52 protein-coding genes, 2 tRNA genes, 1 pseudogene and 1 riboswitch (2 of these 56 cut by a window edge) are annotated in these 55,337 nt (G+C 60.5%); of the genes and pseudogenes, 25 read left to right on the forward strand and 30 right to left on the reverse strand.

Annotated elements, in window-relative coordinates:
* A protein-coding gene (locus RGCCGE502_RS02510; RefSeq protein WP_016552593.1) for a LysR family transcriptional regulator crosses the window boundary here: on the forward strand, positions 1 to 118 show its end. Its footprint begins 1,076 nt before the window's first position; the window shows 118 of its 1,194 coding nt (coding positions 1,077–1,194); the start codon falls outside the window, past its left edge; it ends in the stop codon at positions 116 to 118.
* A 32-nt stretch (positions 119 to 150) separates the two neighbouring features.
* On the forward strand, positions 151 to 873 hold the full coding sequence (locus tag RGCCGE502_RS02515) for a copper homeostasis protein CutC (protein ID WP_016552594.1): 723 nt from the start codon (positions 151 to 153) through the stop codon (positions 871 to 873).
* Positions 874 to 902: 29 nt separating this feature from the next.
* Here RGCCGE502_RS02515 and RGCCGE502_RS02520 read toward each other — a convergent pair whose 3' ends face one another.
* From RGCCGE502_RS02520 to RGCCGE502_RS02550, 7 genes are all read right to left on the reverse strand, one after another.
* On the reverse strand, positions 903 to 1,922 hold the full coding sequence (locus RGCCGE502_RS02520; protein WP_016552595.1) for a zinc-binding alcohol dehydrogenase family protein: 1,020 nt from the start codon (positions 1,920 to 1,922) through the stop codon (positions 903 to 905).
* A 66-nt stretch (positions 1,923 to 1,988) separates the two neighbouring features.
* Positions 1,989 to 2,963 (reverse strand): ABC transporter permease, encoded by a 975-nt coding sequence (locus tag RGCCGE502_RS02525; protein WP_016552596.1) that lies wholly within the window; start codon positions 2,961 to 2,963, stop codon positions 1,989 to 1,991.
* A gap of 24 nt (positions 2,964 to 2,987) precedes the next feature.
* Positions 2,988 to 4,538: a sugar ABC transporter ATP-binding protein gene (locus RGCCGE502_RS02530; RefSeq protein WP_016552597.1), complete on the reverse strand. Its 1,551-nt coding sequence runs from the start codon at positions 4,536 to 4,538 to the stop codon at positions 2,988 to 2,990.
* A 123-nt stretch (positions 4,539 to 4,661) separates the two neighbouring features.
* The gene (locus tag RGCCGE502_RS02535) at positions 4,662 to 5,648 is read right to left on the reverse strand and encodes an ABC transporter substrate-binding protein (protein WP_019279630.1); all 987 of its coding nucleotides are present in this window, start codon (positions 5,646 to 5,648) and stop codon (positions 4,662 to 4,664) included.
* A 205-nt stretch (positions 5,649 to 5,853) separates the two neighbouring features.
* Positions 5,854 to 6,300, reverse strand: coding sequence for an RbsD/FucU family protein (locus RGCCGE502_RS02540; RefSeq protein ID WP_016552599.1), 447 nt, complete (start codon positions 6,298 to 6,300; stop codon positions 5,854 to 5,856).
* A gap of 9 nt (positions 6,301 to 6,309) precedes the next feature.
* A complete protein-coding gene (locus RGCCGE502_RS02545; protein ID WP_016552600.1) occupies positions 6,310 to 7,329 on the reverse strand; it encodes an aldo/keto reductase in 1,020 nt (339 codons plus the stop codon).
* Between the two features lie 33 nt (positions 7,330 to 7,362).
* On the reverse strand, positions 7,363 to 8,865 hold the full coding sequence (locus RGCCGE502_RS02550; RefSeq protein WP_016552601.1) for a UxaA family hydrolase: 1,503 nt from the start codon (positions 8,863 to 8,865) through the stop codon (positions 7,363 to 7,365).
* 237 nt (positions 8,866 to 9,102) lie between these two features.
* On the opposite strand from RGCCGE502_RS02550, the gene RGCCGE502_RS02555 reads away from it, so the two are divergent.
* Positions 9,103 to 10,014 carry a GntR family transcriptional regulator gene (locus RGCCGE502_RS02555; RefSeq protein WP_016552602.1) on the forward strand — a complete coding sequence of 304 codons (912 nt, stop codon included), beginning with the start codon at positions 9,103 to 9,105 and terminating at the stop codon, positions 10,012 to 10,014.
* A gap of 135 nt (positions 10,015 to 10,149) precedes the next feature.
* On the opposite strand, the gene RGCCGE502_RS02560 is transcribed toward RGCCGE502_RS02555, so the two are convergent.
* Together RGCCGE502_RS02560 and RGCCGE502_RS02565 are read right to left on the reverse strand one after the other, a co-directional pair.
* Complete coding sequence (locus RGCCGE502_RS02560) at positions 10,150 to 10,428, reverse strand: hypothetical protein (RefSeq protein WP_016552603.1); 279 nt, start codon at positions 10,426 to 10,428, stop codon at positions 10,150 to 10,152.
* Positions 10,429 to 10,550: 122 nt separating this feature from the next.
* Positions 10,551 to 12,044 (reverse strand): MDR family MFS transporter, encoded by a 1,494-nt coding sequence (locus RGCCGE502_RS02565; RefSeq protein ID WP_016552604.1) that lies wholly within the window; start codon positions 12,042 to 12,044, stop codon positions 10,551 to 10,553.
* Between the two features lie 578 nt (positions 12,045 to 12,622).
* Between RGCCGE502_RS02565 and RGCCGE502_RS02570 the strand changes: the two genes are divergently transcribed.
* Both RGCCGE502_RS02570 and RGCCGE502_RS02575 read left to right on the forward strand, forming a co-directional pair.
* Positions 12,623 to 13,987: a sensor histidine kinase gene (locus RGCCGE502_RS02570; RefSeq protein ID WP_016552605.1), complete on the forward strand. Its 1,365-nt coding sequence runs from the start codon at positions 12,623 to 12,625 to the stop codon at positions 13,985 to 13,987.
* Positions 13,988 to 14,647: a response regulator gene (locus RGCCGE502_RS02575; protein WP_016552606.1), complete on the forward strand. Its 660-nt coding sequence runs from the start codon at positions 13,988 to 13,990 to the stop codon at positions 14,645 to 14,647.
* Between the two features lie 256 nt (positions 14,648 to 14,903).
* Here the strand turns inward: RGCCGE502_RS02575 and RGCCGE502_RS02580 are convergent.
* Positions 14,904 to 14,979 (reverse strand) — tRNA-Thr (locus tag RGCCGE502_RS02580).
* A gap of 130 nt (positions 14,980 to 15,109) precedes the next feature.
* The gene (locus tag RGCCGE502_RS02585; protein ID WP_016552607.1) at positions 15,110 to 16,069 is read right to left on the reverse strand and encodes an NAD(P)H-dependent flavin oxidoreductase; all 960 of its coding nucleotides are present in this window, start codon (positions 16,067 to 16,069) and stop codon (positions 15,110 to 15,112) included.
* A gap of 255 nt (positions 16,070 to 16,324) precedes the next feature.
* On the opposite strand from RGCCGE502_RS02585, the gene RGCCGE502_RS02590 reads away from it, so the two are divergent.
* On the forward strand, positions 16,325 to 17,503 hold the full coding sequence (locus tag RGCCGE502_RS02590) for a PilN family protein (RefSeq protein WP_016552608.1): 1,179 nt from the start codon (positions 16,325 to 16,327) through the stop codon (positions 17,501 to 17,503).
* Positions 17,504 to 17,506: 3 nt separating this feature from the next.
* Here the strand turns inward: RGCCGE502_RS02590 and ppk2 are convergent, their stop codons facing one another.
* Positions 17,507 to 18,388 (reverse strand): polyphosphate kinase 2, encoded by an 882-nt coding sequence (gene ppk2 / locus RGCCGE502_RS02595; RefSeq protein ID WP_016552609.1) that lies wholly within the window; start codon positions 18,386 to 18,388, stop codon positions 17,507 to 17,509.
* Between the two features lie 236 nt (positions 18,389 to 18,624).
* Between ppk2 and phoR the strand changes: the two genes are divergently transcribed.
* The 7 genes from phoR (at position 18,625) to phoB (ending at position 26,338) form a co-directional block, all read left to right on the forward strand.
* Positions 18,625 to 19,848, forward strand: coding sequence for a phosphate regulon sensor histidine kinase PhoR (gene phoR / locus RGCCGE502_RS02600; protein ID WP_040673888.1), 1,224 nt, complete (start codon positions 18,625 to 18,627; stop codon positions 19,846 to 19,848).
* Between the two features lie 198 nt (positions 19,849 to 20,046).
* Positions 20,047 to 21,081 carry a substrate-binding domain-containing protein gene (locus RGCCGE502_RS02605; protein ID WP_016552611.1) on the forward strand — a complete coding sequence of 345 codons (1,035 nt, stop codon included), beginning with the start codon at positions 20,047 to 20,049 and terminating at the stop codon, positions 21,079 to 21,081.
* Between the two features lie 149 nt (positions 21,082 to 21,230).
* Positions 21,231 to 22,712, forward strand: a complete 1,482-nt coding sequence (gene pstC / locus RGCCGE502_RS02610; RefSeq protein ID WP_016552612.1) for a phosphate ABC transporter permease subunit PstC — start codon at positions 21,231 to 21,233, stop codon at positions 22,710 to 22,712.
* A complete protein-coding gene (gene pstA, locus RGCCGE502_RS02615) occupies positions 22,709 to 24,031 on the forward strand; it encodes a phosphate ABC transporter permease PstA (RefSeq protein ID WP_016552613.1) in 1,323 nt (440 codons plus the stop codon). Before pstC ends, pstA begins: the two co-directional genes overlap by 4 nt.
* Before the next feature lie 14 nt (positions 24,032 to 24,045).
* Positions 24,046 to 24,861 (forward strand): phosphate ABC transporter ATP-binding protein PstB, encoded by an 816-nt coding sequence (gene pstB, locus RGCCGE502_RS02620; RefSeq protein ID WP_016552614.1) that lies wholly within the window; start codon positions 24,046 to 24,048, stop codon positions 24,859 to 24,861.
* A gap of 43 nt (positions 24,862 to 24,904) precedes the next feature.
* Positions 24,905 to 25,618, forward strand: a complete 714-nt coding sequence (gene phoU, locus RGCCGE502_RS02625; RefSeq protein WP_016552615.1) for a phosphate signaling complex protein PhoU — start codon at positions 24,905 to 24,907, stop codon at positions 25,616 to 25,618.
* A gap of 36 nt (positions 25,619 to 25,654) precedes the next feature.
* Entirely contained in the window at positions 25,655 to 26,338 is a 684-nt protein-coding gene (gene phoB, locus RGCCGE502_RS02630; RefSeq protein ID WP_016552616.1) for a phosphate regulon transcriptional regulator PhoB, read from the forward strand.
* 96 nt (positions 26,339 to 26,434) lie between these two features.
* On the opposite strand, the gene RGCCGE502_RS02635 is transcribed toward phoB, so the two are convergent.
* Positions 26,435 to 26,968 carry a GcrA family cell cycle regulator gene (locus tag RGCCGE502_RS02635; RefSeq protein ID WP_016552617.1) on the reverse strand — a complete coding sequence of 178 codons (534 nt, stop codon included), beginning with the start codon at positions 26,966 to 26,968 and terminating at the stop codon, positions 26,435 to 26,437.
* A gap of 426 nt (positions 26,969 to 27,394) precedes the next feature.
* Here RGCCGE502_RS02635 and RGCCGE502_RS02640 point away from each other — a divergent pair, with 426 nt between their 5' ends.
* From RGCCGE502_RS02640 to RGCCGE502_RS02650, 3 genes are all read left to right on the forward strand, one after another.
* Positions 27,395 to 28,591 carry an aspartate aminotransferase family protein gene (locus RGCCGE502_RS02640; protein ID WP_016552618.1) on the forward strand — a complete coding sequence of 399 codons (1,197 nt, stop codon included), beginning with the start codon at positions 27,395 to 27,397 and terminating at the stop codon, positions 28,589 to 28,591.
* Positions 28,592 to 28,634: 43 nt separating this feature from the next.
* Positions 28,635 to 29,552, forward strand: coding sequence for an ornithine carbamoyltransferase (gene argF / locus RGCCGE502_RS02645; protein WP_016552619.1), 918 nt, complete (start codon positions 28,635 to 28,637; stop codon positions 29,550 to 29,552).
* Positions 29,553 to 29,644: 92 nt separating this feature from the next.
* Positions 29,645 to 30,640, forward strand: coding sequence for an Hsp33 family molecular chaperone (locus RGCCGE502_RS02650; protein ID WP_016552620.1), 996 nt, complete (start codon positions 29,645 to 29,647; stop codon positions 30,638 to 30,640).
* Here RGCCGE502_RS02650 and apaG read toward each other — a convergent pair whose 3' ends face one another.
* Entirely contained in the window at positions 30,641 to 31,033 is a 393-nt protein-coding gene (gene apaG, locus RGCCGE502_RS02655) for a Co2+/Mg2+ efflux facilitator ApaG/CorD (RefSeq protein WP_016552621.1), read from the reverse strand.
* A 201-nt stretch (positions 31,034 to 31,234) separates the two neighbouring features.
* Positions 31,235 to 32,419, reverse strand: coding sequence for an O-succinylhomoserine sulfhydrylase (locus RGCCGE502_RS02660; RefSeq protein WP_016552622.1), 1,185 nt, complete (start codon positions 32,417 to 32,419; stop codon positions 31,235 to 31,237).
* Positions 32,420 to 32,464: 45 nt separating this feature from the next.
* Positions 32,465 to 32,543, reverse strand: a riboswitch (SAM riboswitch).
* 72 nt (positions 32,544 to 32,615) lie between these two features.
* Here RGCCGE502_RS02660 and RGCCGE502_RS02665 point away from each other — a divergent pair.
* Positions 32,616 to 33,710, forward strand: a complete 1,095-nt coding sequence (locus RGCCGE502_RS02665) for a 2'-deoxycytidine 5'-triphosphate deaminase (RefSeq protein WP_019279632.1) — start codon at positions 32,616 to 32,618, stop codon at positions 33,708 to 33,710.
* An 18-nt stretch (positions 33,711 to 33,728) separates the two neighbouring features.
* Here the strand turns inward: RGCCGE502_RS02665 and RGCCGE502_RS02670 are convergent, their stop codons facing one another.
* The 3 genes from RGCCGE502_RS02670 to RGCCGE502_RS02680 are packed head-to-tail and all read right to left on the reverse strand — an operon-like array spanning position 33,729 to position 38,613.
* On the reverse strand, positions 33,729 to 35,897 hold the full coding sequence (locus RGCCGE502_RS02670) for a glycosyltransferase family 2 protein (protein WP_016552624.1): 2,169 nt from the start codon (positions 35,895 to 35,897) through the stop codon (positions 33,729 to 33,731).
* Complete coding sequence (locus RGCCGE502_RS02675) at positions 35,882 to 37,168, reverse strand: glucosidase family protein (protein WP_016552625.1); 1,287 nt, start codon at positions 37,166 to 37,168, stop codon at positions 35,882 to 35,884. Before RGCCGE502_RS02675 ends, RGCCGE502_RS02670 begins: the two co-directional genes overlap by 16 nt.
* Before the next feature lie 59 nt (positions 37,169 to 37,227).
* On the reverse strand, positions 37,228 to 38,613 hold the full coding sequence (locus tag RGCCGE502_RS02680) for an HlyD family secretion protein (protein ID WP_016552626.1): 1,386 nt from the start codon (positions 38,611 to 38,613) through the stop codon (positions 37,228 to 37,230).
* A 261-nt stretch (positions 38,614 to 38,874) separates the two neighbouring features.
* On the opposite strand from RGCCGE502_RS02680, the gene RGCCGE502_RS02685 reads away from it, so the two are divergent.
* Both RGCCGE502_RS02685 and RGCCGE502_RS02690 read left to right on the forward strand, forming a co-directional pair.
* Positions 38,875 to 38,948: transfer RNA gene (locus RGCCGE502_RS02685), tRNA-Gly, on the forward strand.
* Between the two features lie 132 nt (positions 38,949 to 39,080).
* Positions 39,081 to 39,287, forward strand: coding sequence for a CsbD family protein (locus RGCCGE502_RS02690; RefSeq protein ID WP_016552627.1), 207 nt, complete (start codon positions 39,081 to 39,083; stop codon positions 39,285 to 39,287).
* A gap of 41 nt (positions 39,288 to 39,328) precedes the next feature.
* Here the strand turns inward: RGCCGE502_RS02690 and RGCCGE502_RS02695 are convergent, their stop codons facing one another.
* The gene (locus RGCCGE502_RS02695; protein WP_016552628.1) at positions 39,329 to 40,354 is read right to left on the reverse strand and encodes a glycosyltransferase family 2 protein; all 1,026 of its coding nucleotides are present in this window, start codon (positions 40,352 to 40,354) and stop codon (positions 39,329 to 39,331) included.
* An 18-nt stretch (positions 40,355 to 40,372) separates the two neighbouring features.
* Entirely contained in the window at positions 40,373 to 41,191 is an 819-nt protein-coding gene (locus RGCCGE502_RS02700; protein WP_016552629.1) for a glycosyltransferase family 2 protein, read from the reverse strand.
* Positions 41,192 to 41,495: 304 nt separating this feature from the next.
* Between RGCCGE502_RS02700 and RGCCGE502_RS02705 the strand changes: the two genes are divergently transcribed.
* Positions 41,496 to 41,681: a hypothetical protein gene (locus tag RGCCGE502_RS02705; RefSeq protein ID WP_016552630.1), complete on the forward strand. Its 186-nt coding sequence runs from the start codon at positions 41,496 to 41,498 to the stop codon at positions 41,679 to 41,681.
* 130 nt (positions 41,682 to 41,811) lie between these two features.
* Here the strand turns inward: RGCCGE502_RS02705 and RGCCGE502_RS02710 are convergent, their stop codons facing one another.
* Positions 41,812 to 43,833, reverse strand: coding sequence for a methyl-accepting chemotaxis protein (locus tag RGCCGE502_RS02710; protein ID WP_016552631.1), 2,022 nt, complete (start codon positions 43,831 to 43,833; stop codon positions 41,812 to 41,814).
* A gap of 242 nt (positions 43,834 to 44,075) precedes the next feature.
* A complete protein-coding gene (locus tag RGCCGE502_RS02715) occupies positions 44,076 to 45,995 on the reverse strand; it encodes a glycosyltransferase family 2 protein (protein ID WP_016552632.1) in 1,920 nt (639 codons plus the stop codon).
* 57 nt (positions 45,996 to 46,052) lie between these two features.
* On the opposite strand from RGCCGE502_RS02715, the gene RGCCGE502_RS02720 reads away from it, so the two are divergent.
* The gene (locus RGCCGE502_RS02720) at positions 46,053 to 46,928 is read left to right on the forward strand and encodes a transporter substrate-binding domain-containing protein (RefSeq protein ID WP_019279636.1); all 876 of its coding nucleotides are present in this window, start codon (positions 46,053 to 46,055) and stop codon (positions 46,926 to 46,928) included.
* Here the strand turns inward: RGCCGE502_RS02720 and RGCCGE502_RS02725 are convergent.
* The 5 genes from RGCCGE502_RS02725 to RGCCGE502_RS02745 all read right to left on the reverse strand — a co-directional run bounded on the left by RGCCGE502_RS02725 (position 46,925) and on the right by RGCCGE502_RS02745 (position 50,041).
* Complete coding sequence (locus RGCCGE502_RS02725) at positions 46,925 to 47,338, reverse strand: tellurite resistance TerB family protein (protein ID WP_016552634.1); 414 nt, start codon at positions 47,336 to 47,338, stop codon at positions 46,925 to 46,927. The two genes, RGCCGE502_RS02720 and RGCCGE502_RS02725, sit on opposite strands and share 4 nt — an antisense overlap.
* A gap of 53 nt (positions 47,339 to 47,391) precedes the next feature.
* Entirely contained in the window at positions 47,392 to 48,126 is a 735-nt protein-coding gene (locus RGCCGE502_RS02730; RefSeq protein ID WP_016552635.1) for a thermonuclease family protein, read from the reverse strand.
* A gap of 11 nt (positions 48,127 to 48,137) precedes the next feature.
* Complete coding sequence (locus tag RGCCGE502_RS02735) at positions 48,138 to 48,803, reverse strand: S24 family peptidase (RefSeq protein WP_016552636.1); 666 nt, start codon at positions 48,801 to 48,803, stop codon at positions 48,138 to 48,140.
* A gap of 101 nt (positions 48,804 to 48,904) precedes the next feature.
* Complete coding sequence (locus RGCCGE502_RS02740; protein WP_016552637.1) at positions 48,905 to 49,552, reverse strand: response regulator; 648 nt, start codon at positions 49,550 to 49,552, stop codon at positions 48,905 to 48,907.
* Positions 49,553 to 49,642: 90 nt separating this feature from the next.
* On the reverse strand, positions 49,643 to 50,041 hold the full coding sequence (locus RGCCGE502_RS02745; RefSeq protein WP_016552638.1) for a hypothetical protein: 399 nt from the start codon (positions 50,039 to 50,041) through the stop codon (positions 49,643 to 49,645).
* 48 nt (positions 50,042 to 50,089) lie between these two features.
* On the opposite strand from RGCCGE502_RS02745, the gene RGCCGE502_RS02750 reads away from it, so the two are divergent.
* Positions 50,090 to 50,503: a DUF952 domain-containing protein gene (locus tag RGCCGE502_RS02750; RefSeq protein WP_016552639.1), complete on the forward strand. Its 414-nt coding sequence runs from the start codon at positions 50,090 to 50,092 to the stop codon at positions 50,501 to 50,503.
* The gene (locus tag RGCCGE502_RS02755) at positions 50,500 to 51,588 is read left to right on the forward strand and encodes a quinone-dependent dihydroorotate dehydrogenase (RefSeq protein WP_016552640.1); all 1,089 of its coding nucleotides are present in this window, start codon (positions 50,500 to 50,502) and stop codon (positions 51,586 to 51,588) included. The genes RGCCGE502_RS02750 and RGCCGE502_RS02755 overlap by 4 nt, the downstream gene beginning before the upstream one ends.
* Here RGCCGE502_RS02755 and RGCCGE502_RS02760 read toward each other — a convergent pair.
* The 3 genes from RGCCGE502_RS02760 to RGCCGE502_RS02770 are packed head-to-tail and all read right to left on the reverse strand — an operon-like array spanning position 51,564 to position 53,707.
* Positions 51,564 to 52,910 carry an MATE family efflux transporter gene (locus RGCCGE502_RS02760; RefSeq protein WP_016552641.1) on the reverse strand — a complete coding sequence of 449 codons (1,347 nt, stop codon included), beginning with the start codon at positions 52,908 to 52,910 and terminating at the stop codon, positions 51,564 to 51,566. The two genes, RGCCGE502_RS02755 and RGCCGE502_RS02760, sit on opposite strands and share 25 nt — an antisense overlap.
* A 31-nt stretch (positions 52,911 to 52,941) precedes the next feature.
* Positions 52,942 to 53,439, reverse strand: a complete 498-nt coding sequence (locus RGCCGE502_RS02765) for a CAP domain-containing protein (protein WP_016552642.1) — start codon at positions 53,437 to 53,439, stop codon at positions 52,942 to 52,944.
* A 1-nt stretch (position 53,440) separates the two neighbouring features.
* Positions 53,441 to 53,707 carry a DUF6460 domain-containing protein gene (locus RGCCGE502_RS02770; RefSeq protein WP_016552643.1) on the reverse strand — a complete coding sequence of 89 codons (267 nt, stop codon included), beginning with the start codon at positions 53,705 to 53,707 and terminating at the stop codon, positions 53,441 to 53,443.
* A gap of 146 nt (positions 53,708 to 53,853) precedes the next feature.
* Here RGCCGE502_RS02770 and RGCCGE502_RS02775 point away from each other — a divergent pair, with 146 nt between their 5' ends.
* Positions 53,854 to 54,786 (forward strand): class I SAM-dependent methyltransferase, encoded by a 933-nt coding sequence (locus tag RGCCGE502_RS02775; protein WP_016552644.1) that lies wholly within the window; start codon positions 53,854 to 53,856, stop codon positions 54,784 to 54,786.
* A 209-nt stretch (positions 54,787 to 54,995) separates the two neighbouring features.
* Positions 54,996 to 55,337: pseudogene (locus RGCCGE502_RS02780) on the forward strand (YitT family protein); it runs 293 nt beyond the window's last position.

Raw genomic sequence — 55,337 nt, forward strand, 5'->3', positions numbered from 1 at the left:
GTCCTATCATGTCGCCTTCAACCATCGGAAAGCCTCGGCTGACGCAAGCGCCATGATTATCGCTGCCGTTGCCAAAATAGTTGCCGAACCTGTCGCAGAAGAAAGCGCTTTCGCTTAAATGAACGGTGCGGCAGCCAAGGAGATTCGAGCGTGAGCGTTTTGCTGGAAGTATGCGTGGACAGCCCTCAGGGTCTTGCGGCGGCAATTGCCGGCGGTGCCAACCGCATCGAACTCTGCTCGGCCTTGGAACTTGGCGGATTGACTCCCGTCGCGGGCCTGATGAAGGCCGCAGCTGCGGCGCCTATTCCGGTCTATGCAATGATCCGCCCGCATGCCGGCCCCTTCGTGTTCGATGCCGCTGACGAAGAGGCGATGATGGTCGATATCGATGCCGTGCGCGACTTCGGTCTTGCCGGCGTCGTCATCGGTGCCAATCGCAAGGACGGCACGCTGGATATGCCGCTGATCAGCCGGCTGAAAGCCCGCGCCGAGGGGCTTGGATCGACACTCCACCGCGCCTTCGATCTCGTGCCGGATGCCGATGCAGCATTGGAGCAGGCAATCGAGCTTGGCTGCGAGCGCATCCTGACATCCGGCTGTGTGCCGAAGGCAATCGATGGCCTGGAGACGCTGAGCCGTCTCTCCCGCAAGGCGGCCGGTCGGATCTCCATCATGCCCGGCAGCGGCGTACGGCCCGGCAACGTTGGTGAGTTTCTGCGGGCCACCGGAACACGCGAGGTTCACGCCTCCTGCAGTTCGCCGGTCGAGAGTATCGATCCGCGCGCCGTCGCCTTCGGCTTCGAGGCGGCAGCGACAAATCGGACGGATACCAACGTCGTCCGCCAGATGCGGGCGGCGATTGACGCAGCCTGATCGTTCGTCAGCGTAGGCGATCGGATGGCTCAGGCGCCGATCTTGATCACGGCTTTGATCAGCCCGCTTTTTTCGTGTGCCCAGCGTGCCAGGTCGCGTGGCGCGTCTGCCAGGGTCGTTCGATGCGTGATCAGTTTGTCGACCGGGACAAGGCCCTTGGCAATCGAATCCGCGACATGCTCGAAATCCACCCGGGTCGCGTTGCGGCTGCCGATCACCATCATTTCCCGCTTGTGAAACTCCGGATCGGAGAAGCGGATGTCGTCCTTGACCACGCTGACAAGTACCAGCGCGCCGCCGTGTGCGACGAAGCTGAACGCCTTTTCCATCGAAGGGCCATAGCCCGTCGCGTCGAAGACGACGTCGAAACCATCGCCGTCGGTCTTGGCCTTGACCGCCTCGGCGACGCCATCACCGGCGACGATGCCCGAAGTGAAGCCGAAACGGTCAGCAGCCATCCGCAGCCGCTCTTGGCTGGTATCGAGCAACGTCACATCATGCCCCGCAATCCGCGAGAAGATCGCGGCACCCAGCCCAATTGGACCGGCGCCAATGACAAGGGAGCGTGATCCGGCGGGCGCCATCGAACGGCGAACGGCATGGGCGCCGATCGCCAGAAATTCGGTGGTCGCTGCCGCTTCAAGGCCGACGTCATTGGCAGGATAAAGATTGCTGGCTGGCACCGTGATTTCCTCGCAGAAGGCTCCGTCGGTATGGACGCCAAGGACCTTGATGTTGGTGCAACAATTCGGTTTGCCCTGACGGCAGGCGACGCAGGTGCCACAAGAGAGATAGGGGTTGACGATGACAGGCGAACCGACCGCCATGGCAACCCCGTCGCCGGCTTCCAGAACCGTCGCCGAAATCTCGTGCCCCATCACCCGGGGATACTCCAGGAACGGATGCTTGCCCTCGAAGATGTGGTAGTCAGTGCCGCAGATGCCGACATGGTCGACGGCAAGCCGCACCCAACCGGCTTCCGGCGCGCCGGGGGGAGGGCGTTCCACGAGTTCGAGGACACCGGGTTCTTTGCAGAGCACTGCTTTCATGATCGTCTCGCATCCGTGAAATGGAAGAAGCCGGCCTTTGGGCCGGCTCCGTATGTCGCTACCGGCTTACGGGTTGCGGCGGCGGCGCAGCTGATCGAAGTAGACGATCACGATAATCAGCAAGCCGGTGATGATGCGCTGCCAGAACGAGTTGACGTTCAGCAAGTTCGCGCCGTTGTTGATGGTCGCCAGAATGAATGCACCGATCAGCGGTCCATGAACCGAACCGACCGCGCCGAACAGGCTGGTGCCGCCGATGACAGACGAGGCGATTGCCTGCAGTTCCCATCCGTCCGCCTGTGTGGCGTTGCCGATCGCGATACGCGAGGCAAGGAGAACGCCGACGAAGGCCGCAAACGTCGCGGAGAGAATGTAGGCAAGATAGATGATGCCGTTCACCCGCACGCCCGACAGGCGGGCCGCTTCGCGGTTCGAACCGACGGCGAAGAGATAGCGCCCCCAACGGCTCAAATGCAGGAAGATATACGACGGGACGGCAACGAGAATGACCATCCAGAACAGGCTCGGTACACCGAGGAAGTCGGCACGGGCAAAGTTCGTGAAGGGCTCGTTGACGATGTTGATCGTCGAACCATTGGTGATCAGCAGCCCGATACCACGCAGCGAGGTCAGCGTTGCCAGCGTGATGATGAAGGGCGGCAACCCCATCTTGACGATGCCGAAGCCGTGGAACACGCCGATACCGACGCCGATCAGCAGCGTGATGAGAATGGAGGCCCAAACCGGCACGCCCGCCTGCAGCAGCCAGGCGAGGATGACGGTGCAGAAACCGACGATCGCGCCGACCGAGAGGTCGATGCCGGCGGTAATGATCACGAAGGTCTGGCCGAGCGCCAGGATGGCGGTCATCGCGCCTTGGCGCAGCAGGTTCGAGATATTCAGCGGCGTCCAGAAGCTGGCGGTCACGAAGCCGAGAAGGATCCAGAGGAACGCCAGGAGACCGATAAGGGTCAGGCCGAAGAGGATATTCACTTTCCGGCGCGCCGGCGGCGCGGCGATCTCGGTGGGGGTTACGGTCATTGATTGTCTCTCCCTCTTATTCTTTTAGACGCCGATCGCTTCGCTCAGCACTTCCTCGTGCGTTGCCGCGTGGAAGTCGTGGCTCGCAACAAGCTCGCCGCGGCGGAAGACGTGCAGCCTGTCGGCCAACTCGTAGACTTCCGGCAGATAAGAGGAGATCAGGATGATCCCGGCTCCCTGCTTCAGAAGCTTGGCGAACAGCCGATAGATTTCCGCCTTGGTGCCGACGTCGACGCCCACCGTCGGCTCATCGAAGATGAAGAGGCGCGCGCCATAACTCAGCCATTTGCCGATGACGACCTTTTGCTGGTTGCCGCCAGACATGGCCGAGACGAGAACGCGTCGGCTCGGTGTCTTGATCGAGAGGTCGCGAATTTGCTGGTCGGCGTTCTGCGTTTCCTCCCGGTGGCTGATCACCGGACCCTTGCTGAGCCTCTTGAATACCGGAAGGTTGATATTGAGTCCGATCGGTAGGTTTAGGCACAGGCCCTGATCGCGGCGGCTTTCCGGCGCCAGCGCAATGCCGAGCTCCATCGCCGTGCGCTCGTCCTTGATGTCGACCCTCTTGCCCATCCAGTGAATCTCGCCTGCAGTCGTCTTTTCCCGACCGAAGAGGCCCAGTGCGAACTCGCTGCGTCCTGCGCCGATCAGGCCATAGAGGCCAACGATCTGCCCGGCCTTGACCGAGAGAGACACATTCTCGAAACCGGGGCCGGACAGCCCACGCACGTCGACGATCGTTTCTCCGATCGGGATCTCCTCCTTGTGGTAGATCTGCTCGATCGAACGGTTGATCATCAGCGCGATCAGCTCGGCTTCGTTCGTCTCGCCGATCGTGCGCGTGCCGACATGGGTGCCATCGCGCAGCACCGAAACGCGGTCGGCGAGCTCGAACACTTCTTCCATGCGGTGGCTGATGTAGACGATGGTGACGCCTTCGCCCTGCAGACGGCGGATCAACTTGAAAAGCTGGGCCGATTCCTGTCGAGTCAGGTAAGCTGTCGGCTCGTCGAAAATCAGAAACTGCGTGCCGCGCATCGCGGCGCGCGCCGTTGCGACAAGCTGCTGCTGGCCGATCGTCAGGTCGCTCAGCAGCACATGAGCAGGCAGCCCGAAGCCGAGATCATCGAGGACGGCTTGCGCCATCTTCTCCATCTCTTTCTTGCGCATCAGGCCGTACTGGTTGACCTCGTCACCGAGAAAGAGGTTGGCGGCCACCGTCAGATGCGGGCAGAGAACGACTTCCTGATGGACGGCATTGATGCCGCGTGCGATCGCCTCGTTGGGCGTCGCCAGGGCGACCGGATGGCCGCACCAGAGAATTTCGCCAGCGGTCCTGGTGATTACGCCGGTCAGAAGCTTGATGAGCGTCGATTTGCCGGCGCCGTTCTCGCCGACGATCGCATGAATTTCGCCGGCCAGGAATGTCACCGTCGCTGGTTTCAGCGCCTGGACGTAGCCGTAATTCTTTTGGAGTCCCTTGAGTTCGAGGATCGGGGCGCCCGCAGGAATGCGGTTTGCCTCCGTCAGCTTGGCGCTGTCATCATGGCGATGACTGACCTCTTCCAGGCTCATGGGCGTCTCCTCCTCGCGAATTGCCGTCTCTCCACCGGCCGCCCGCACTCCTCAGGCGGACGATAACACAGGTGAAGGAAAGGCCGCGCGGGATTTCCTCTCGCGCGGCCACCGTCATTTGATTTACTTGATCTTGGGGTTCAGCAGAGCGTCGATCTTCGGGTCGCTCATGTTGGCCTTGGTGACCAGGTTTGCGCCGGTGTCGACGTTTTCTTCGACCTTCTCGCCCTTGGATACGGCGAGCGCGGTCTTCACGCCGTCATAGCCCATGCGATAAGGATCCTGCACGACGAGACCTGCAAGCGAGCCGTCCTTGAGGAAGCCGACCGTCTTGTCGTCGCTGTCGAAGGCGATGACCTTGATCTTGTCGCCGAGCTTGTTTTCCGCGATCGCCTGGCCGACACCCTGTCCGAGGATGAGGTTCGAGGCGAAGACGCCGACAAGGTTCGGATTGGCAGTAATCAGGTCGGTCATCATGTTGAGACCGGTCGTTGCCTGGCCGTCGCCGTACTTGTCGGCAATGACCTTCAGGCCAGGATGCTTTGTCTTGACCTGATCGAGGAAACCTTCGCGGCGCTGCTCGAGAGAGCCTACGCCCGGCAGGTTGGTGAGGATGACGACCTCGCCTTCTTCCTTGCCGGTCATTTCCTTGATGGCAGCGGCAAGGCCGTCAGCCGCGATACGTCCGCCCTGGACGTTGTCGGTTGTCAGGAACGATTTGAAGGCCTTGGAATCGGCGCCGGAATCGATGCCGATGATCGGAACGGACTTGGCAGCTTCGTCGATCGGCTTGCCGAGTGCCTTGAACTCGGTCGGCGAGATGACGATTGCAGCCGGCTTGCCGGCAACGGCGTTCTCAAGAATGCTGATCTGGCCGTTGATGTCGGATTCGGCCTGTGCGCCGAGTTCCGGAACGTTGACGCCGAGATCCTGACCTGCCTTGCGGGCGCCGGCCAGAACGATCTGCCAGTAGAAGGACGTCGTGTCCTTGACGATGATCGGGATCGTCACGTCAGCCGCGAACGATGTCACCGGCATTGCGGTGGCGATAACGGCGGCGCCCGCAAGAGCCGTGAAGGCTCGACGGGAGAGAATCGATTTCATGCGCATGTGGTTCTCCTCCAAGGTGCGTTCTCCTCCTAGAAATCGTCCCGCTGAACGCAGGCGGGCGATTTTTATCGATAAAAAACAGTTACCGGCAGAAGCTAGCCGAGCGAAAGTCAAATTGCAAGTAGCGCGGCGGGCTTGACTATCGTTTCTTTTCTTATCTCAAGTAATTGTTTTTTCAGTTGTTCAATCGCTGGCTAAAGTTCTGTCAGCCGCGATAGACTTCATGCGGATGGACCACGCCTTTCTTCAAAATCAAGTTGCCATACAACCGGAATTCAGTCGTCGCCACGATGTAGGCAGCGGTCCGCGCGCGCTCATAGAAGGCGAAGCGTTCCAGCGAGGCAATCCTGAAGTCTCCTGCCCGTCTTGTCACGATCTCTTGAAACTCGGCGCAAACTTCGGGCACTGCGGTCGGATCGCCCACCACCTCCATGCGCCATGCGGACTCGGGCACGAAGGTGTCGAGCGGAAAATGCGTGAGGATGGCCTCGGCCATATCGGTCGCGGTGACGCCGTCGGCGCGAATGACCTCCGGCCCCATGGTACTTGAAGGGAAATTGGCATCGGCGATGACGATATCGTCCCCATGTCCCATGCGGGCAATCGCACGGAGCAGGTCGGGATTGAGAATGGGGTGAATACCTCTAAGCATGGTAAGTCCTCAAACACGCACGGCGTCTTCGCCGAGCGGCGGCGCGACAAGCGTCAGGGGGTCGAATTCAGGGAAGATCGAGTCCGGCAAGGCAGGCTCGAAAAGCGCCATGTTGCGCGTCAAGCTGGAGGCCTTTGCAGTGCCGATCAGCACGGACGATACGATTGGATCCTGGAGCGCAAACTGCAACGCCGGAGCCGCCAGCGGCACGCCATACTTAGCGGCGATCTTCTCCATATCAGCGACCTTTGCGAGAATGTCGTCCGTCGCCGGCATATAGTCGAAATGCGACCCCGGCACCGGGCCAGTCGCCAGGATACCCGAATTGAAGACACCGCCGACGACGAGTGAGGTGCCCTTCTTCCGGCAAAGCGGCAACAGCTCGCCAACCGCAGACCGGTCTAGCAGCGTGTACCGCCCCGCCATCAGGATGCAGTCGATATCGGCGTTGTGCATGACGTCCAGGCAGACCGGAACCTCGTTGACGCCGAGCCCGAAAGCCTTGATCGCGCCGGAAGATTTCAGTTCCTCGAGCGCCTTGATGCCGGTGTCCAGGAACTGCTTCTGATGGACAGCGTTCTTCGCCGCGCCATGCGTGTATCCGCCGAGGTCGTGGACATAGAGGATGTCGATCCGGTTCAGTCCAAGACGCGCGTAGCTGAACTCCACCGAGCGCATGATGCCGTCATAGGAATAGTCGTAGTCGGCATCGAAGGAGAGCGGGTTGACATAGCTGTAATCGGGAACCGTCCCCGTTGGCACAGGGCGTAGAAGGCGACCGACCTTGGTCGACAGCACCCACTCCTTCTCCGGCTTGTCGCGCAGGAAGTCTCCAAAGCGACGCTCGGCGAGACCGAGGCCATACCACGGCGCGACATCGAAGTAGCGAATGCCGCTGTCCCACGCTGCCTCCAGCGTCTCCATGGCCTGTTCGCGCGGGCAGGCGCGATAAAGACCACCGAGAGCGGCGCCACCGATGCTTACTTCGGTGACCTCAAGCTCCGTCCTGCCGATCTTCCTCGTCTTCATCATTCCTCCTCTGAAGACTTGATATGCGCTGCCTTAGAGCGTCGCTCCGAGGTGCCACGGCACGAACTCGTTATCTCCGTAGCCGAATTCCTCGCTCTTCGTCTTCTTGCCGGAGGCCGTGTCGATGATCAGGTCGAAGATCTCGCGGCCTTTGGCGCTGATCGTTGCGTCGCCGGTTGCAATCGTGCCGCAGTCGATATCCATATCCTCTTCCATCGAGGCATAGAGAGCCGAATTGCTGGAAAGCTTGATCGACGGCGCCGGGCGACAGCCGAAACAGCTGCCGCGGCCGGTGGTGAAGGCGATCATATTCGCGCCGCCGGCGACCTGGCCGGTCGCCGAGACCGGATCGTAGCCGGGGGTGTCCATGAAGACGAGGCCAGGGGCCGTGACGCGCTCGGCATAGCCGTAGACGGCGGTCAATGGTGAGCGGCCGCCCTTGGCGACGGCGCCTAACGATTTTTCGAGGATCGTCGTCAAGCCGCCGCGCTTGTTGCCAGGCGAGGGGTTGTTGTCGAGCGACGCGCCGTGCAACTCGACATACTTTTCCCACCAGGCAATCTTGTCGTCGAGCTTCTTGGCAACCTCGTCGCTGACGGCGCGGCTGCGCAGAAGATGCTCCGCACCGTAGATTTCGGAGGTTTCGGAAAGGATCGCCGTGCCGCCGGCAGCCGCCAGCAAGTCGGCGGCTACGCCAAGCGCCGGGTTGGCGGTGATGCCGGAAAAGCCGTCCGAGCCGCCGCATTGCAGGCCGATGATGATATCGCTGATTGGCAGCGCAACCCGCTTTTCCTTGCCGACATCCTGCGCAATCTCGCGCAGCATGCCCATGGCGCGCTCGACGGCGCGACGCGAGCCGCCGGCATCCTGGATGTTGAAGTGCCGCTTCGCATTGCCGGCGCCGCTCTGGCCGTAGAGCGTGAGCTGGTTGACTTCGCAGCCAAGGCCGATCATCAGCACGCCGCCGAAATTCACATGCCGGGTATAGCCGGCAAGTGTCCGGTGCAGTACCGCCATGCCGTCGCCGGTGGAACTCATGCCGCAGCCCTGGTCGTGCACGATCGGAACGAAGCCGTCGATGCCGTCGAAATGCGGAAGGATCGTCCGGTTGGCCTCGTCGGCAATCGCCCGACAGACCGTGGTGGAACAGTTCACACTGGCAATGATGCCGATGTAGTTGCGCGTCGCCGAGCGACCGTCGGCGCGGCGATAGCCCATGAAGGTGCGCGCCCTGTCGGTCGCACTTGCTTCCTCGGGCGCCGAGTTTGCGGTTGCCGCAAGGCGGTCGTTCTCGAAATGCAGATTGTGGCTGTGAATATGGTCGCCGGCCTTAACGTCAGCCGTGGTGCGTCCGATGGCCTGACCGTATTTGACGACCGGCTGGCCAAGCGGAATATCGGCCAACGCGATCTTGTGGCCGGGATCGATCTTCTGCTGCGTCTGGATGCCGGCGACCGTCGCGCCGGAGGGAATCGCCGCCGTCGCGACCGCAACATTGTCGCCGGCGGACAGGATGATCCAAGGGTCTTTGGTCAACGTTTTTCTCCCTAGGGAAACACTCGCTGCGTCGGCGAATGCTCATTGATTTTGTTTTTTATCTACAATAAACATTTTCAAGTCAACGGGATTATCGATCCTGTGGACGAGGGAGGCAAACAGCCGCATGCAATCCAAAATAAGATAAGGATTGCCTAGAGATAAGCTTCTGCCACGCTGCGCACCGCAACCTTGCGGCGGCCCGATCCGTGTTGCCGAGGCAAGAGGGCGGGGTGCATGGCAAGGCAGAATACAGTCTTCAAGGAAGCCTACAACCGCTATGTCGCCGCTTTGCGCACCGACGCGGCGCTGCCGTCCGAGCCGGAAATCGCGGCCCAACTGGGGATCAGCCGCAGCACGGCGCGCGCCATCCTGACGCGGCTCAGCGATGCAGGCATCATCCGCTGGAACAAGCGCCAGAAGATCGTTTTGCGTCAGCCGACGGAAGCTGATTTCTTTCCGTCGGAAGAGACGAATTCACTGCACGACATCATCGAGCGCAGCTTCATGCAGCGCATCTTGTCGGATGATGCCGCACCGGGCATGCAGATCAACGAGTTGGAACTTGCTCGCGAAATCGGCACCGGCACCACAAGCGTTCGTGAGTTCCTTATCCGTTTCTCGCGTTTTGGTCTGATCGAGAAGCGCCCGAACAGCCACTGGATCCTCAAGGGGTTCACCCGCGATTTCGCGCTTGAGCTCGCCGAGGTGCGCGAGATGTTCGAGCTGCATTCGGCCGCCGAATTCGGCCGGCTTCCACCGGAGAGCGAGGCATGGCGCGCATTGTCTGACATCAAGGCCGAGCATCAGGCAATGCTGCGTGACCTCGACAGGCGCTACAAGGATTTTTCGGCCCTCGACGAACGTTTCCATCTGCTGATCCACGGAGCGTCGAAAAACCGCTTCATCGCTGACTTCTACGACGCGATCGCGATCATCTTTCACTATCACTACCAATGGAACAAGGCGTTCGCGCGCGAGCGCAACGAACGCGCCATTCATGAGCATCTCGACTACATTGCTGCGCTGGAGTCAGGCGATCAGGCGGCGATCAACTCCGCCTGCCGCCTGCATCTGCGGTCCGCGCGGCAGACGCTGCTCCAATCCATTCCGCTGACGCCTTCCGACGAGGTTCATCCGGAACAGTGATTGCAACGAAACCCGGCCGAAGCCGGGTTCAGTTCTAGCTGGCTGGTCATTTCCAGCCGACACACTCCCGCCCCACCTCTGGAGGCTTCGGATTTTGGAGCCAAAATCGTCAAGGGAGGTCGGCCGCATCCGTGGTTATCTGCAGCGTCGTGCGGTCCTGGTGATCTCGTCGCCGTCGTCGGTCATTGTTCTGACCGTCTTGGTGTAGCAGCGATCGCGATAGTAGCGATCACGATCGCGGACGGCGCCAACTCTGATCCCGTGCTCGTTGATGGTGATCCCCGGGCGGACGCGATCATAATCGTCGTCGTAGCTCCGTTCGCGCGTCACGGTCACGCTGTCAGCCATGGCAGGAGCGACGAACGAACAGAGCGCCATCGCCGCAACGGTACAGTTCATAAGGATCTTTCGCATGTCAATTCTCCTTCATTCATGGAAGACCAACGAAGGAGGAAAGAACTGGTTCCTTGAAAAATGACACGCTAAGACGCCGCATTGTCCCTATTCGGGAGCATAATGAGGCTGGCGGCGAAGATCTAGTGCGACGCTTCGCTGGCGGCTGACGCCACCGGCGTCCGGCCATGTTCGCGTCCCACGGGAATGAGCCATGCCGACAGGAACGTGAGGACGGCGACCACGGCCACTCCCCAGAATGTCCAGTGAAGGGAGGCATCGAAGACCGCGCGGATGGCAGGGTCTGCGGCCAACTCGGACAAGCCTGTCGGCTGGTTCAACACGTCATGAAGCGACGCTGCGGCATCTCCGACCGCATAGTGGGTGATGCCGGCGTTGAGAACGGCGCCAAGCACTGTCGCACCGAGCGTATTGCCGAGGCTGCGGGCGAAGATGATCGATGCGGTGGCGCTGCCACGCATCGACCATTCGACGCTGTCCTGAACGAGCGCGATGCTGGTGAGGCTGATCAACCCCATACCGAAGCCCATGAAGAAGGACCCAGCTCCCGCAAGCGCGGGGTGGCTGTCGGGCGTCAGAAACAGCAGGAAACTTGCGCCAAAGGGAAACATCAGGCTGCCGACCCGTAGCGTGCGTCGGATGCCGAAGGCCTTGAAGAAGCGGCTGGAGAGCATGACGGCCAGAGGCCAGCCGACGACCAGCATGGTCAAAGTGAAGCCGGCGACGATCGACGATCGCCCAAGGACGCCTTGCACATACATGGGCAACACGGTCGAGAGACCGATCAGCGCCATCCCGGCAAGCAATGTTGCAGCGTTGCTGGTCGCGACCAGCCGGCGGCTCCAGAGAGCAATGGAAATGATCGGCTCGGCCGCCCGCTTCTCCTGTCGCAGGAAGAGCACAGCAGCAACGACGAAGACCACAGCAAGCGACACCAGGACCCACGCGTTGGCATCCGCCGCTTCCGTGAGGATGACGAGCAAGGCAATGACGGCGACCGAAAACAGAATGGCGCCGAGATAATCGATCTTTGCCTGCTTGTGTGCGACCGATTCCTTGAGGAAGGCGGCAAAAGCCGCGATCGACACGATGCCGATCGGCAGGTTGATCCAGAAGATCCAGGCCCAGGAAACGGTATCGACGATAACGCCGCCGGCAAGCGGCCCGACCACAGCCGATGTGGCCCAAACCGTCGCCATGATGCCTTGCACCCGGCCTCGCTCCTCGAGAGTGAAGAGGTCGCCGATGATCGTCATCGTCACCGGCTGGATGGCTCCGGCGCCAAGCCCTTGCAGCAAGCGAAAGGTAATCAGCGACGCCATCGACCACGCAAAACCGCAAAGCAGGGAGCCGACGAGAAAGATCAGAATGCCCGAAATCAGCACCGGCTTGCGTCCGAAGATGTCCGAAAGTTTGCCGTAGATGACGGTCGTCGTCGACTGCGCCAGAAGAAAAGCGGAGAACACCCAGCTGTAGTAGGTAAAGCCGCCAAGCTGCCCGACGATCTTCGGCATCGCCGTCGCGACGATCGTGGCCTCGATGGCGACCATGAAGGTTGCGAGCATGATGATAGCGACAATGAGCGCGCGGTTCGAGCGCTGAGCTGTATTGGACACGACATCTTCTCCGGGTACTCCGCGAAGTGCCTAAGATGATCGGCAAGTCGGCTGGGGGAAAAGCGCCGGCGCGAAGTGTTGCCCCGTTCTATGCCGCTGAGGCAAGGGCGTCAATTATTATCCGTTTGGTTACGAGGCCGGTTCGGCGGCGCCCAATGGCAGAGCCGGTTTGGTATCCGATGCAGGACCAACATTCGAGACCGAGTAGAGAATGGTCTTTTCGTCCTGCCATACGGGTGTGAAACGTCGGTCCGTCGGCCGGAGATTGGCGGGCACATCGGTCAGCCACAGGTAGTCGACGCCGGTAGTCGGCCGTGCCGCAATCGAGGCACTGGGGGTTGGCAGCCCTCATCGGTCGCACTCATGCTCGAACACGCCTGAGGAAGGCAAAGTCTTTCCGCCAAACGGATTCCCTGATGTACGGATTGCGAGCAACTGGCTTTCGACCGCGGCGACCGCGAACGCACTTTGAGCCAGTCTTTCAATTCGACGCGAACACTGCGATCATTGTACTGACAAATAGCTGCTTTCTTCGATCGGGGGGACAAGGATTGCGGTCCAAAGGGTTGCTGAGTTGGATGAGGCGCCGACCGCTGTCGATCCAGTTCCTGTTTGCCAGCGGTGTCCTGATCTTCTTCGCAACATTGATCTCGGGTTACGTCATATCCGGGCTCGTAGAGCAAAACGCGATCCGCAGCAAAGCCGGTGCGGTTGCAACCTTCGTCCAAAGCATGACGGAGCCGCTTGTTGAGAAGCTGGCTTCGGCGGACGCCCTGCCACCCGAGGATATTGAGAGGCTCCACGGGCTTTTCACCGATCCAATGTTGCGGGGGCGTTTTCCGCATGTCGAGATCTGGACGACCGATGGAACGGTTGCCTATTCGCTTGCCCCGGATCTGATCGGTCGAAGGTTCGAGGTTCCTCCCGGCGCCGAGAACGCCCTTCTGGGTGAGGTTTCACTCTCTTTTGCCGACCTCGATGCAGGCGAACATATCGCCCGCAATTTCCGGACGCGCTATCTGGAGATCTATAGCCCGCTGCGCGACAACTCGACCGGCAGGATCATCGCCATTGCGGAGATACAGGAGGATCCCGCCACATTTGACCATGATGTGGAGCGCGTGCGCATGGTCAGTTGGGCGGCTGTGGCACTTGCCTCCTGCGCGATCCTGCTCTGTCTTTTCGCGATCGTTCGCCGCGGGAGCAACACCATAGAGGATCAGCGACAGGCCCTGCGTCAACGCGCGGAAGACGCAGAGGCCGCGTCGCGCAAGCTCGCCGAACTGCAGGGTATTGCCCGCCATGCCTCGATGCAGCTCGCCGAGCGCAACGAAAATCTGATGCGTGGCGTCGGCGCAGACCTCCATGATGGCCCAGCCCAGCTTCTCAGCTTCGCGCGCCTGCAGGTTGAACAGGTCCGCCAGGCTAGGTCCGACCTGGGGCGCGAGGCGCCGCTCGCCGTACTCGAGGGATCGCTCGATAGCGCTTTGGCCGAGATTCGGGCGATTGCCCGATCGCTGATCCTGCCGGAGATCGAGCACCTTCCACCTAGCCGCATCATCGAGCGTGCGATCAAGATGCACGAGAGCCGCTCAGGGACGGAGGTCGCTTCCACCTTCGTCGGGTCGGAACGAGAAATTCCAGCGGCGTTGAAGATCTGCCTCTTTCGCTTTGTGCAGGAGGGTTTGAATAACTCTTACAGACACGCTGGCGGCAATGGCCAGGAGGTTTGGTGCGAGATGGGAGCAGCGCATATGAAAGTGGTCGTTTCGGACAAGGGGCCGCCGCGGGGTTTCGTCAAGCCACCTGCTCGCGACGGCGGAGGAATGGGGATTCGTGGCCTGCGGCAGCGCATCGAGAGCCTGGGCGGCAGCCTGCAGATCGTCGGCGGGGACGCCGGAACAAAACTGACAATGTGTTTCGAGCTTGGGGAGGCAGTCTGAATGGTAGAGCCGGCTTCTGTCATCGTCGTTGACGACCACGCGTTGTTTCGGATGGGCGTGTTGCAGACGATTGCCCTCAATGAAAACTTGCGGGTCGTTGCGGAGGGCGCATCCAAGCAGGATTCTCTGGATCTGGTGGCGCGCCATCACCCGACGATCGCGCTTCTGGATATTTCCATGCCGGGTGGCGGGGTCGCCGCGGCGCGCGAGATCCACGAGCGATGGCCTGATGTGAAGGTGGTGATGCTGACGGTTTCCGAGGATGACCAAGACGTCCTGGAGGCACTGGAGGCTGGCGCGTCCGGATACATTCTGAAAGGCATCGCCGCAAACGAGTTGCTCGACGCGTTGACGACCGTCCAGCGCGGCAGCACCTATTTAGCGCCCACACTGGGTTCCAAACTGGTCGCCGCAATGAGAGGAAACACACAGCCGCGAACCGAGGGCAATCCGCTGGCGGCGTTGTCCGCAAAGGAGCGCCACGTGTTGGAATGCGTGGGTCGCGGAATGGGGAACCAGGCCATTGCCGAAGCGACGGGCACGACTTTGCGCACCGTGAAGTTTCATGTCTCCAGGCTTCTCAAAAAGGTCCAAGCGAAGAACCGCGTTGAATTGGCCCTCATCGCGCAGAAAGCGGCGGATGTGTCTGGCAAAGAGTAGCAGCTGCCTCAGCTTCGAACAGCGTCGCGGCAGGCTGGCGCCTTGCCTGCATGTGCTGCTGGCAACGTTGCCGGTTTCGATGCGTGTGTCGAGAGCGTCAGGGCGTTCCCCGATCAGCACACAAGCGACATGGTTAGGAGCATGACGGCGGCATGCCTCCCATCTTACGGAAAGTCCTGCCAAACATTTGAAGGCTGGAAATCTGGCTGGTTGATGCGCCGGTATCCGGGAAAGTAAATGATCTTATTGGATGGAATGGTGCCGCTTACGTGACTCGAACACGTGACCCCATCATTACGAATGATGTGCTCTACCGACTGAGCTAAAGCGGCAATCCATGCGGCCGAACCATGCGGCCCCGCGATTTGCATGGGGCTGATACAGGCATTGTTTGAAGATTTCAAGCGCCCTGTCATCTCTTCGGTAAAAAAGAACGGCGCTGTGGAAATCTGTGGTCGACCGTTACAACGACAGGCGCGCACGGGCAGCCGTATATTCGGTCTCGAGCCGGTCGACGAGCTTGCCGACCGGTTCGATGGCCTTGATGGCGCCGATGCCCTGGCCGCTACCCCAGATATCCTTCCAGGCCTTGGCGCCGCCGACGGCCTGTTCGAAATCCATTTTGGAGGGATCGGCGGCCGGGAGATCGTCGGGATCGAGGCCGACGGCTTTGACGGAGGGCTTGAGGTAGTTGCCGTGAACGCCCGTGAAGTAGTTGGAATAGACGATGTCGTTCGCCATGCCGTCGACGATTGCCTGCTTGTAGGCCTCGGAAGCGCGAGCCTCCTCGGTCGCGATGAACGGCGTGCCGATATAGGCCATGTCGGCCCCCATGGCCTGCGCCGCGAGGATGGCGCCGCCATTGGCGATGGCGCCGGCAAGCAGCAGCGGCCCATCGAACCATTCGCGGATCTCCTGAATGAGGGCAAAGGGCGAAAGTGTCCCGGCGTGACCGCCGGCACCGGCTGCGACGGCAATCAGCCCGTCGGCACCCTTGCGGATGGCCGAGTTGGCATGGCGGTTGTTGATGACATCGTGGAGTACGATGCCGCCATAGGAATGCACCGCGGCATTGACTTCCGGCACGGCGCCAAGCGACGAGATGACCACGGGCACCTTGTATTTGACGCAGAGCCTGAGGTCATGCTCCAGCCGCTTGTTCGACATGTGGACGATCTGGTTGACGGCAAACGGGGCGGCCGGCCGATCAGGGTTTGCCGCGTTGTGGGCAGCGAGATCCTCGGTGATCATCGCCAGCCATTCGTCGAGCTGGCTCTCCGGCCGTGCGTTCAGCGCGGGAAAGGCGCCAACGACCCCAGCCTTGCACTGCGCCAGCGTCAGCGCCGGGTGCGAAATGATGAAGAGCGGCGAGGCGACAACCGGCAATCTGAGATTCTGGGTGAGGATCGGAGGCAGGGCCATGAGATACCGTAAGAATTGACGTTTACGAAAGCGTCAATGTGATAGCAGAGACTTTCGGTGAGGAAAAGCTCGCTCTATCGATTCCATAAATATCGGCTATTCTTGCAAGACGATAAGGCAGCACGCGGCAACCCTGCGTTATCCCCGGCCGATCCGACCCGGTAGCGGGGTGAGGCTTGCGATTTGCCCTGGCAGCAGCTACCGCTTTTACGAAGTGTCAAGGACAAAGCCCAGTCTCAGAGTAAAGGACCGGACGTGAGCGGATTAGAAACGGCTATCAGAACGGCGCTCAACAATGCCGATCGCGACAATCCCGAAGTCCGTGCAAAGATTTATCAATCCGCACGTCAGGCGCTCGAAGCCGGTCTCCGCAAACAGGACATCACCGACGCGGAAGCGGTGACCCATCATCGCCATAGACTCGAAACAACGATCCATACGATCGAGGCTGAAGAGCGCGAGCGTCTCCATCCGCGTCAGGGGCCGCCTGAAATTCCTGTGCCACCCGAGGTGGAAATGCCGAAGCCCGTGGCCCATGCCGCAGAGGACGAGGCGGCAAACGTCTCGATCGGCGGCGAGACCCGCGAGCATTCGGTCACGGACCCACGCTTCGACGACGAATCCAGCCTCGCCGGCGTGCATGCGGGCAGCGGCGATCACCTCGGCGCTGCGCCGACGGCCGAGGCGCCGGCGACGGTGGAGCAAAAACCGGCTCGGATGGACTTTCGGCCGGAGCGTGCGGCGGTCCGGCGCAAGCCGCGCAAGTTCTTCTCGAGGCTGCTCGTCGCTTGTGTTCTTCTCGCCTTCATTGGCATGGGCGCATGGTGGGTCTATTCATCGGGCCTGCTGATGACCGCCGCAGAACGAGATACGGGCGTTGCCAATCCGCCGGCGACCACGCAGCCGGAAGACTTTGACGGCACCGATAACACTGCTGCGGGCGATAATGCGGCTCCCGTCACAATCGACCCGCAAAACTCTTTCTCGGCAGATTGGATCGAGGTTTTCAAGCCGTCCGATGCGGACAAGATCAAGACCGGCCCGCAGTCTCAGACGCAGAACGTCGCTGAAAACGATGGCCCGGCAGTGCGCCTGACCTCGCAAACCAATGGCAGCGACGGCAATGTCAGTGTCAGCGTGCCGGCGGATGTGCTGCAGCAATTGGCCGGCAAGTCCTCGACGATTGCAATCACGCTGCAATCGACGTCCGACGAACCGACGCAGATTACCGTAGAGTGCAATTTCCAGCCGCTCGGCGACTGCGCCCGCCATCGCTTCTCCGTCACCCGGCAGAAATCGGACGTGCTTCTGCAGGTCCGCTTCGATCGATCACTGGCGCCGAACTCTGCCGGCAGCCTGACGATCAACACCGACGTCGACGGCAAGGCACGCGGCATCAATCTCTACGCCGTGCGGATCCTGCCAGGACAATAGGCGTTATTTCAGGAAGCCGGGACCTGAGCCGATGATCTTGTCGTCGAGCTTGCCGATGGCGTCCTTGTCCTTGCCGTCGTAGTCCATCCTCTTCAGCATGTGACGGATCAGGTTCAGCCGCGCGCGACGCTTGTCGTTGGCGTGAATGACCGTCCAGGGCGCGGCGTCCGTATGCGTCTCCTTCAGCATACGGTCCCGCTTATCGCTATAGTCGCCCCATTTCGTCAGCGCCGCTATATCCATCGAGGAGAGCTTCCATACCTTGAGCGGATCGTGCCGCCGGTCATGGAACCGCTTCAGCTGCATCTCGCGGCCGATATCGAGATAGAACTTGAAAAAGAAGATGCCCTCATGGGCGATGCCATTCTCGAGCTGAGGTGTTTGCTTCAGGAAGTCGTCATATTGCTTCGGGGTGCAGAAGCCCATGACCGGTTCAACCCCGGCCCGGTTATACCAGGACCGATCGAACAGCACGAATTCGCCGGCGGTGGGAAACTGCGTGATGTAGCGCTGAAAATACCATTGCCCTGCCTCGCGTTCGGTTGGCTTGGTCAGGGCAACCACCCGGGCGAGGCGCGGATTCATATGGGCGGACGAGGCTGAAATCGCCCCACCTTTGCCCGCCGCATCGCGTCCCTCGAAAAGCGCCATGACGCGCTTGCCGGTCGCCTGCAGCCAGAACTGCACCTTGACGAGTTCAATCTGCAGTTTCTGCAGCTCCTCGAGGTATTCCTCTTCCTTGAGTTTCTTGTTGTAGGGGAAGTCGCCCGATTGCAGGGCTGCCTCGTCCACCCAATCCGGCAGCACTGGATCGTCGACGTCGAAGACGCGCTTCTTTCCGCGGATGTCCAGTTCGACGGCTCTGCTTTCGACATCATCGGCCATGACTTCTCTCCCGCTATAACCTTCGCTGAGACAGGCGATCATATTTCCTTTTGAAAATCAAATGTCTTGCAGATCGCGGAAATTCCTGTGCGTTCCCGTTGCAGCCCTTCCACTGCTGGCTGCGGTCGAAAACTTCTGTCATGATTCACGGCTATCACGCAGAGGTTTGAAGGCAATAGTGCGAGTCGGGATCGCGAGGGGCAGTGGAAGACAAGGTACCGTTGACAAGAAGCTTGATCGCACGCGTTCGGCAGGAACGCCCGGTTCTGCTGGTGGCGCTGCTGATCGCACTGATCGCTCTTGCCGCGGGCGTGAACAAGTGGGTCGTCCTCGGTCTTTTGCTATTGATGGTCATCACCGCCGTGTGGCACGCGGTTCCCTTCATCCGAGAGGCGCCGCTTGAACCTGCTCCTGAGATTATCGAAACGCCGCCCAGCAGGTCGGGTGAAGTAACGGCGACGTTGGCCGCGCTCGACATGCCCGTCATGGTGCTTTCAAATGATGCCTCGGTGCTTTACCAAAATCGCGCTGCGGAAAAGGCGTTTGGCGAGGTTACGGTTGGTGCCCACATTTCCGCGCGCCTGCGCTCGCCGGGCGTCCTCGACATGATCGCCGAAACGATTGCGACCAACGCGCCGAACCAGATCGAGCATTCCGAGCGCCTGCCGTCCGAGCGCGTTTACATCGTCCGCAGCGCACCCGTGGAGTTGGATCGACAGCAGCCGACGGATGAACGCTTCTTCTTGGTCTCGTTTCGCGATATTTCCGAAGTCCGGCGCATCGACCGCATGCGTTCCGACTTCGTCGCCAACGCCAGCCATGAGTTGCGGACGCCGCTGGCGTCCCTGCGAGGTTTCATCGAGACCATCCAGGGACCAGCAAAGAACGACGCGAAGGCGCAGGAGCGCTTTCTGGGTATCATGCTGGATCAGGCCACCCGCATGAGCCGTCTAGTCGACGACCTGCTTTCCCTTTCTCGGTTGGAGCTCAAGTCACATATCGCCCCGGATCAGAAGGTCGACCTGGTCCCCCTTCTCGGCCACGTCAGGGACTCGCTGGTGCCGCTTGCACATGACGTCGGTGTGGAGATCGCTCTGCATCTGCCGCAAGGCAAGGCAGAGGTGCTCGGCGACCGCGACGAGTTGGTTCAGGTATTTGAAAACCTGATGGAAAATGCCTGCAAATACGGGCAGGAGGGGAAGACCGTCGATGTCTTCTTGAAGAATGGCTCGGGTGAACCTGTCGAGGTCACCGTGGTCGACAAGGGGCCGGGCATTCCTGCCGAGCACGTGCCCCGTCTGACCGAGCGATTCTATCGGGTGAGCATCGAGGATAGCCGTTCGAAGAAGGGCACGGGGCTGGGCCTTGCCATCGTCAAACACATCCTGACCCGGCACCGCGCCCGGCTGATCGTCAAGTCGGAAGTCGGGAAGGGGACGAGCTTCACCGTGCGGTTTTGACATAAAACTGCAGGGACTTCGACCATCGTCCATTCTTTGTGCTTTAAATTCAAATACATAAGCTGTCACAAATGTTTCGTCAAAATGACATAAAAGCTCTAGTCATCAGGGGCTAAAGAGAGCGTGCCGCTGATGAGACGGCACCGCCAAAGGCCACTGAAGGCCGCACTCAGACCGCATTATGCCCGGGAGATTGTTATGAACGCTTTTAAACTTACGGTCGCTGCACTTGCCGCTTCCGCCGCTTTTGCTGGCGCGGCTGTTGCTCGCGACCAGGTTCAGGTAGCCGGTTCCTCCACCGTCCTGCCTTACGCCAAGATCGTTGCCGAAACTTTCGGCGAAACCTTCACGGACTTCAAGACGCCGGTCGTTGAATCCGGCGGCACGGGCGCAGGCCTCAAGGAATTCTGCAAGGGCGTCGGCCCGGATAGCATCGACGTTGCCAACGCTTCGCGTCCGATCAACGCCAAGGAACTGGACGCCTGCAAGGCTGCTGGCGTAACCGACATCCAGGAAGTCAAGATCGGTTATGACGGCATCGTCTTCGCAACCGACTCGTCCAACCCAGACGTTGCTTACGTTCCGGCCGACATCTACAAGGCTCTGGCCGCTCAGGTCGTCGTTGACGGTAAGCTCGTCGACAACCCGTACAAGAAGTGGTCGGAAGTCAACCCGGCTCTTCCCGCTGTTGATATCGCTGCCTACATCCCGGGCGAAAAGCACGGCACCCGCGAAGTCTTCGAGCAGAACGTTCTCGCTGCTGGCTGCAAGGCTTCCGGCGCTCTCGACGTCATCAAGGCTGCGATCTCTGACGCTGCTGCCCAGACCAAGGCTTGCGTTGCAGTTCGTAAGGACGGCGCTGCTGTCGACATCGACGGCGACTATCCGGAAACCCTGGCACGCATCGCTGCCAACAAGACCGGCGTTGGCGTCTTCGGCCTTTCCTTCTATGAAAACAACGCCGACAAGCTGAAGGTTGCGACCGTCAACGGTATCGTTCCGTCGACCGAAACCATCTCCAACGGCACCTATCCGGTTTCCCGTCCGCTGTTCTTCTACGTCAAGAAGGCACACCTCGGCGTTATCCCGGGCCTGAAGGAATACGTCAACTTCTTCGTTTCCGAGCAGATGATCGGCCCTGACAGCCCGCTCGTCGAGTACGGCCTCGTTGCCGCTCCGGACGCTGAACGCGACGCCATCCGCAAGAGCGTTGAAGACGGCAAGACCATGTAATGACCTTTGCCGGCGCGATCACCAGATCGCGCCGGCATTGCCTTGTTCCCGCCGCTGGGACGAGGTTTGAACTTCTCCAAGTTTGAGAGCCGGATCGGTCTGCCTGCCGCTTCCGCTTTTGGAGTCAAAGGGCCTGGGGACCTAAACGAATGGGTACATCCATCATTCTCTTGTGCCTCGTGGTACTTGGCGCCGTTGCATATCTTGCAGCGCGCAGCCGTGCTACGGCACTTGCCGGGGGCAAGTCCTCCGCACTGCATTCGCGACCGGGTTACTATGGCGTCTATGCCGCAATCTGGGCGATGCTGCCTGCACTTATCCTGCTGTGCGCCTGGCTGGCGATCAGCCCTTCAATCATTGAATCTTCCGTCCGTGGTGCCTTCCTGGATGACGTAAAGGCCCAACCGGCCGCACAGCAGAACCTGAACTACGGCATGGTCAGCGCCATCGCGCGGGGCTTGCCGCTGCTCACTGCTGACGAGGTTGCCGGTGCTGCCGGCGATCCGGCCGGCCTCCAGGCAAAGCTTGCCGCAAAAGGCGTTCCGCTCGCCGGTCCGCCTCAGCCCTACATGATTGAGGCGGCGCAGAAGCTGAATGCAGAATCCGGCTCCAGCCGCCTCGTGATGACGGCGCTGGTTCTCGTCGTTGCCGTCGCTGGCGCCTTTTATGCGCTTCGCGAAGTCGCTCCGCGGTTCCGCGCCCGAAACCGCGTCGAGCGCGTCATGCTCTGGGGCCTGCTCCTGGCATCGTCGATCGCCATCCTGACGACGATCGGTATCGTTCTGTCGATGCTGACGGAAGCGGCCCACTTCTTCGCGGCTGTTCCCGCTGCAGACTTCTTCTTCGGGACGGTATGGGATCCGCGCTTCGCCGGTGCCGGCAGCTCGTCCTTCGGGCAATTCGGCTTGATCCCGCTGTTGCTCGGTACGCTCTATATTGGCTTCGTTGCAATGCTGGTGGCGGTACCAGTCGGTCTCTTCGCGGCGATCTACATGGCTGAGTACGCCGCTCCCAGGGTCCGCTCGATCGCAAAGCCGCTGCTCGAAGTTCTCGCCGGTATTCCGACGATCGTCTACGGCTTCTTCGCCCTCGTCACCGTCGGTCCGTTCCTGCGCGATTTGTCTTCTCAGGTGAGCGGCCTCCTTTCCGGTAACTACACGAACTTCATTCAGGCGCAGAGCGTTCTGACTGCGGGTATCGTCATGGGCATCATGCTGATCCCGTACGTTTCGTCGCTGTCGGACGATATCATCACCGCGGTGCCGCGTGCGCTTCGTGACGGTTCGCTCGGTCTCGGTGCGACGCGCTCGGAAACGATCAAGAAGGTCGTGCTTCCCGCAGCGCTTCCCGGCATCGTCGGCGCGCTTCTGATGACGGCCTCGCGTGCGATCGGTGAAACCATGATCGTCGTGCTGGCGGCAGGCGTTGCTGCCCGCATCCAGATCAATCCTTTCGAGCCGATGACGACAGTGACGGTCAAGATCGTCAATCAGCTGACAGGCGACCTTGAATTTACCTCGCCGCAGACGCTGGTTGCCTTCGCCCTCGGCATCACGCTGTTCTTCATCACGCTTTGCCTCAACATCTACGCGCTCTACATCGTGCGCAAATACCGGGAGCAGTACGAATGACGGATATTGTTTCTCCGGTTCAAGGCGTTGTCGTCTCGAAGGCGCCTGAACGTCGCGACATCGGCCTGAAGCGCCGCTATGCCGCGGAACGTCGGTTCCGGGCCTATGGGATTGCCGCAATCTCCTTTGGCTTGATCTTCCTGGCAATCCTGCTGACGAGCGTTATCAGCAAAGGCTATACGGCCTTTCAGCAGACGGCGATCACGCTGCCGATCGAGTTCAGCGAGAAAACGATCGACCCAAACAACAAGCGAGCGACCGATCCCTCGGTGCTGGTTGCTGCGAACTACGCGCCTCTCATCCGCGACGCGATGATCAAGGCGCTCAACCTCAATCCGTCGAGCCGTCCGGATCTTCGTGACGCGGCCGCGATGATCTCGAAGGGTGCGCCGATCCAGCTGCGCGACATGGTCGTCGCCGACCCGTCGCTGATCGGCAAGACGGTCAATGTCACGCTGCTTGCGGACGCCAATATCGACTCCGCCAACAAGGGCCAGATCGATCTCAAGGTGGACGAAAAGAACCGCAAGGTGAACGACAAGCAGGTTGGCTGGATGAACCAGCTGGCCGCCGATGGCACCCTTCACAAGAAGTTCAACACCGGCCTCTTCGTCAACGGCAACTCCAGCCGTCCGGAAGCTGCGGGCCTCGGCGTTGCGCTGATAGGTTCGCTCTACCTGATGCTGATCGTGCTCGCGCTCTCGCTGCCGATCGGTGTCGCCGCTTCGATCTATCTCGAAGAGTTTGCGCCGAAGAACAAGCTGACCGACCTGATCGAGGTGAACATCAACAACCTCGCGGCTGTTCCCTCGATCGTCTACGGTCTGCTCGGTCTTGCCGTCTTCATCAACTTCGCAGGCCTGCCGCGCTCCGCGTCGCTGGTCGGCGGTCTGGTGCTGTCGCTGATGACCCTGCCGACGATCATCATCGCGACGCGCGCAGCGCTCCGCGCCGTGCCGCCGTCAATCCGCGCGGCTGCCCTTGGTCTCGGTGCCTCGAAGATGCAGATGGTGTTCCACCACGTCCTGCCGCTCGCGATGCCCGGCATCCTGACCGGCACGATCATCGGCCTGGCACATGCACTCGGCGAGACGGCTCCGCTGCTCTTGATCGGCATGGTCGCCTTCGTCGCCAACGCACCGGCAACGCCGATGGAGCCTTCGACGGCCCTGCCGGTGCAGGTCTACATGTGGGCCAACGAAGCCGAGCGTGCCTTCGTCGAGCGCACATCGGGTGCCATCATCGTCCTGCTCCTGTTCCTGGTCGTCATGAACTTCGGAGCCATTCTCTTGCGTCGTCGCTTTGAGCGCCGCTGGTAAACGGAGTAGACATTATGAACATGTTGACGGAAGCAGCAGTTGAGAAGGCGCTGGATCAGAAGATGAATACCGTTCCTTATAAGATGATCGGCCAGGACGTCTCGGTTTACTACGGCGAAAAGCGTGCGCTTTTCGATGTGAAGCTGAACATTCGCGAAAACACGGTGACAGCATTGATCGGCCCGTCCGGTTGCGGCAAGTCCACCTTCCTGCGCAGCCTGAACCGCATGAATGACACGATCGATGGTTGCCGCGTGACCGGCAAGATCACGCTCGATGGTGACGATATCTACGATCCGGATATCGATGTCGTGGAGCTCCGCGCTCGCGTCGGCATGGTGTTCCAGAAGCCGAACCCGTTCCCGAAGACGATCTACGAGAACGTCGCATACGGCCCGCGCATCCATGGTCTTGCTAAGTCGAAGGCCGACATGGACCAGATCGTCGAGGTCAGCCTGCAGCGCGCCGGTCTGTGGAACGAGGTGAAGGATCGCGTTCACGAAGCCGGCACCGGCCTTTCCGGTGGTCAGCAGCAGCGTCTCTGCATCGCCCGCGCCGTTGCCGTCAGCCCGGAAGTGATTCTGATGGACGAGCCGTGCTCGGCTCTCGATCCGATCGCCACGGCAAAGGTCGAGGAGCTGATCCACGAGCTTCGCGAAAACTACACGATCGTCATCGTGACGCACTCGATGCAGCAGGCCGCCCGCGTTTCGCAGCGCACGGCCATGTTCCACCTCGGCAATCTCGTCGAGGAGAACGACACCGACAAGATGTTCACCAACCCGGACGACCCGCGCACCCAGGACTACATCATGGGTCGCTTCGGTTGATCGCCGACGACGGTAACACTCACGACATTCAAGGATGATCCCTATGGCATCGACACATATCTTTTCTGCGTATGACGATGATTTGAAGTTTCTGACGCGCCGTATCTCGGAAATGGGCGGCCTGGCCGAGCAGATGGTTTCGGATGCGGTTCGCGCCCTTGTCAACGGCGACACGGCCCTGGCCCAGAAGGTCATCTCCGACGACGTGATCCTCGATCACGCCGAACGCGAGGTTGGTGACAAGGCGATCGTTACCATCGCCCGTCGCCAGCCCATGGCCGCCGACCTTCGCGAGATCATGGGTTCGATCCGCATCGCGGCTGACCTCGAGCGCGTCGGCGATCTTGGCAAGAACACCGCCAAGCGCGTTATCGCCGTGCAGAGCGCCGGCGTCCCGCGCAAGCTCGCCCGCGGCCTTGAGCACCTCTCCGAACTGGCGCTCGTCCAGCTCAAGGAAGTACTCGATGTCTATACGAGCCGCGCTGCCGACAAGGCAAAGTCGATCCGTGAGCGCGACGAGGAAATCGACGCGATGTACACCTCGCTGTTCCGCGAGATGCTCACCTACATGATGGAAGATCCGCGCAACATTACCAGCTGCACGCATCTCCTGTTCTGCGCCAAGAACATCGAGCGTATCGGCGACCATGCCACCAACATTGCCGAGACTATCTACTACATGGCCACCGGTGCCCAGCCGGAAGGCGAACGTCCGAAGGACGATACCGCCAACACCGTCGGCGCTGTCACCGAATAATCGTTCTGCGACCGCGCCCCCAGGAGACCGAAACGAATGATCCCAAAAGTAGCAGTCGTCGAAGACGAGGAAGCACTGAGCGTGCTTCTCCGTTATAACCTTGAGGCTGAAGGTTTCGAGGTCGATACCATCCTGCGCGGCGACGAGGCCGAGATCCGGTTGCAGGAACGGACCCCGGACATCCTGATCCTCGATTGGATGCTGCCTGGCGTATCCGGCATCGAACTCTGCCGTCGTCTGCGTATGCGGCCGGAGACCGAGCGCCTGCCGATCATCATGCTGACGGCGCGTGGCGAAGAAAGCGAACGTGTTCGCGGCCTCTCCACCGGTGCCGACGATTACGTGGTCAAGCCGTTTTCGACGCCGGAGCTGGTTGCTCGCGTCAAGGCGATGCTTCGCCGCGCCAAGCCGGAAGTGCTCTCGACGCTGCTGAAGTGCGGCGACATCGAGCTCGACCGCGAGACGCATCGCGTACATCGCAAGAGCCGCGAAGTCCGCCTCGGCCCGACCGAGTTCCGCCTTCTCGAGTTCCTGATGGCGTCCCCCGGGCGCGTCTTTTCGCGCTCGCAATTGCTTGATGGCGTCTGGGGTCATGACATCTATGTCGACGAACGCACCGTCGATGTCCATGTCGGTCGCCTGCGCAAGGCGCTGAACTTCTCCAACATGCAGGACGTCATCCGCACCGTTCGCGGCGCCGGCTATTCCATGGAAGCCTAGCTTTTCCCGGAAAGACCGAGCGACTTTCATAAAATTTCACAAACGAAAACGGGCCCGCGTGGGCCCGTTTTCTTGTGTCCTTATCCGGCTTCCGGGTCAGGCGACCCGGCTGGCTGCCTTGCGGCGTTCGTTGACCGGCTGATACGCCATACGCTGGTGGTACGTGCAGTAGGGGGAGTTGTCCGGGGACTCGCAGCCGCAGAAGTGGAAGTCGTCCTTCAGCGGATCGCCGACTGGCCACTTGCAGGTGCGTTCGGTCAGTTCCGTCAGGCCGAGGCGACGCGAAATCGGAACGACGACGTTTGCGGCCGGACGATACCGGACTTCCTCGATCGCATCGATCTCGACTTCTTCCTTGAGCATCGTCGCACCCTGCTGGCGGGTGACGGTGCGCGTGGCGACGCGAGACGCATAGTTCGGAGCGCGGGGCGCGGACGTCGTGCGCTTGGGCGTCCTGACAGTCGTCGTCGAGCCCCCGGCCTTGGCGCGGCCGGGCAAACTCAAACGGTGGACTTTGCCAATGACGGCGTTGCGGCTTACGCCGCCAAGTTGTGCTGCGATCTGGCTGGCGCTAAGGCCCTCGGACCAAAGCTTCTTCAGTTTTTCAACGCGCTCGTCTGTCCAGTTCATGCCCCTGTCTCCGCCTTATTAGCGTTGGTGTAGGCAGAATCCTTCACCGTTGCCCCGGACGTATCCGAGGCAAGAAACGCTTGCTCGATTTTGGTGACTAGTTCCGCCGCATGCAGTCTAGTAATTGAGTTTTAACCTAGTGTGAGGCTGACTCCGTGACAAGAGTCGGTTGAATCCCGGCGAATCGAATTTCAAGTTTTCCCCAACTTGCTGGACGGCAGAGTCATTTCTGCAACATTAGTTGTTGATAGGTCCACCGCCTCCGGATGGCGGCTTGACGCATGCCGTAAAAGCTCAGTTTTGTTGACATTGCAGTGCGAAAAGTAAATAGTGCTACTCGCCGCCGAAAGGCGGCATTTTTAATTTTCCGGACCTGCTTTCCTTAGCCGGAGTCCGGCCGCAGAATCTATGACAGGAGATCGCGCCATGGCTGAAGCCGCGCTTTACGATACCTACTCTCGTGCCCCGCTGCGGTTCGAGCGAGGCGAGGGCGTTTGGCTGATCACTGAAGCGGGCGAGCGATATCTTGATTTCGGCGCGGGCGTTGCCGTCACTTCTGTTGGTCATGGCCATCCGCACGTCGTTGGCGCCCTCAAGGAGCAGGCCGACAAGGTCTGGCACCTTTCCAACATTTATGAGATCCCGGGTCAGGAATTGCTCGCCAAGCGTCTGACCGATGCGACGTTCGCCGACAAGGTTTTCTTCACGAACTCCGGCGCCGAAGCTCTGGAATGTGCGATCAAGACGGCACGCCGCTATCAGTATTCCAAGGGCCACCCTGAGCGGTTCCATATCATCACCTTTGAAGGCGCCTTCCATGGCCGCACACTGGCGACCATTGCTGCCGGCGGCCAGGAGAAATATCTCGAAGGCTTCGGTCCCAAGGCGCCCGGTTTCGACCAGGTTCCCTTCGGTGATCTCGATGCCGTTCGCGCCGCCATCACGAGCGAGACGGCTGCTATCCTTATCGAGCCCATTCAGGGAGAAGGCGGTGTTCGCCCCGCGACCAACGAGTTCCTGAAGGCGCTTCGCGCAATCTGCGACGAGCACGGCCTGCTGCTGATCTACGACGAAGTGCAAACGGGTGTGGGACGTACCGGCAAGCTCTTTGCGCACGAGTGGTCTGGCGCCACGCCTGATATCATGGCGGTCGCAAAGGGCATCGGCGGCGGCTTCCCGCTCGGCGCCTGCCTTGCGACGGCAGAGGCTGCTTCCGGGATGAAGGCGGGCACACACGGCTCCACCTATGGCGGCAATCCGCTGGCCATGGCTGTCGGCGGTGCCGTGCTCGACGTGGTTCTCGCGGACGGCTTCCTGCAGCAGGTGCGCGACGTCTCGTTGGTCTTCCGTCAAGGGCTGGCCTCGCTCAAGGATCGCTATCCTGATATCATCGAAGACGTCAGAGGCGAGGGACTGCTGCTCGGCGTCAAGGCAGCTGTCCCGTCTTCGGAATTGCTGCAAGCGATCCGTGACGCTCATCTGCTCGGCGTACCCGCTGGCGACAACGTCGTTCGCCTTTTGCCGCCTCTGGTCGTCACGGCTGACGAAGCCCGCGAAGGCCTTGTCCGCCTTGAACACGCCGCCGAAAGCCTGCGTGCTTCGAAGGCAAAGAAGACGGCTTGAATGGATAAGGCCTGCCGGAAGGCGGGCGCGATAGGTAAAGACGATGGCATCCCCCAAACACTTTCTCGATCTCTCCGCCGTCGCGGCATCCGACCTGCGGCTTATCATGAACGACGCGATGTCCCGCAAGCAGGCCTTCAAAGCCGGCCAAGGTGACAAGCCGCTCGCCGGCAAGATGCTGGCGATGATCTTCGAGAAGCCCTCGACTCGTACGCGCGTGTCTTTCGATGTTGGCATGCGCCAGCTCGGCGGAGAGACGCTGTTCCTGTCGGGTACCGAAATGCAACTCGGCCGCGCCGAGACGATCGGCGATACGGCGAAGGTACTGTCGCGCTATGTCGATGCGATCATGATCCGGACGACCGACCACGGTCGCATGCTGGAACTCGCGGAACACGCAACCGTTCCTGTCATCAACGCACTGACGGATGATACGCATCCCTGCCAGATCATGGCCGACATCATGACCTTCGAGGAGCATCGCGGCCCCATCAAGGGCAAGACCGTTGCCTGGACGGGCGACGGCAACAATGTGCTGCATTCTCTGATCGAAGGCGCTGCCCGCTTCGGCTATCGCATGAACATGGCGGTACCCCTTGGTTCCGAGCCAAAGGATCACTATCTGAACTGGGCCCGCAATGAAGGCGCCGAAATCATGCTTGGTCACGATGCTGACCGCGCGGTTGCCGGCGTCGATTGCGTGGTGACCGATACCTGGGTCTCCATGAATCAGGAACATCGGGCCCGGGGTCACAACGTCTTCCAGCCTTACCAGGTCAATTCGGCTTTGATGGCACAGGCCGACAAGGATGCATTGTTCATGCATTGCCTGCCAGCCCATCGCGGTGAGGAAGTTACAGACGAGGTGATCGACGGCCCGCAATCCGTGGTCTTCGATGAAGCGGAAAACCGCCTTCATGCGCAGAAGTCGATTCTTGCTTGGTGCCTGGGCGCGATCTGAACCATACTGGCGCCACGTTTGGCCGTAAGGCCCGTTGGCCGCGCGAGCGGATGGACACTCTTGCCCGCCCGCTCTCAGACTAGGAGAAGACCATGGCAGAACCTGCAGCCGCCCTCGGCGAATTCAATTTCGCCGGTGATGATCATGTCGTTCCTTTTCAGGTCGAGGGCCTGGATGTGCGCGGTCGCGCCGTCCAGCTCGGCCCGATGCTGGACGCGATCCTCGAGCGCCACCGCTATCCCGCGCCCGTCGCAAGGCTTCTTGCCGAAGTCGTCGTCTTAACGGTGCTGCTCGGCACGTCGCTGAAATTCGAAGGCAAGTTCACGGTCCAGACCAAGGGCGACGGCCCCGTGGACCTGCTTGTTTGCGATTTCTCGACGCCTGAGAACGTGCGTGCCTACGCACGGTTCAACCAGAGCCTCCTCGACAAGGCGATTGCCGCCGGCCAGATCGAACCTGAACAGCTGCTCGGCAAGGGCATGCTGGCCTTTACGATCGATCAGGGCAAGTTCAGCCAGCCCTATCAGGGCATCGTTGCGCTCGACGGTGCGACCCTCGAAGAGATTGCCGGCACCTATTTCCGCCAGTCGGAGCAGATCCCGACGCAAGTGCGTCTGGCCGCGGCCGAACTCTTCGATCGTGATGAAGCCGGCAAGCCGCGTCACCGCTGGCGGGCCGGGGGGCTCGTTGCCCAGTTTCTGCCAGAAGCACCGGAGCGCATGCGTCAGCCGGACCTGCATGGGGGAGACGGCGACACGACCGGCAGCACCCACAAGGAAGACGATGCCTGGACGGAAGCGCGCTCGCTCGTCGATACGATCGATGCCGACGAGTTGACCGATCCGCAGGTCGGCACCGAGCGGCTGCTATACCGACTGTTTCACGAGCGCGGCGTTCGCGTCTACGAGCCGCGCGAGGTCTTCGATCGTTGCAGCTGTTCGCGTGAGAAGATCAAGGGCGTGCTAAAGGGGTTCTCGAGCGAAGAAATCGATGCCAGTCAGGAAGACGGCAAGATCTCTGTCACCTGCGAATTCTGCTCCACCACCTATCGCTTCGAGGTGGAAGAGGTGGCGCAAGCTGCCGAGTGATCAGTTCAGGACCCTGAGAAGGCCTGGCGAATCCAGGGAGAAGGCGGGAATTTCGACATTGAAAAGCTCGCCTTCGTCGGTTTCCATCTGGTAGTGGCCGAACATCAGCCCTGATGGCGTATCCAGCGGGCAACCCGAGGAATATTCATAGGTATCGCCCGGAGAAAGTCGCGGCTGCTCGCCGACGACACCGGCCCCGGTGACCTCATCGACGATGCCGTTCTGATCGGTGATGTTCCAGTATCGGTTCACCAATCGCACGGTTTTGTCGGAATTGTTGCTGATGACGATCCTGTAGCCCCAGACATAGCGGTCGTCCTCCGGATCGGATTGCTCCTCCAGATAAAAAGGCTCGACGACAACTTCAATGTCTCGTGTAAGGGCGCGGTACATACCTACACCATAGTCAATATACGTTACCGGTATCTTATACAGCGACCGATCCGTCAATAAACCGATAGTCGATCACGTCCGAAATGCCTGTAATGGCAAGAAGTTTCGCGTATTAAGGCCGATTTTCGGCGGTCTTGCTTGCGACAAAGGGCGTATGGCTGTCGGCCGAATTTGCTTCAATCCGGCCGGCAGCCATACCAATCAGGCGTTTACTTTTGCGAGAGCCTGGGCGAAATCCTCGATCAGATCGTCCGTGTCCTCGATGCCTGCAGACAGACGAACGGTGCCGCCGGAAATGCCGAGCTCCGCCCGTGCTTCGTCCGTCAGGTTCTTGTGCGTCGTCGTCGCGGGATGCGTGATCAGGCTCTTGGCGTCACCGAGATTGTTGGAGATCTTGACGACATCAAGCGCGTTCTGCAGTGCGAAGGCCGCTTCCTTGCCGCCCTTCAGTTCGATGGCGACCAGTGTCGAGCCGCCCTTCATCTGCTTGGCGACGATGTCGGCCTGCGGATGATCCTTGCGGCCGGGATAGATGACCTTTGCGACCTTCGGCTGCTCGGCCAGGAAGTCGGCGATCTTCGCTGCGTTCTCGGTCTGCTGCTTGACGCGAAGCGGCAACGTCTCGAGCCCCTTCAGCAGCGTCCATGCCGTGAACGGCGACATGGCAGGGCCGGTGTGACGGTAGTAGTCCTGAAGATGTTCGCTGACCCACTCCTTGTCGGAGAGAATGACGCCGCCGAGGCTGCGGCCCTGGCCGTCGATGTGCTTGGTTGCCGAATAGACGACGATATGGGCGCCGAGTTCGAGCGGCTTCTGGAAGATCGGGGTCGCGAAGACGTTGTCGACCACGACCTTGGCGCCGATCTGGTTAGCGAGCTTGGCAACGCCGGCGATGTCGATCACCTCAAGGGTCGGGTTGGTCGGGCTTTCCAGGAAGAACACCTTGGTGGTTGGGCGGATCGCCTTTTCCCAGTTCTCGATATAGCGGCCATCAACGAGCGTGCATTCGATGCCGTATTTCGGCGCGAGTGTCTCGACGACCCACCTGCACGAACCGAAAAGTGCGCGGGCGGCAACGATGTGGTCGCCTGCCTTCAGCTGGCAGAGGATCGCGGCAGTGACGGCCGCCATGCCCGAAGCGGTAGCGCGGGCTTCCTCGGCGCCTTCGAGCGCGCACATGCGCTTCTCGAACATGTCGTTGGTGGGGCTGCCGTAGCGGGCGTAGATATAGCCCTCCGTCTCGCCCTTGAAGCGTGCTTCTGCCGCTTCCGCGCTGTCATAGACAAAGCCCTGCGTGAGGTAGATTGCTTCCGAGGTCTCGCCGTATTGCGAGCGCAGAGAGCCGTCGTGAACGAGTTGGGTTGCGGGGCGCCAGGTCTTGCTCATGAATCACCACTTTCAAACAACAAAAAAACCGGCCGCGAAAGCAGACCGGTTTTGCACCCGGTCCTTTTAGCCACTTGTTTAACGTGGCTGCAAGCCGACCGGCCAAATCACCACGGGATAAAAGTGCAATACTGCCGTTCTATGCTTGCGTCAATTCCTTGAGTTTGGTTTTGTCTCCACCGAATATGGATGGGGCATGATGGCTCGCGAAACAGGAATTTTGGCGGATCGCGCGATAGCTGCGCTCTTTGAGGCGGGACGCCTCATCAGCGAGCGCGACTTGGACCACGACCAGATCCAGCCGGCAAGCCTCGATCTCAGGCTCGGCGCAAGGGCTTTTCGCGTTCGCGCGAGCTTCATGCCGGGCCCATCCCATCTTGTGTCCGACAAGCTCGATCGCCTCAGCCTCCACGTCGTCGACCTCTCTGAAGGTGCGGTGCTTGAGACAGGCTGCGTTTATATCGTTCCGTTGATGGAGCGCCTCGACCTGCCGGCCGACATGTCGGCCTCAGCCAATCCGAAGAGCTCGACGGGACGGCTGGATATCTTCACGCGTGTCATCGCCGACTACGCGCAGGAGTTCGACAAGATCCCGGCCGGCTATTCCGGTCCGCTCTATCTCGAAATCAGCCCGCGCACCTTCCCGATCGTCGTGCGCCGCGGTTCGCGCCTGTCGCAGGTCCGCTTCCGCGTTGGCCATTCCCTGCTTGGCGAGCCGGAGCTTCTGGCGCTGCACGATGCCGAAACGCTGGTTGCCAGCAAGCAGCCGAACGTATCGGGCGGCGGCATTGCGCTGTCAATCGATCTCGCCGGCGACAAGGACGGCCTGATCGGTTATCGCGGCAAGCACCACACCGCGGTCGTCGATGTCGACAAGAAGGCACAGCACGATATCTACGATTTCTGGGAGCCGCTCTACAGCCGCGGCCGCAACGAGCTGATCCTGGATCCGGACGAGTTCTACATCCTCGTTTCGCGCGAAGCCATTCATGTGCCACCGCACTATGCGGCCGAGATGACACCCTTCGATCCCTTGGTCGGGGAATTCCGTGTGCACTATGCGGGCTTCTTTGATCCTGGCTTCGGCCATGCCCCCGCCGGTGGTCGTGGCAGCCGCGCCGTGCTTGAGGTTCGCAGCCACGAGGTCCCGTTTATCCTCGAAGACGGCCAGATCGTCGGTCGCCTCGTTTATGAGCACATGCAGGAGCATCCGGAAAGTCTCTATGGCTCCGGCCTCGGCTCCAACTATCAAGCGCAGGGCCTGAAACTCTCCAAGCATTTCCGCATCTGAAAACTCTGGCGTCGGCCATTATTCGGCGAGAGGCGGGGCAACATTCCTGCTGCTGATTTGGAGAAGCGGCGTCCGACGGCTGATAAAGGGTGGGCGGTAGAGCTTTCGCGAGCGCTGCTGTGTCCGTGCGGTGACGGTGTGCTGTTCCAGCTTGCCGACAAGGACCGATGGGCGCGCGAACATACGCTTCCAGAGGCCTCTTCCTGCCGCGAGCGGGTAAGCGCGCCGTGGCATCACTTCCGGCATTTCGCTGAAGATCCGCTGCACCATCTTCTGGCGAACCTCTTCCGGCGTTTTTTTGATTTCCCAGGCATCCCGCCGGTCCCTGATGCCGACGATTGACACAGATACGCCTGATCTCCCCCTGTCCATGGCGGTCACCTGGCCGGCGACATCGAAGTCGGCGAAAGGCGTAAAGATCAGAAGGTCACCCAACCGCATGTCGGCGAAGGCGACCTCGTCCTGTATGGTCATCCTTGCCTTGTGAATCGATATTGTGTCGAAGGTGCAGGGGACTGATTTGCCGCGGCTGGCGACATGCCCTTGGCGCTCGAGGGGAAACTCGATGTCGTCCAACGCCTCTCTTGGGAGCTCGATGCAGACGAGCAGTGACACGAAGGCGTAAACCATCACGACCATGCCCCATGCAACGCTGAAGCCGTCGAGATCATTGTAGGTTCCAAGCAGCGGTCCGTTCAGCATCCCGACAAATGTCAGCACAATGACGCAGAGAAATGTCCCGGCAATCGGATAAATGACTTCGACCCGTCCGCGATCCTCGCCCTTGGCCGTCACCTTGAAGGGGCGGCCGAACGGATGCAGGAGCGCATGAAAGAGGGCGATGGTGATCGGCACGGCGGAAACCATTTGCGACACTTCGGTAAAGAGCGGCAGGCTGCGTCCGCCCGAGACCCATGCGTGGAATGCCCACATGCCGGCGACCATCGGCAGTGCGTAGAGGAAGAAAGCCTCGGGCTCCATGCGGATGGCCGGCAGGCCAAGGAAGTAATAGAGCAGCGGTGCCGCCATCAGCAGCAGGATGAACGGGCGGCAGAACCAGAAAAGCAGGCCGTGAAAGTAGTGCATTCGCTGAACGAAGCTGAAGCCCTTGCCAAAGAAGGGACCGTCGCGAAGAAGCGCTACCTGGATAGTGCCAAGGCACCAACGGCAACGTTGCGTAATATAGCCGGAGAGGCTTTCGGCCGAGAGGCCGACGCTCAGACGCTCGTTCAGCCAGCGTGTCTTCAGCCCCTTCTGCAGCAGGCGGTAGGTGAGGTGGATATCCTCGGTTACCGTTTCCTGGGGCATGCCGCCAATCATAGCCAAGGCGTCCCGGCGAACGACGCATGACGTCCCGACACAGAACGCCGCCCCCCAGCCGTCCTTCGACGGCTGCATGACATCGAAGAAGATGCGCTGGTCATCCACCCAGGCTTTCGAGGCCAGGAGATTATGCTGGACGGGATCGGCGTTGTAATAAAACTGCGGGGTCTGGATGAGGCCGACATCCGTGTTGATGAACTGGCCCACCGTACGGTTCAGAATTGCACGCTGCGGTGCGAAATCCGCATCGAGGATCAGAATGAAGGGCGCGTTGGTTTCCTTCGCCGTCTGTCGTATCGCATTGTTGATGTTGCCGCCCTTGGCGCCGGCATTGTCCTCGCGCCTCAGGTAGCGGACGTCGACCTCTGCGCAGTAATCCCGCAGCCAATCACGCCGTCCGTCGTCAAGCACCCAAACCGTGAAATTGCTGTAGTCGATCGCCTTGGCGGCAAGGATCGTTCGCTCCAGGATCGATAGTTCCTCGTTGTAGGTGCAGATGAAAACATCCACGGCAGGCTGTCGGGCAAGTCTTGCCAGCAGTGCCTCGCTGGCGTCGGCCGCGCCGTGATGATCGGTTCGCCGGAAAAAGAAGACGATCGACAAGACCGTGTAGAGGATGACGACCAGTTCGAAGGACAAATAAATCCTCGGCCAGACGGCATAGGCGCTCCATTCGAAGTCCGGCAAGGTCTTCGTGAGGCGAAAATATAGGTAGTTCGACAGCATCACGACGAGGATCGAACCGAAAATAATCCGGTCGACGCCACGGCGGCTGTCGAGAAGCCAGCTGCATCCCAGTATCAGTGCAATGGCCAACGCCGAAAACAGCATCGAATCGGACAGCGTGACTACTTCTGGGGACATGGGGACTCCTTGCCATTGGACGCCTGGCCCGCGGTGCCAACAAAGGGGTTGAGATCAAGCGCGGCAAGGACGGCCCAGCCTGTGGCGCCGATATGCGGCAAACGGTAGTACTTGAAGTCGCCTGGCGTAGAGTTCGGCCCGACCTGGAGGCCAGTGGACAGCTGTTCGTTGACCGTCGCGTAGACCAGGTTGCCGGGGGTCCGCTGAGCTTCGATCGTCTTGAACAACGGCTTTGCCTTTGCCCCTTGGCCGGTAAGGCGAAGCACGAGAGCTGCCTGCGCCGTTCCTTCGAGCCAGATCCCGTCTCGGTCGCTGTTGAAGTCGAAGCCTCCGTCGACGCCGTGATGGATTTCCGTCCACTCGATCACGCGACTGGCCTTGCCCCTGAAATCGGGAACCGCAATCAGAGGCCAAAGCTCCGCATCGAGGCCGGACATCTCGATGTTCGGAGCATTGCTATCGGGCACGCTGCCGATAAAGAAGCGCCCTTCGCCCTCGTTCCACATGGCTTCGAGGAACTGCAGAGCGCTGTCGCCTTGGTGCTGCCAGTCTCCGCCGTCGTCAAGCCGCGCAAGCCAGCGGTCCGCCGCGTAGACGTCGAGATTATGCTCGGTCGACTTCCACGTCATCCGCTCGGGCGTGGGCTCATGGCCGAAGTAGCCGCCGAAGTAGCCGGCGTTCCGGGGATCTGCCGTGCTTCGATGGATCCAATCCATGATTTTGCGGGCGGCATCGAGATAGGCAGGCTGCTCTGTTTCCTCAAAAGCCATCAGCAGCGCCAGTGCGCCCCAGGCGGTGCTGCCCGTTGCCGACCCCACCTGGTAACCGTCTTCGATCCAGGAGTTGCTGGTCGCATTCCAGTAACCCGGCAGCAGCATCCCCTCCTTGCCTGGGATGACCGGTCCCGACCGATATGCGTTGCGAAGGCGTCCGTCGTGGTAGTGACGATCGGTCTCCAACGCGAGTACCAGCGCGTCCGCAACCCGGCGCGCCTCCTTTTTTCGCTGACAGCCATAGAGCGCCATCAACGCGACAGCATTGTCGTAGGTGAAGCCCGTATTCTCGAGAGCCGGGTGCAGCGCGGAACCACCATTCGCAGGCTCGAAGCTGCGAAAGATGAAAGGCTGTTCCGGCTCGCCGCTCATTTGTGCGGCCAAGCCGTCACAAAGCGAGCAAGCCAACTGCCTGCGTTGTTCATCGTCAGCCTCTGCGGACGAGGCGAAAAGGGTAGTGCCCATCAGGATGAACGCAAGCACTGGCAAGGTTTGCATTGACCACTTCGCACGCTTCATTCCTGCCTCGCAATACAACGGTTGAGATCGGCGTGGTGTTATGGGGCTGCGGTCTGAGCGCTCGCGGCGCGCGGACGGACGGTCTTGTCGAATAATGTCGAGGCGGAGAGGATATTGCCGGAAGAGAAGACGGTGTTGACGGCAAGTCTTGAATAGCGGACGACCCGCGAAACCATCGTCTCCCCGAGTGAGACGATGACGTCTTCGCCGACGTGGCATCCGAAGAATTTATCGTTGCTCCGCTGTGCCGTCGTCGCCTCGTCCGCGGCCGGCTCATCCATCTTGACCAGCACGTAGACTTCATGGCCCTCGGCTTCCGGGAATTTTGCAAAGTACCGGTTCTCAGGCCCCGAATTGAAGTATCGAACGATCTTGTAGATGTGGGCGTTTCGCTTGACCCCCAGGCTACGGAAATTGACCATCGCCGGCATGCCGATCTCAAGTGACGTCACGTCGCGGCTTCGATAGACGGCGGCGGCAAAGGCGTCGTTGCAATCCAGCGATTTGGCGACCGGTTGCCCCTGCATGACGAAATCGCCGAAGGAGGCATCCACGCTGACAATCTGGCCGTGCCGCTCCGCCACGACCTCTGCGGCACCGGTCTTGCCAAGGCGTCCCTCTTCGCGTCCAATGAAGTTTTCGACCTGCTGCTTGCGCTCTGCCATCTGGTTGATTTCGATGGTGTCTTCGGCGATATCGCCGGAGAGCTTCGACCGCTGCATCTCGAGCGTCAGAAGGTTGGCGGCAACCGTGCCCCCGGTATAGATATCGCGGCTGACAAGCGATTGGACGATCTCGTTGCGGCGCAGTTCGCCCCTCGCGGCGTCGAGCTCGTATTGGGCCGCATTACGCTTCTGGCGCTGAGGCTCGATACTCGCGTCGGAGACGAGGCCCTTTTTCAAGAGGACCAGTTGCCGCTGCAGCAGCGCATCCTGCTCGCTGAGGCGTGCCTCGTATGTCTGGACGTTGGATTTCGCATTGTCGATCACCGCGGATAACTCGCTGAGCACACCGTCCTTCACGCTGGCGATCTGGGCTTTGACCTTCGCCAGTTGCTCGTTGCGTTCCGCAACCACGCTCGTCGTATTGTTGAGCTTCTCCGCCAGGTCGAGTTTCTCGAGCCTCAGTCCCGTCAGCGAAGTTTGGTCCTGGTTGGGATTGGAAACTGTCGCCATCACGTCGCCGAGATTGACGATCTGACCGACCTGCAGCGCAATCTTGTCGACCCTGCCATAGATTGGCGAAGCAATCATTTGTACGGGAGCGTTGACGACGGCGCGCGTCGAGACGATGAAAAACTGATTGGGGATCATCGCCATTGCGATGATGAAGACAAGCATAAAGGCAAATGAGTAGCCCAGTATGCGAGATATCAAAAGTATCCTGTGATCACGATGATCAAGGCTAGCAGTTGCGTCCTTCATTTTCTTCAATCCTGACGTTGTCACGATCTCGATGAACTGAAGGGCGTTTCCAAAGTTATTTTGTTTTGTTTCTGCCGGCGCTTATAACATTGGGGTTAGTCTTGGTAAAATGACATTTCCTTATTAAAAGGAGGTAGTGACAGGGCGTTGCGCTAAAGTCGCAGCAGTGGGCCGAGGCCGCAATCCATTACCGCAACTTCTTGCCGGCTCGTTTTTGTCGGCTTGACAGACACCGCCATCTGTAGAAAGTCTCGCTCTAATGCGGGTGTAGCTCAATGGTAGAGCAGCAGCTTCCCAAGCTGAATACGAGGGTTCGATTCCCTTCACCCGCTCCAAAATCAACGATAGTTAGCCGAGCATCTTCCGACGGTTTCCCGCCGCGCTGCCAAAACGGACATGCGAAGTTGCGGAACACTCCGACGCCGCCGTCGTTAACTTCCAGTCCAACAACGCAAGGAGAAAGCGCCATGGATTGGAACCGCGTCGAAGGAAACTGGAAACAGATGAAGGGCAAGATCAAGGAGCAGTGGGGCAAACTCACCGACGACGACCTTGATCAGATTGCCGGCAAACGCGACCAGTTGGAAGGCAAGATTCAGGAGCGCTACGGCATCGAGCGCGATCGCGCGCGGCGAGACATCGATGATTGGTACGGCAATCAGACCTGGCACTGACCCCGACAGCCCGGAGATAACCCTCCGGGCTTTCCACGTCGCTAATCCAGCGCCACGAAGTCGATCTTCGTCATGAAGCCACGATCTATGAGTTGTTGTGGTCCGTCATAGCGGATCGAGTGATCGTAACTAAAATCGATTTCCCCTTCGCGATCGAGGATATCCATCATTTTCTGATAGTGCTCGGATGCATTGTAGTGCTGCTTGCCCTCCACCGCTTCCGTTATTTTCGCCTTGTAATTGGTGTAGAATTTGAAGTGCAGAATAGCGCCCCATATCGACGGGAAGTTGCGGCCGTAGGGCAGGGGCTGATGAAGGCTGCTGCCGAACAGGCACGCATTATCCCAGTAGATCAACGGGTACTTTATAAGCTCGTTGCCCTCTCCAAATTTTCGGCCTCGTGGGCCGCCCTTGACACTGACGCCCCGCTTTTTGATCGTCGAAACGTAGCTGTCGCCGTCAAAATAGCGCGAGAACTGCCACGGCCTTTCTATCCAAGGTGGTGCCGAACCGATTTCGCTCAGGTTCGGGTACATATCCAGCATCGGGGCGGCCATTCGCTTGAGATTTTGAGCTTCAAGTCTGCGGATAAGCAACGGCAGCGGTTGGTTGAAGCAGTCGTCGTAGACAAGGAATTCATCGGAATCGACGTTTAGATACCATCGATCGAGACCATATTTGGAAAACAGACTTTCTCGCCAATTTCGGCCGCGTCTTGCCTCGCCAAATCGTACTGGCGACGTCCAAACGTCGACATCCGGCTCGCTCAGCAAAGCCTCGCGTGTTCCGTCGGTGGAAACGTCGTCCACACAGATGAACCGCGTTACACCCAGTTGGCGATAGTGTTGGATGAACGCGCCTAAGAGGGCAACGTCGTTATGCGTGACAAAGACAAGCGGCACATCGGCCAGCATAAGGGGCTTGATCTCGCGAAGTGGCTGAATCGTCACATCGGTTCTATTGCGCCTCTCGCGACGAGTTACACGAAGCGTTTCGTAGGCGGTCCGGAGACGATCGAGGAAGGATCGCGCAAGGTCCGGCGCGCCAGAGGGGAATGGGTAGTTCATGAGCTGGACACCGAACTCCTAGAATATCCAAAGCAGCTTATAGCGCGTTTTCCGGCGTGCATCGTTCCAGCACATCCTGAAAAACTTCGCTCTTGTCAGAAGACCAACCGGCGGCAGTTTGTCGACGAGACGGTAGCAGCCAAGAGTGTATGTCAGTCGCTGCGAAAGCTTGTCACGGAACCCCTTCGCCCCGTACTTTTGCTGCGAGCCGGATCCTTCCCTGAAATCGAGGGTGGGGCCGGAGACATAGGTGACCAGATCGCGAACAACAAATTCCGAGAGGACATAAGACGCAAAGCCCCAAGGATTGCCGAGCTCGTACCAGCGCGCCATCAAGATGTCGACTGACTGCGACCTGAACAGGCCGTAAATCCACTCCGACGGAAATGTCAGGTTCCGTGGGACGCGTCCCCTTGCGTATGACTTCTGGAAATCGAATATGTTGACTGCCGGGCTTTTCAGCTTAAAGCCCTTGTCGTTGAAGCTCTTTGTCGGGCAGGCGGCCAGCAACTTCGTGCCATCCGCGTCAAGCGCCTCGACCAACTTTCCCAGGAAATCCCGAGATGAAAGGTCGTCCGCTGCCCTGAGGCAAAAATACTCTGCGGCTTCAGCGCCGAGCTTTACGGCCTTGGCGAAATTAGCCTCGGCACTCAGGTGGGCGTCGTTTGATACGATCGAAAAGCGGGCGTCTTTCTCGCAAAAACGCTGCGCTACCTGCAATGTCTCATCTGTCGAGCAGTTGTTGAGAACAATGGCCCGGAAATCAACGAAATCCTGATCCGCAATGGATTGTAGGCTCTCCTGCAAGGTCGCGGCACCGTTAAAGACCGGAAACATCACCACAACTCTGGCATTTATCGGCATAACATCACCACAGACACGAAGAGAGCCGATACCGGCGAGGGACAGGTTGCTGGTTTTAAACCGCCGCTGATTTACCTCCTTGGCGCAGAAATGCAACGATTCCGTCGCCAGATGCCTTGATCTGCCCAAAAGGACGTCCCTAAGACGTAGGCCTGCAGCAAACCGCAGTAGTTGACAATCTTCTAATAAACATAGTTAATTTTTAACTATTCTCCGATATCACGGGAACGCAGACGACCCCTTGGTCGTTGTCGGCATGATCAGGAGGAGTGGCAGCATGCTTTTGAAGATTTTCACGGCAAAGCGCGAAATCCGGGACAATGGCGATACCGGCACCTACGCGGACGGCTACCATGCCCCGGAGGTGGTTCTTGCGTCAGCCCGCGAAGACGACCGTGCCTCCTATGAGCGTGACTACGGTCGAGGTCGCAAGGTCGAGCAGATCCCGCTTGGGTTCGCCTGAGTTCGCATTTTAGCTCGTCTCTCGGCGCAATTTTGCGCCCTGCAGCGAAGCCATGGCCATTGATGTCGGAAGACTGTGAATGAGAAGGGCGGCATTGAGCCGCCCTTTGTTTTGATCGATATTGCCGGGATCAGAATTCCGTCCAGTCGGCATCGTCGCGCGCGCTGGAAGGCGCACTACCAGCCCCGAAGGCGCTTGCGAGCTTTTGCCCGAGTGCCCGCGCCGGCGAGCTGGAGGGGCGGGTAACGCCTGCGGTAGCGATACGGACAGGCGCCTTTCTCGTCGCGATCGGCGGTGCAGTCGGGCGCGGTGTGGAATGGGTCGCGGCGTTTGGCGGCGGCGCAGCGGCAACGGTTGCACTGAAGTCGCCGGTGCCGGTGAGCTTGAATTGGTCGAGCAAATTGTTCAGCGCCGCCGCTTCTGTGGCGAGCTTGTGGCTTGCCGCAGTGCTTTCCTCAACCATGGCCGCATTCTTCTGCGTCCCCTGGTCCATGGTGTTCACCGCCGTGTTGATCTCCTGCAAGCCCGTCGCTTGTTCGCGCGCCGCTTCCGCAATCGCATCGACGTGTTGGTTGATCTCCTGAACCTCATGCACAATGGCATCAAGCGCCTTGCCGGTTTCGCCGACAAGCGACACGCCAGTCTGCACGTGATCGCCGGATGTCGTGATCAGCGACTTGATTTCCCGGGCGGCATTGGCCGAGCGCTGCGCGAGTTCGCGCACTTCCTGGGCGACGACGGCAAAGCCCTTGCCGGCTTCCCCGGCACGAGCCGCCTCGACGCCGGCATTGAGCGCGAGCAGGTTCGTCTGGAAGGCGATGTCATCGATAACGCCGATGATGTTGCCAATTTCCGCAGAGGATTGCTCGATCTGTTGCATGGCGTTGACGGCCTTGCGGACGACCTGACCGGACTTTTCGGCACCGGAGCGCGTGCGCTTCACGAGCCCGCGGGCTTCGTCGGCGCGTCTTGCGGCATCCTTCACCGTCGTGGTGATTTCCTCGAGGGCAGCGGCTGTCTCCTCGACGGAAGCTGCCTGCTGCTCGGTCCGTTTCGAAAGCTCATCCGCCGAAGCGCGGATCTCGCTTGCACCCGCGGTAATGGCGCGGGCATTGGCGCCGACCGTCTGCATGGTGTCGTTCAGGCGCAGGATGGAGTTGTTGAAGTCCTGTCGCAGGATGTCGAGATCGCCGACGAAAGCCGTGTCGATCCGTGATGCGAGGTCGCCCGCAGCCAGCCGTCGCAAGCCATCGCCAAGTGCGCCCACGGCACGCGATAGGTCAGCGGCCTCGGTTGCGCGCTGCGCTTCGCGCTCGCGGCGTTCGCTGTCGCTGAAACTGCGGCTCTTCTCGGCCTCGCCCTCAAGCCGGATCCGCTCAAGAGCGTTGTCGCGGAAGACGGCAACTGCGCCGGCCATCTGGCCTACCTCGTCGCGACGGTCAAGGCCGTCGACATCGCTCTTGGTGTCGCCCTGGGCAAGCTGCATCATCCGGTCCCGCAGACGAGCCATCGGGGCAGCGATTCCCGCCTGCGCAATCCATATCGAGAGGCCGAGCGCGCCAATGACGGCGAGCCCGATCAGCGCGAAAGAGAGTGTGATGCGCTTGTTGACGGTAACGGAGAGCGCGTCGCCGCCATCGTTCAGCAACGCCATCAGCGCGTCGTTGTTGGCGATCATTTTGGAGGTGACGGCGTTGAGCTTGGCGTTCAGCATGCTCGCCGCAAGCTGTGCGCCTGCATTGTCCTTCGCCTTTGCAAGGTCGATGACCTTGGCGGAAAGCGCCTCCATCTCACCAATTCCGGCGAGGATGTCGTCGATCGCTTGCTTGCGGCTTGGGACCAGGGCGGACGCCTGCTCCAGGCGTTCGCGCGCCTGAGGCATTTTGCTGGGCGTTGCGAGCGCGGTATCGAAAGCAGGCGTGTCCGGCTTGAGGCCGGCGATCAGCGTGACCTGAAGCACGGCGGCAGTCGCCGATGCGCTGGCGCGCGATGCCTGCATGGCCGCCAACGCCTCGTGATCGATGAAGGCGCTGTAGGTAGCGTCGGCACCACGGAATTCGGTGATGACATAAGTGAGGCCTCCGAGCGCGATCGCGCCGAGAAGCGCGACGACGGAGATGATCTTCGTCCTGATTTTGAGGTTCATCAGCATGGATGTGTCCAGTCGCTTGATCCGACCGATGGGGCCGGCTATGGCAGCATTTTGAGAGGCAGGGCATGTCGCAGGATACGGCACGGTGGTATGCCTTGAAGGCTCGACATGCGCATCATGCATTTCGGCCCGCAAGCCGGCGTCGTCCCGGCGAATAGAATGGGACATTGTTTAATGCGGCCCTAACGCTTGGCGCCTATCCCAGGAAAAATTTGAGGCCTGCTGCCTGGGGCTGAATAACGCTAGAAGCGGCGCAACTTCTCACTGCTGCTGACGGGGATATGGGGCGTCTTGTCCCAGAAGAAGGGTTTCCTTGGCAGCTCGAAAAGCGCACGCCATGCCGCGACCGATATCATCATCCAATAGAGCGGAACATAGAGCCAGCGCCAGCCGACACTGCGCTTTTCCTCGCGCAGCATCACGACTCTGCCGAGCAGCAGAAACAGGCCATAACTTGCCGCCATGTTGGCAAGATCGAGCAGGAAGAGCGCGCCCTCGCTGCTGCCTGTGGGCGGAAAACCGAACGCGAGGTAACCGGCGGTGGTGACCAAGAGCATGATCAGCCAGGGATGGGTTAGCGAGGAAAGCAGCATGCCGCCGATCAGCAACTGGAACATCAGGAAGCCGCCCATGCCCATCTCGCGCAGGAGGCGTGCCGGCTCGCGCATCATCACCAGCCAGGTCTGTAGCCAGCCTTTGAACCAGCGAGTCCGCTGGTTGAGCCAGACCTTGAACGTGGCCGGGGCATCCTCGTAGGTCGGGCAGTCGATGACGCCGCACCTGTGGCCCAGCCTATGGAGCCGCATGCCAAGATCGGCGTCTTCAGTGACGTTGTGGGGATCCCAGCCGCCGCACGCCCTAAGGTCGGCGACGCGCATGTGATTGGAAGTTCCGCCAAGCGGTACCGGCATGCGCCATCGTGCCAGCATTGGCAGCAGCATACGAAACAGGGCAGCATATTCCAGCGCGAACACCGCGCTGATCCACGATGCTGATCCGTTGGAAATGACGAGCGGTGCCTGAAGGCAGACGACATCAGGCGGGCTCGCGGCAAACTGCGCATAGGCGGCACGCAATTGGTCGGGGTGGGGACGGTCCTCGGCGTCGTAGATCGCCACGAATTCGCCGCGCGCGCCGGCCAGCGCGTAGTTCAACGCCTTCGGTTTTGTACGCGGATGAGCCGGCGGCACCTCGACGATCTCGAATTGCGCTTCAAGATGTTCAGATCTCAGCGCCTCGATCGTCGCATGATCGTCCGCCTCACACACCAGCTTGATATCGAGCCTTGAGGCCGGCCAGTTCAGCCGGCGAAGCGCCCTGACGAGTTGGGCTACCACGTCTGCTTCCCTATAGAGGGCAATGAGGACGGTGTAGACGGGGAGACGTTCCGATGCAGGCAGGCTCGGAACCCCGCTCTTGCGGTCCACGAGGGCGGCCGCTCGGACAAGGATTGCGGCCAGATAAAGCAGAGAGATCGCCGCGTGCAGGACAGTCAGACTGAGTGTGCCAGTGGCAACGGCGAAGGCGAAGGCGCAGACGCTCGCCCCAGCTAGAAATCCCTGCTTGCCTGACAGGACAATCCGGGCGCTGAAGCGAGCCTTGTCCTCAAACAGTGTCGTGACACTTTCTCGCAGCCGCCTGACGCTGCCGGTTCGCCATACCGCAGCGCGCAATGCAGCCGGCGTCGTGATGACGATGCTGTCGGCCAGTCCCGGCTTCGTCTCGAATGCCTGTGAGAGTGCCGCGAGGTTTCGGGCCTCCGGCACAATTGCGAGCATGCCTTTGTTGATATAGTTGAGGCGGACGCAGCGGGCCTGTGCGAGCTGGCTGTCGAGCGCCTTGTCGTCGTTGACGAGAGAACTATCGATTGTCGGAAGAAATGGAAGCCGAAGCCCGCGTGCCAGCGAGGCGTAGTAGCTGTCGGCGTCGACCGCGCCGCCGGCAAGCAGTTCCTGTTCGATGCTGGTGCCATTGCGGCGGGCGAGTTGCATTGCACGGGCGATTGTCGGCTTGCCGATGCCGAGTTGCAGCAGAACCTCGGCTTCCTGGTCATAGGAATCGTTCGCTACGCGCGCCGGTGGTGGCGCGTCGTGGCGTGTTGAATGATCATACAAGCGCGCACGGGCCTCGATACTGCCCGGCGCATATTCCCCGACCCGCATGACTCTGATACACCGTTTTCAGAATGGCAGTGCATGCTTTCCCCAGGGCGGATCATAATGGTGCAATTTAAACTAGCATCCCTGAATCTTAAGGGGCTACGCAGCTTTTGGCTGTCTCTGGTTGTGTTTTTTTGCCCGTTTCTGGCGTTCGCGCAGCAGGCGACGCCGAATTTGCCTCTGCTGTTCGATTCCAGGGAACGGCTTGCAAAGCCGGATCTTTCGTCGCTCGTGCGCCTGCGTTTCCTGACGACCATCGATTTTCCGCCATTCAACTTTACGGATCAGAACGGCAAGCTTGCCGGCTTCAATATCGATCTCGCCCGCGAGGTCTGTAACGAACTGGAGATTGCAAACAAATGCCAGATCCAGGCGCTGCCGTTCGCTGACCTGAATGCCGCGCTTGCCGCCTCGCAGGGCGATGCCGTGATTGCGGGCATTGCAGTCAGCGAGGAACTGCGACGGCAGTTCGCCTTTTCGCGCCCGTACCTGATGTTGCCGGCACGCTTCGTTCTCAATCTGAAGGCGCCGATCAAGGGCAGGGATGCGAGTGCCCTGGCCGACCATCCGGTCGGCGTCGTCAAAGCGACCGCACATGAGGCCATGCTGGCCGCTTATTTCCCGAAGGTGAAAGCCGTACCGTTCGACAACAAGGACGCGCTTCTGGCGGCGCTGAAGGATGGTAAGGTCGACGCTGCCTTCGCGGATTCGCTCCAGCTTTCGTTCTGGGTATCGTCGCCGGCGTCGTCGAAGTGCTGCGCGCTCTTCGACGGTCCCTACCTGTCCGAGCAGTTTCTTGGCGAGGGCATGACAATCATGCTGCGCCAGAAGGACGATGTTCTGACGGCTGCGCTCGACCACGCGCTGGCAGCGTTGTCGCGTAGCGGCCGACTGCAGGAAATCTACCTTCGCTATTTCCCTTACGGCCTGTATTAACCCTTGCGGAAGCGGGCGATCGCGCTGCGCTCAATGGCTGCGCAGGTGAGCTTGTCGAGACCGAGGCGGTCGCGCAGCAGGCTGAGCAGGCGCAGTTCTTCGGCCTTGACCGAGAGATCGGCGGAAGCGACTTCCACCGCCAGCGCATAGGCCGTGTCGTAGAGGCGCGAGGGCAGCGTGTCCTTGACGGTTTCGAGCACGATGTCGAGGCCTTCGGGGCCGGCGAGCAGCGCTGCGCAGTCGCGCGCCACGGAAATCAGCTTCTCGTCGTCGAAATCACGAAAGACCGGCAGGAAGCCGATCAGTTGGCCGATGCGCTCCATCTCGCGATCGTTCATCGTGCTGTCGACGGCGGATGCCATCACCATCACGTAGATCAGTGCGTCATAGGCAGAAAGCGGCTTGTTCATATCTCGATGATCCCTCTGGAACGAGCCCAGAGTCTAGGAACTGGCCAGCGACATTACAAGCCGTCGGACGGCAGATCCAAGGGCGGATCCTCAGGGGTGGCAGTTTCAACGGTGCTGCGAGGGTCGTCGCCATAGATGCCTTTGCCCGCCTGCCTTGCCGTCTCGCCGGCTTCGGCCAATGCTGATCCTTTTTCCGCTTCTGCCCAGCCGTTTGCAACAAGCCACTGCGAAATGTCCTGGGTACCGATCCTGCAGGCTGTGGTCACCGTGCCCGTCCATTCGGCGTTGTCGAGATCGCAGCGCACGGTCCTGAGGCGCAGAAACAGCCGTACATTGGTTTTTGCCAACATCCCGCAGGGCCATTCCCGGCCTTTGCTGTCAGTGCATGTCCTGTCTGCCGGCGTGGGCGTGATCCCGGCAAGATGCAAGCGACGGTCGCCGAATGTGAGGATGCCGGCGCTTTCGGCGATCGGCCGAACAAGGTTCACGCCGGCGTCTTCGACAGGCTTTCTCGGTCGCTTCGGCTCCACCGCGGCGATGCGCTCGAGCGGCTTGCCGTCGATGGCCGCCGGGTAGAACTGGCTGGCCTCGTCGACACGCCGCGCGTGCATGCTGTCCTCGGGATTTGTCGTCGGTGGGGCCGGGGCGTGGGGAGGTGCATCAATTTCCGCAGGGGCTGCCGTTTCCACTGGATCGATAGCCGCACCAAGCCGTTGTCCGCCAGCCGCGATCAGGCCGGCGACAATTCCGATCCCTGCAACAGCCGTCAGAATTGCCGCAGGACGCATGGAATATCTTCCTACTGGCTGGCCCAGATGATGCGGGCGATCCAATCGACGTCGGAAAGCTCGATCGTCCGGTTCGGATGTTCGGGATTGAGTGACATCAATTCGATCGACCGCGGGCTCTGGCGCAACAGCACCTTCGCCATCACTTCGCCTTCGCGCGTCTTGACGACGACACGGTCGTTGCGGCGAACTTGCGCACCTGGCTCGACGATCAGAACGTCGCCGTCGCGGTAGAGCGGCATCATGCTCTCGCCCTGGACCTCGAGCGCATAGACGCCCGCTTTCTGTGATGGCGCTGCGGGAAATTCCACGACGTCCCAGCCTTGCCCGGCCGGAAAGCCGCCATCATCGAAGAAGCCACCGGCACCGGCCTGTGCAAAGCCGAGAAGCGGGATGGAGCTGCCTTGCGGCGGGAAGGCACCGTCCGGAAGGCTGGAAAAACTTCCCGTGGGGCGCATGAAGGTCAGGAACTGCTCCATGCTGGCGCCCGTTGCGTCCAGCACCTTGGCGATCGATTCCGTCGAAGGCCAGCGCAACCGCCCATCGGCAGAGAGCCGTTTGGATTTGTTGAAGGAGGTCGGGTCGAGCCCCGCCCGCCGGGCAAGACCTGAAGGTGTCAGGTCATGCCGTTCGGCAAGCCTGTCGATCGCCCCCCAGATCTGCTCGTGTGACAGCATGTCGCCTGATTCCTGCGCGCGTGCGCGATCCTTCACGGCGAAATATTACCCGCAAGCCCATCCGGAGTAAAGAGATGAAAGGAATAAAATCCTGTCCCGGATCAGGCGACCATCGCCATGTTGATCTTGCCGAGCTGGATGACCGCCTGCGTGCGGCTATCGACATTGAGCTTGAGCAGGATGGCCGAGACATGCGCCTTAATCGTCGCCTCGGAAACGCCGAGCTCGTAGGCGATCTGCTTGTTGAGGAGCCCTTCCGCCAACATGGTCAGCACACGGCTCTGCTGTGGCGTCAGCGTATGCAGCCGGTGGATCAGGTCGGCGACGTCGGGGTCCTGCTCCTGGCCGTCGCGATAGCTCTCTGGTGTGGCGATATCGCCGGCGAGGACCGTCTGGATGCCGCGGCGAATGTCGTCGATCCCCGAGGATTTGGAGATGAAGCCGGATGCGCCGAGTTCCAGTGCGCGTCGGATCGTGGTGGCGTCATCGGTGGCCGAGATAATGACGATCGGCAGCCCGGCAAATTCGGAGCGCAGCGCCATCAGTCCAGAAAAGCCGCTGACGCCAGGCATCGAAAGATCGAGCAGCATCAGATCCGCCTCGGGATGCTTACCGGCGGCCATCCGTGCTGCAGCAAAATCGCCGGCCTCAACGATCTCGGGGTGGCTTTCCATGCCGATCACAGCCTGGCGAAGCGCATCCCGGAAAAGCGGATGGTCGTCGGCAATGATGATTGTCTGTTCCTGCATCGATAACTCCCTCCCAAGAGCTCGACTGCCGCGTCATGTCTCGTGCTCCTCACGCGATACATGCCGTCATTCCGATGCGACTATAGCAAATCATGTCTTTTGCGGAAGGGTATTGCGGTCCTCTTCGCTTTGGAATTCCTTGACTATCCCCATGAAGCTGCGCATCCAGCGCTCCATGATGCCGATCGAGCGGTTGATTTCCTCGTCGGAGGGCAAGGCCTTGTTGACGATACTTTTGTTCTCCAGTGCCGTGACGCGAGCCGAAAGCCGGTCGAGCTCCTGTTCGTAAGCCGCCCGCTCATCGGCGGCCATCCGGCAGACGAGCGTGCCGTCCTTTTCCTCGCAAAGCGACATGGCCCCGGTCTGCCTGTCGAGACGCACGAAGTGGTCGCCGCTCCGCTCCAGCTGGAAGCGCGACGCTTCCGTTTCCGCTGCCTGGACGCCGAGCGGCAGAAGAAGCGCGAAGAGGCCGATTGTGATATTTCTCATGGTTTCCTCCGGAAATCTCGGTGGCCACCGCATTTTTCACGGCGAAGCGTGGACATCGCCGCCGCTTTGCGGCAAAGCCCGGGAAAGATCAGCCATACCGAGGTTATCATGACCCTGACACCCACGCTTTACAAGATCGTGACGGCAACGCTTTGGCAGGAGGCAAAGGCCGCTGGCGTTTTTCGCGGTGCTCCGATCGACCTTGCGGACGGCTACATCCACTTCTCGACAGCCACGCAGGTCAAGCAGACGGCGGCGCTTTATTTTGCCGGCCAGACGGGTCTTCTGCTTGTTGCTGTCGATAGCAGCAAGTTCGGCGATGAGCTCCTCTTTGAACCCTCGCGCGACGGCGCTCTCTTCCCGCATCTCTATGCGGAACTACCGCTCTCGGTTGTGTTGTGGGAGGCGCCACTTCCCCTTGATGTCGCCGGCCAGCACATCTTTCCGGACCTCGCGCCATGATCGATCTTTTCAAGTACGCCGCCCGCAAGGGTCTCTTCCTCTTCGACCCGGAAACGGCACACGGCATGTCGATTGCCGCGCTGAAGGCGGGGGCCGTACCGGCCTGCCGGGTCGCGCCGGATCCGCGTCTGCGGCAGACCGTTGCCGGTCTCGATTTCATCAATCCGATCGGCATGGCTGCCGGCTACGACAAGAACGCCGAGGTTCCCGAAGCGCTGTTGAAGATCGGCTTCGGCTTTACCGAGATCGGCACCGTGACGCCGAAGGCCCAGCCTGGCAATCCGCGCCCGCGTATCTTCCGTCTGGTCGAGGATGAGGGCGTCATCAACCGCCTCGGCTTCAACAATGAAGGCCACGATGCCGCCTTTGCGCGCCTCGCGATCATTCGTGGCAACGGCATGATCGGCGTCAACATCGGCGCCAACAAGAACAGCGAAGACCGCATCGGCGACTATGTCCTCGGCATCCGCCGGTTCTATTCCGTTGCCCGTTATTTCACCGCCAACATCTCGTCGCCGAATACGCCGGGCCTGCGTGATCTGCAGGCGCGCGAAAGCCTAGCGGCCCTTTTGTCGGCAGTGCTTGCCGCTCGCGACGCCGAAGCCGAGAAGGCAGGCACAAAGATCCCGGTCTTCCTGAAAATCGCACCCGATCTCACCGAAGAGGGCATGGACGACATCGCCGCCGAAGCGCTGTCGCATGCCCTGGACGGCCTGATCGTCTCGAACACGACGCTCTCCCGCGAAGGCCTCAGGGACCAGCATCAGGCGAAGGAAACGGGCGGGCTTTCCGGCAAGCCGCTCTTTGATAAATCGACCGCCGTCCTTGCCAAGATGCGCAAGCGCGTCGGTCCGGCTCTGCCGATCATCGGCGTCGGGGGCGTCTCGTCTGCGGAAACGGCGCTCGAGAAGATCAAGGCCGGCGCCGATCTCGTGCAGCTCTATTCCTGCATGGTCTATGAAGGGCCAGGCCTGCCGGGCACGGTCGTTCGCGGCCTCTCGAAGCTGCTGGATCGGGAGCAAGTCAAATCCGTCCGCGACCTCAGGGACACGAAGACGGATTACTGGGCGGCACGGAACGTCTGATCCGCCCGCGGCCGCACGAGCATCGCAAGGAAGACGCCGCGAAACAGCAGAAAGCCGTTCATCGCCAACCATAGGCCGTGGTTGCCGAATAGCGGCACGAAGATGGCCAGCGCTAAGAGATAGCCGGCAAACGACATCAGCATTCGATTGCGCATGTCGGTCGACCATGTGGCGCCGATGAACACGCCATCCATCAGGAAGGCGAGCGCGCCGGTAAGCCCGGTGACGGCGGCCCAAGGCAGGTAGGTTTCGGCCGCCTGCTGTACTTCGGGCGAAGTGGTCAGCACCGAAATCAGCCACGGACCGGCCAGCAGAAAGAACACCGAGATGATGCCTGCAAGCCCGAACGACCAGAGCGCCGTTAGCTTCAGGCCGCGGTCGAAGGCCGGCCGGTATCGCGCCCCGATCGCCCGGCCGGTGATCTGTTCCGCCGCGTTGGCAAGTCCGTCGAGATAGTATCCGGAAAGCAGGAAGAAGTTCATCAGCACGGCGTTGGCGGCAAGCGTGACCGCTCCGAAACTCGTGCCGATCCGTGTCATCAGAGTGAAAGCGGCGAGCAGCACGAAGGTGCGGATCAAAATGTCGCGGTTCAGCGCGAAGAGCTCGGCTAGGCGATGCCGCGAGAAAATCTCCGTGCGTGTCGGCCGATGCTCGCGATCGAAGCCGCGAAGGACGATCAGCAGGCCGACGACGGCACCGGCTGTCTCGCCGACCATCGTACCCCAGGCAACGCCCGCCACGCCCCAGTCAAGCCAGAGGCCGAGGTAGATCGCCAGTATGATGTTGATGCCGTTGATGATCGTCTGCAGCAACAGGCCGACGGTGCCCTGGCCGCGGCCGAGCACGAAGCCGAGGATCGCGTAGTTGGCAAGCGCTGCCGGGCCGGCAAGGATGCGGATGGAGAAATAGGTGCTGGTGGCGGCCGCAACGGCGCTCTCCGGTCCCATCAGCTTCAGCCCCGCTGCAAGCAGCAGCGGCGACAGACAGAGAAGTGCTATGCCGCAACCGAGCGCGGAGATTAGCGCCCGCCAGAAAACACCCTGCTCGGCGTGCCGGTCGTGCCGCCCGAAGGCCTGCGCCGTCAGACCCGTCGTTGAGGCGCGCAGGAAGTTGAAGCTGCCGAGGATGAGGTCGAAGAGCATGGCGCCGATCGCAAGCCCCGCCAATGCGTCCGGCTGACCCATATGGCCGACGACGCCCGTGTCCACGAGGCCAAGAAGCGGCGTGGTCATGAAGCCGAGCGTCATCGGAATTGCAATCGACAGCACCAGTCGGTGCGTCACGTCGAATGCCAGCCTGTTCTCGTGACCGTGCGTATCCATGTCTGCCTCTGAGGAAGGAGGCAGAATCGCCTCAGCCGGAAAGCACCATTGCCCAATAGGGCACGCTTTTGGAAGCAGAATTGCGTGCCACCGCAACGCCGAGACCATTGTAACGGCCCAGCATGTTCTCCAGATGGTGCGGAGAGTTGATCCAGGCGGTCACAACGGCGGGGACCGATTGCTGCCCGGCCGCGATGTTTTCAGCGGCCGGCATCTGTACGCCGCTTGCCTTGACGCGCGGGGCAAAGCCGTCGCCGATGCCCATGACGTGCTTCATCTTGCCGGCCGATGCCATGCGCTTGGCCTGGAACATCGCCGCATCCTTGGCTGCGGGGTCGGCCGAAAGCGGCGGCAGCCCGTTCTTGGCGCGCAACTGGTTGACGAGCGGCAGGGCGTCCGCCGTTTCGTCTTCGCCGGCCGACGGCGTGGAAGCGAACTTGGGCGCGGTCGTGCAGCTTGCAACACTTGCGACGAGAACGAGGCCGGAAATGTGCAGCAGCCCGCGCCGCGAGAGGATCAGAGAGGTCATGTTATCGCCGATAGCTGAAGAGACGGATGATGACGAAGATGGGGATGACGACGGTCGCACCAAGCAACAGGTAGTCGCCGACGCGTCCCAAAGCGGCAAAGCCGCGATGCCAGACTTCCAGAACGAAATTGCGGAGGCCATAGACGAAATCCAGCGGCGCCCACCCGAACACGGCCATGATGAAGCCGACGATCAGCGATACGACCAAAAGCTTGACCAACGTGCGGCCGAGGGAATCGCCGAGAAACTTGTTCACCTGATCGGACATGCGCCATCTCCTGTTTATCCCTGAAATACGGCCGCGAATCGCCGCTCGCAAGCCTTTTTCAGGTCTGGCGCCTCCGCCTCTGAAATAGGACTTGAGTTTTTTTGTGGCCGCAGCCAAATGCGAGCCGATCCCAACAGGTCCTTACCATGCAGCCCAACCAGCTCACCTCAGGCGACGTGATCGCCGACCGCCGCGCAGACTATGCCAAGATGCTCGACGAAAGCGGCGAGCCGGATGCGGCTGCTGAATTGATGGAGCAGGCGCTGGAGCTTGCTCCTCGCTGGGCGGCCGGCTGGTATAGGCTCGCCGGCTACCGCGAGAAGGCCGGTGACAGGGCAGGCGCAATCGAGGCCTACCGGCAGACTTTGGAAGTCACTCCCGAGGATATTTTCGGCGCCGGGCTGAAGCTTGCGCTGCTCGGCGATGTCGCAACGCCGGGCCAGCCACCGAGCAGCTATGTCGAGCGACTGTTTGACGACTACGCCGATCGCTTCGAGACCTCGCTGGTGGAAAAGCTGGATTACAGCGTCCCGGTCAAGCTTGCTGCGCTCGTTGCCACCACGGGCAGGAACTATGCGCTCGCCGTGGACCTCGGTTGCGGTACCGGCCTGCTTGGACCGGAAATCCGCGACAGCGTCGCGCGGCTCGAGGGCTTCGACCTGTCGCAGAATATGCTTTCCAAGGCCGCCGAGAAGCATGTCTACGATCACCTGGCCCAGGCCGACCTGTCGCTGGCGCCGGACGCAACCGGTCTCTTTGCAGAGGGTGCAATGCACCGTGCCGACCTTGTCACCGCAGCCGACGTGCTGATGTATCTCGGCAATCTCGAAAGCCTGTTCGCGGCTGTTTCAGCGCTTGTTGTGGCCGGTGCCGATTTCGCTTTTTCGGTCGAGGATGCGGGCGAGGGCGATGGTTTCCATCTTGCGCCGTCGCTGCGCTACGCCCATTCCGAAACCTACGTCCGCGCGCTCTGCCTCCGCCACGGCCTCGATGTCGCCGCCGTCAGTAAGACAGCCATTCGCAAAGATGGCGCAAACGTCATTTCAGGCATTCTGTTCCTTACGCGCAAGGCCGCATAGCGGAACGATTCTTGCGAAGTGATAATAGGTCAGTATTGCTTACGTATTTTGCTTGATTGCACGGCAAAACACCTGATAACGCTGACTAATTCAGTAGGGATGCCCTCAGAAATTTGAGGCGTCCGGCATCATTCATCACTCACGTTTCGTCACGCTCGAGTTTTGCTCGGGCGCATATGAACATGTCTGCCGTTTGGGGATCAACGACAATGGCACAGCTCTTCAACGCCCTCGGTTTCTGGAACACGAGCGCTACCCGCCAAACCGCCGTCGAAGACGTTCAAGGCATCTTCTCCGGCAGTCTCGTTGCGGCACTCGGGCTCTATATGCTGGCCAGCGCCGGCCTTTTGACCGGCAGCACCGCAGGCATAGCGTTCCTGCTCCACTATGCCTTCGGGGTGAACTTCGGTCTCGCCTTCTTCCTGCTCAACCTGCCGTTCTTCTATCTCTCCTGGACGCGGCTCGGCGTGGCCTTCACGGTAAAGACCTTCATTGCCATCGGCCTGACGTCCGTGATGACCAGCCTGCAGCCAAAGGTGATGGACATTTCC

This window comes from Rhizobium grahamii CCGE 502 (assembly GCF_000298315.2).
In the GTDB taxonomy this organism is placed as follows: Bacteria; Pseudomonadota; Alphaproteobacteria; order Rhizobiales; family Rhizobiaceae; genus Rhizobium; species Rhizobium grahamii.

What these genes read in the sequence shown, in the direction of transcription:
- RGCCGE502_RS02520 (WP_016552595.1), bottom strand. Translation starts at nt 1,922, where the DNA reads ATGAAAGCAGTGCTCTGCAAAGAACCCGGTGTCCTCGAACTCGTGGAA.
- RGCCGE502_RS02525 (WP_016552596.1), bottom strand. Translation starts at nt 2,963, where the DNA reads ATGACCGTAACCCCCACCGAGATCGCCGCGCCGCCGGCGCGCCGGAAA.
- RGCCGE502_RS02530 (WP_016552597.1), bottom strand. Translation starts at nt 4,538, where the DNA reads ATGAGCCTGGAAGAGGTCAGTCATCGCCATGATGACAGCGCCAAGCTG.
- RGCCGE502_RS02535 (WP_019279630.1), bottom strand. Translation starts at nt 5,648, where the DNA reads ATGCGCATGAAATCGATTCTCTCCCGTCGAGCCTTCACGGCTCTTGCG.
- RGCCGE502_RS02540 (WP_016552599.1), bottom strand. Translation starts at nt 6,300, where the DNA reads ATGCTTAGAGGTATTCACCCCATTCTCAATCCCGACCTGCTCCGTGCG.
- RGCCGE502_RS02545 (WP_016552600.1), bottom strand. Translation starts at nt 7,329, where the DNA reads ATGAAGACGAGGAAGATCGGCAGGACGGAGCTTGAGGTCACCGAAGTA.
- RGCCGE502_RS02555 (WP_016552602.1), top strand. Translation starts at nt 9,103, where the DNA reads ATGGCAAGGCAGAATACAGTCTTCAAGGAAGCCTACAACCGCTATGTC.
- RGCCGE502_RS02560 (WP_016552603.1), bottom strand. Translation starts at nt 10,428, where the DNA reads ATGCGAAAGATCCTTATGAACTGTACCGTTGCGGCGATGGCGCTCTGT.
- RGCCGE502_RS02570 (WP_016552605.1), top strand. Translation starts at nt 12,623, where the DNA reads ATGAGGCGCCGACCGCTGTCGATCCAGTTCCTGTTTGCCAGCGGTGTC.
- RGCCGE502_RS02575 (WP_016552606.1), top strand. Translation starts at nt 13,988, where the DNA reads ATGGTAGAGCCGGCTTCTGTCATCGTCGTTGACGACCACGCGTTGTTT.
- RGCCGE502_RS02585 (WP_016552607.1), bottom strand. Translation starts at nt 16,069, where the DNA reads ATGGCCCTGCCTCCGATCCTCACCCAGAATCTCAGATTGCCGGTTGTC.
- ppk2 (WP_016552609.1), bottom strand. Translation starts at nt 18,388, where the DNA reads ATGGCCGATGATGTCGAAAGCAGAGCCGTCGAACTGGACATCCGCGGA.
- RGCCGE502_RS02605 (WP_016552611.1), top strand. Translation starts at nt 20,047, where the DNA reads ATGAACGCTTTTAAACTTACGGTCGCTGCACTTGCCGCTTCCGCCGCT.
- pstC (WP_016552612.1), top strand. Translation starts at nt 21,231, where the DNA reads ATGGGTACATCCATCATTCTCTTGTGCCTCGTGGTACTTGGCGCCGTT.
- pstA (WP_016552613.1), top strand. Translation starts at nt 22,709, where the DNA reads ATGACGGATATTGTTTCTCCGGTTCAAGGCGTTGTCGTCTCGAAGGCG.
- pstB (WP_016552614.1), top strand. Translation starts at nt 24,046, where the DNA reads ATGAACATGTTGACGGAAGCAGCAGTTGAGAAGGCGCTGGATCAGAAG.
- phoU (WP_016552615.1), top strand. Translation starts at nt 24,905, where the DNA reads ATGGCATCGACACATATCTTTTCTGCGTATGACGATGATTTGAAGTTT.
- phoB (WP_016552616.1), top strand. Translation starts at nt 25,655, where the DNA reads ATGATCCCAAAAGTAGCAGTCGTCGAAGACGAGGAAGCACTGAGCGTG.
- RGCCGE502_RS02635 (WP_016552617.1), bottom strand. Translation starts at nt 26,968, where the DNA reads ATGAACTGGACAGACGAGCGCGTTGAAAAACTGAAGAAGCTTTGGTCC.
- RGCCGE502_RS02640 (WP_016552618.1), top strand. Translation starts at nt 27,395, where the DNA reads ATGGCTGAAGCCGCGCTTTACGATACCTACTCTCGTGCCCCGCTGCGG.
- argF (WP_016552619.1), top strand. Translation starts at nt 28,635, where the DNA reads ATGGCATCCCCCAAACACTTTCTCGATCTCTCCGCCGTCGCGGCATCC.
- RGCCGE502_RS02650 (WP_016552620.1), top strand. Translation starts at nt 29,645, where the DNA reads ATGGCAGAACCTGCAGCCGCCCTCGGCGAATTCAATTTCGCCGGTGAT.
- apaG (WP_016552621.1), bottom strand. Translation starts at nt 31,033, where the DNA reads ATGTACCGCGCCCTTACACGAGACATTGAAGTTGTCGTCGAGCCTTTT.
- RGCCGE502_RS02660 (WP_016552622.1), bottom strand. Translation starts at nt 32,419, where the DNA reads ATGAGCAAGACCTGGCGCCCCGCAACCCAACTCGTTCACGACGGCTCT.
- RGCCGE502_RS02665 (WP_019279632.1), top strand. Translation starts at nt 32,616, where the DNA reads ATGATGGCTCGCGAAACAGGAATTTTGGCGGATCGCGCGATAGCTGCG.
- RGCCGE502_RS02670 (WP_016552624.1), bottom strand. Translation starts at nt 35,897, where the DNA reads ATGTCCCCAGAAGTAGTCACGCTGTCCGATTCGATGCTGTTTTCGGCG.
- RGCCGE502_RS02675 (WP_016552625.1), bottom strand. Translation starts at nt 37,168, where the DNA reads ATGCAAACCTTGCCAGTGCTTGCGTTCATCCTGATGGGCACTACCCTT.
- RGCCGE502_RS02680 (WP_016552626.1), bottom strand. Translation starts at nt 38,613, where the DNA reads ATGAAGGACGCAACTGCTAGCCTTGATCATCGTGATCACAGGATACTT.
- RGCCGE502_RS02690 (WP_016552627.1), top strand. Translation starts at nt 39,081, where the DNA reads ATGGATTGGAACCGCGTCGAAGGAAACTGGAAACAGATGAAGGGCAAG.
- RGCCGE502_RS02695 (WP_016552628.1), bottom strand. Translation starts at nt 40,354, where the DNA reads ATGAACTACCCATTCCCCTCTGGCGCGCCGGACCTTGCGCGATCCTTC.
- RGCCGE502_RS02700 (WP_016552629.1), bottom strand. Translation starts at nt 41,191, where the DNA reads ATGTTTCCGGTCTTTAACGGTGCCGCGACCTTGCAGGAGAGCCTACAA.
- RGCCGE502_RS02705 (WP_016552630.1), top strand. Translation starts at nt 41,496, where the DNA reads ATGCTTTTGAAGATTTTCACGGCAAAGCGCGAAATCCGGGACAATGGC.
- RGCCGE502_RS02710 (WP_016552631.1), bottom strand. Translation starts at nt 43,833, where the DNA reads ATGCTGATGAACCTCAAAATCAGGACGAAGATCATCTCCGTCGTCGCG.
- RGCCGE502_RS02715 (WP_016552632.1), bottom strand. Translation starts at nt 45,995, where the DNA reads ATGCGGGTCGGGGAATATGCGCCGGGCAGTATCGAGGCCCGTGCGCGC.
- RGCCGE502_RS02720 (WP_019279636.1), top strand. Translation starts at nt 46,053, where the DNA reads ATGGTGCAATTTAAACTAGCATCCCTGAATCTTAAGGGGCTACGCAGC.
- RGCCGE502_RS02725 (WP_016552634.1), bottom strand. Translation starts at nt 47,338, where the DNA reads ATGAACAAGCCGCTTTCTGCCTATGACGCACTGATCTACGTGATGGTG.
- RGCCGE502_RS02730 (WP_016552635.1), bottom strand. Translation starts at nt 48,126, where the DNA reads ATGCGTCCTGCGGCAATTCTGACGGCTGTTGCAGGGATCGGAATTGTC.
- RGCCGE502_RS02735 (WP_016552636.1), bottom strand. Translation starts at nt 48,803, where the DNA reads ATGCTGTCACACGAGCAGATCTGGGGGGCGATCGACAGGCTTGCCGAA.
- RGCCGE502_RS02740 (WP_016552637.1), bottom strand. Translation starts at nt 49,552, where the DNA reads ATGCAGGAACAGACAATCATCATTGCCGACGACCATCCGCTTTTCCGG.
- RGCCGE502_RS02745 (WP_016552638.1), bottom strand. Translation starts at nt 50,041, where the DNA reads ATGAGAAATATCACAATCGGCCTCTTCGCGCTTCTTCTGCCGCTCGGC.
- RGCCGE502_RS02755 (WP_016552640.1), top strand. Translation starts at nt 50,500, where the DNA reads ATGATCGATCTTTTCAAGTACGCCGCCCGCAAGGGTCTCTTCCTCTTC.
- RGCCGE502_RS02760 (WP_016552641.1), bottom strand. Translation starts at nt 52,910, where the DNA reads ATGGATACGCACGGTCACGAGAACAGGCTGGCATTCGACGTGACGCAC.
- RGCCGE502_RS02765 (WP_016552642.1), bottom strand. Translation starts at nt 53,439, where the DNA reads ATGACCTCTCTGATCCTCTCGCGGCGCGGGCTGCTGCACATTTCCGGC.
- RGCCGE502_RS02770 (WP_016552643.1), bottom strand. Translation starts at nt 53,707, where the DNA reads ATGTCCGATCAGGTGAACAAGTTTCTCGGCGATTCCCTCGGCCGCACG.
- RGCCGE502_RS02775 (WP_016552644.1), top strand. Translation starts at nt 53,854, where the DNA reads ATGCAGCCCAACCAGCTCACCTCAGGCGACGTGATCGCCGACCGCCGC.